We start from the raw sequence: 56,654 nt of genomic DNA on the forward strand, positions 1-56,654 counted from the left end.
GTGGCCGAACTGTCGGCAGCGCTGGTTGGCGCCGATGTGGGTCTCCCAACCACCCATCTCGACGATCATGCGGCCTATATCGGTTCCTGGCTTTCGATCCTGCGCAGGGATAATCGTGCTCTGCTCACGGCGGCGGCGCGGGCAGAGGAGGCCGCAGGCTACTTGCTGCGCGCAACGGGTCTTGCCCGCGAGGATGTGGATGAGCAGGCCGCCGCTTGAGCCGGTCGATAGTATTGCCTGTTCATGTGATCATCGCGATGACGGATCCAATGACCACAGTCCGCGTCTTTCCGGGAGGGGTCGGCAAACGCCAGATGTCTGCTCCCGACCACTTTCCGCCATTCCAAGCGAGGTAATGAACGACCGCTAATTCCGTAACCCGCCACCTAACTCGCCCGACTGCCGCATTATTCTGCTAAGGGACCGTTATGGTGGCGACCGCGGCGAGAATTGATCAACTTCCGGGCTTGCGGACCAGCTTGTCGAAACAACTATCGGCAGCCGACGATGTTGCATTTTTGCGCATGCTTTGGACGCTTAACGCGCTGCAAACGGGTCGAGCTGCCGAGGCCGAGCGCTTCCTCAACGGCTACCCCCCTAACGCTGCGACGGAAGGCATTCTCGGCCCACATGCAATTTATCCGTGGGAACTCGAGACGCTAGCGAACGAGCTCCTCACGACCCCCAAGGGCGTTTTTCAAACCTTCGATTGCCGAAACTGGAACGCGATTGGCGATCTGGTTAATCTGCTGCGCTCGATGGAGGGCGCGGAGTATCTGGCGCGTCGCGAGGACGTAAGCATCTTGGTCGAACTCGGCAGGATCGGTGCTCGGCAGTTTTCTTGGCAGCGCGGTTATGTCGGGCTACCCCCTCTCTATCGGAGCGCCTTTATCTATGGTCAGGGCGAGTGCGCCGCGTATTTGCAGCAAGCCGCCAATCTCACCCCCTCCGATATGACACTTGTTGGATTCTCACTGCTTTCGGTCTTTTATACCGAGCCCCGCATTCGTCCGGCCACGGACATGGACCTGATCCACGAGTGGGGAATCACCCGACACACCCTGCAGCAGACGCTCGAGCGTATCTCCTGCCCTATCGCCGTCGCACGGGCCCAAGCGGCGGACCTTCGCGCGATGGAAATCGCAACCGCCTACAAGCCTAGCATCCTCCGGCGACATCCCTGTCTCCTTGTCGGCCATCGCGCGCGAACGATGATTGCCCCCTTGCCGGACCTGATCATGGACCGGGTGACCAACGGACTGTTTTACGATGTGGTCGGCGGGGGCGGGGCCGTTCGCGATGAAGTTGGCCGAAAGTTTGAGAGCTACGCGCTTGATCTGCTGAAGCAGATGTTGCCAGCGGTCCTGTTTCACCCGGAGTCTAGCTATCGCACGCCCTTGGGACCTATCGCTACCCCCGACATTCTCATGCATGATCGGGACGGCGCAGTTTCACTGGCGATTGAGTGTAAAGCATCTCGGATGAGCGTAGCCGCCCGCTTCGGTGAAGCACCTGGCGAAGATCGCGGCTACGAGGAGATTGCCAAGGGCGTGATGCAGCTTTGGCGATTCTACGCACGCAGCCGGCTCGGCATAGCGCCGAGGCGCCTTTCCGATGACGTCAAGCTTTTGATCCTTACCCTTGATGAATGGTTTGCGGGGCGGGCGACCATCATTCCCCAGATCCTTGAGCGTGCCCATGTTCTTGCGGATGCCAGTGCCCATGCGATTTCTCGCGAGGATCGACTCCCGGTCGCATTCTGCACTATCTCTGAGCTCGAGGACGTGCTGCGAACCGCGACTGCGGAGTCGCTGCTGGAAACGGTCGAGATCGCGTCGGGGGACCGGGTCGGCTGGATCTTCTCCAGCCTCCATCAAGACGCGGAGTCGCCGAAGACCGAGCCCAAAGATTATCCGTTTCAGGATGCGCTGGGCGACCTGCTTCCATGGTATGGCCGGCTACAAGATCTAGGTGACGATGAGCCTTAAGAGGACGACCTGTTATTGCTTGCCGGAAACCCGCATCCTCGCTCTGCATTTGGCCGCGCCCTTATCAGGTCTCTCCCTGTGGACTACCCCGTTGGTCCGGCGACCAGGGTGGGATCACGGTCATTGTAGGCCGCTGCAAATTCATCGTCCGTCCAGTCACCATCGCCGTAATCGGGCAGGTCGAAAAATTCCCATCCGCCCTTCCCGGGAGCCATGCCGAACAGCGGCCCTACGAACGGACAATTTGGGAGGAAGTACGCGCGGATATAGGGGTGGTCCTCATAATCCTTGCGGATAAAGGCATGGCCAAGAGTATTGGCTATGAACCAGGGGCGGACGGCATGGCTCGCGAACTGCTGCTCGATGATTGTGCGCATATGGATGATCGCTGCAAGTGCGTCATTACGCAGAGCGTTCGTTGTCTCCGGGTTGAAATGGATCGATCGGTGGCGCAAACCCATTAGGGCGCGGTACTCGACGACGGCATCAGGTAACAGGATGCCCCACGCATCGAGGGTGTCGATCGGCAAGCGCCAATCGTCGAAGGAATCTTTTCTATACACCTTCTTGTATTCCGGCGTCGCGGTGAAATGGCCGCGCATGTCCAGCATTAAGTGATTGAGGATGCGCTCGCCAAGCGCGCATGCGCCAACCAACGCCGGATAGTAAGCGCCGATCACAAAGGCCTGCCGCACCTGATGAAACAATGCGTTGTGATGCGCGAGTACCGAGAACGGCTTGACGCCCATCGCTACGAAATTGTCGATCTTGGCATCGATGCCGCGCTCACCGAATTCCGCGACCATGCCGGCGCGCGCCGATTGTAGGTTTCGCCGGTGGAGCTCCTTCACCTGATCTTCCCAATGATCGGGAATTTCGGGGTTGAGTGACAGCGCTCGGCTGTCGAAATCCATCCCCCAGCTCAAATGCCGTCGGCGGCCGGAATCAGCGACTAGCCGCTTCTGTTCATCGAGCGATAGAGTCGGGTCGACGGTCTCGAAGGTGATCCGGGTCGGTTCCGGATCACTCATAGCGCGTGGCTTTCTGGTCGAGCCATTGCAGTCGTCGGTCCAATTCGATCGCTGGGAGCGCTGCAATCAGCCGAGCGAGGATCTTCGGCACGCCATACAGGTCGCTGGTGGTGCCGGGGCCAAACAGCTTCCACAGCAAGATGAGCGTCTCACGGGGAAATTTCTCGGGTGCCCCGGACCGCTCAATCACGTGGGTGCCACCATGCCCTTCTAGGAGCGACATATGCGGTAGGAGCTGCTCAAGCGCTTCGGGAAAGGCGTCGCCGCTCTCCACGGCCAGATCGGCAAAGTGTCGGCTGAACTCTCGTTCGTGAAAGCTGCGCTCTCGCGGCCAGACTGCGAGCAGCAGCGGACCTATGCCCGTCCGCCAGGCGACCGCGCGATCCTCATCGATCTGATGGATCCACTGCTTCACCAGTTCGGCCACGCCGGTGCGCAAAGCCAATGGTCCAGTGCGGAGCGCTCTGGCGGCGTCGGCGACGCCCATGCCCCAGTCCGTCTCGGTCTGTTCGCCGCGCAGGATCGACAACGCTGGCGCGATGATCTTGGCGGCGGCGTTGGTTAGATCGTGGCCACGACCGGTGAGCTCGCTGACTCCGCGCAGGACTGCCGCGCTAAAAGTCCTCGAGGCGACCGATGACAGGCGTGAATCGGTGACGAGAACCCGCCGCAGCGCGATGGCCTCGTCGCCGTCACCCGCCAGCGCGGCTTCAAGCAACGGCGCTACGGTCTGCCCCTCGATCGTCAGCACAAATCCAGCCGCGAACACGAGTGCGCCCCGTGCCATGGTGCCCTGACGGCCCGGTGCCGCAACAGCCGCATCGAGCGCTACCAGCAGTTCCGGATCGATTGATTCACCCGCCTTGCGCCGGGCCTCGATGTCAATGAGCGTGGCCTGGGTTAGGCGCCCGCCCGGGGTGTTGATCAGGTCGGCATAAAGATCACGCGTGGGGTCAAGGGGCTCGGTGTCACGCGCCACGGCTGCCGCGAACAACCTTTGCCACCACGCGGCGATCGCGGGTTCGGTCTGGCGCGGCGAGGACCAGTAAAGATCGGCAAGGCGATCGACGACCAGCGCCAGAAATGGTGCTTCGGCCAGCTCGAGCGTGGCAAAGATCGCGACGAGGAGAGGCCGGCGGTCAGGATCCTTCTCGCCTTCCGGAAAAGACAGCGCGACCATGAGGTCTCTCCAGAGTGGCGCGTTGGCGTCATCGAGCGGCGCGTCCTTGAGCGTGTCGAACGCGCCCCTCGGGTTGGTGCGACAAAAAACGCTCCATCCTTGCTGTTTCTCGATATCATGGCTGCCGAGCACTTCGCGTGCGACCTGCAACCGCTCGCCTTCAGCGGCATCAATGATTGGCTGCGCGTCGCCTACCACCATGTGGACGCCCGTCGAATAGGATCCGAAAAAGTCCTGATCCTCGACGTCGCGTGCCAAATAGACGCGCCGCGCCTTTACGGCCGCAAGCTCCACCGCACCCTCGGCCGACAGTCTTCCTGCCTGCTCTAGCATGTTGAGTCGCAGCCAAATGGCCGCGTCGAGAGCATGGCTCCTCCAGTCCGCCTGACCAGCCTCGACCACATAGCGGTCATAATAGGCCGGCCCCTCAGTCAGGATGCGCTTTTCGACGGCGGCAACCAGATCGGCATTCGCATCCCCGGCACGGTCGCGCAGCACGAGCGCGAGCTCGCGGCGCACCGTCCAGAAGATGTCACGCGAGAGGCCCACCAGCCCGGCGAACGCTTCGTCGGCGTCGAACAGCTCCGCCTGACGCAAGCTGTGCAGCCAAAGCCGTGCCCCCAAGATGCCAGGCATGGCCTTCCAGGCTGAGGCTTGCGCGCGGACCGCATCGCGATCTTTGGCGGCCGCCGGCTTGAGCAGCCGCGCGAGCAGCTCGACCAAGAAAACCGGCCCATCATGATGCTCGTTCTGGCCGTGCGGTTCGACCGATGGCACAGCGCTGTCATTGCCGTCATAATCGCCCTCGATCGTGCCGATATCGAGCGAAAGCCCGACCGTCGCGCGGAGCCTCGCGCTGGCGATCTCAAGCAGTACTAGCGGCTCCGGCAGCGCCAGCAATGCGGCAACGAGATCCGAAGCGCCGCCGCGGTCCGAAAGCGTCAGTCGCGGCCAGGCGAGATCGGAGAGACGCCGCGGCGGATCGACGGCGGGTTCGTCATCGAAGAAAGATCTGCCGGACCGGAGTTCGAGCGCGGGGGTCAACAAGCTCACTGCCCGTTCCATGTCGGCGTGCAGCACAACGGGGCCTTTGAGCACCTCCATCAGCGTATAGGCGCGGTCTTCCCAATGGTCGCCGCGATCGGGTCGGCTGATCGCGAGAAGGCGCCAGAGGCGGAGCCACAGAACCGGTGCATCCTTCACTTGCCGGATCCGTCGCGCCAGTTCGTCAGCGAACGGCTTGCCGAGCTTCTCGAGCCAGTCGACCGCCCGCCGGAACCGGTCGGACGAGGCAAGATCCCTGACAAGCCAGGCGGCGATGATCCAGGACGCGTCCCGCTCGGTCCATAATTTTCTGTCGGCGAAGAAGTCGAACCAGTCTCCGTCGATAATGATCGGGATCGCGAGCGACCATAGGTCTCGACGGCCGCTGAACAGCCAGGCGGCGTGATCGAGTTCCGAGGCATCGGCGTCGGCGAAGGGCTTGGCGAGGATCGCCTGCGCCCACTCGCGCCGCGTCGCCCGCGGTCGCTCGACGAGGTCCGCCAGTTTTTCCAAGTCCGGCCACAGGGCGGCATGGCTGGTTGGATTGCCGGCCGCATCGAGTTGGTATTCATAGGCGATCGGCTCGACCGCAAGCGCAGCCCAGCGGACATCCGCCAGGTCGCGCGTCACCACCGCGTCAATCGCATAGACTGGGCGCAGATCGGGAAAGCGCTGCCGATCCGCTTCGAGGACGTTTAGAAAATATCGTACCGGCGCGTCGCCGGCACTGTAGCCGACCAGCACGACGGTTTTGGTGCGGCAGAGGTCAAACAGGAACCGCGACGCCCAGCCCGATCGCATATAAGCATCGCCATAGTCTGCGCTCGTCACGACTAGCGGTGTTTCATCTAGGCCGACATCCGGGTCAGCAATCCGACCGTGAATATGGATAATCCCGCCGAACCCAGCGCTGCCTGGCGGCGGCAGATCCTGCCCGGCAAAGCTGAAGGTACGGACCTGATCGGCATCCTCGGTCTCCATCAGAGCGCGCTCGATCAGCGTGTCAAAATTGGTGGTCACGATTGCCGGGCGATTTTCGAGATCGCGCGACAGGCGCAGGATGGTGCGATGATGCGAGAGATCCGCATCAGCGGGCGGCTGCAACTCCGCCACGACCGCGCGAGTCATTTCGGCTGGATTGACGATCCGGCGGCTGAGCGACCCTAACGCTTCCTCGAACCGATTCTCTTTGAACGATAATTGCTCCGACGCGCTCATTTCGACGTTGAGACTCGCGAAGCAGCGTGTCACGAGCGCGCCGAAACCAGGCAATTGCGGCGCGCTTACGCCCGCGCCGCACAAGAAGACGACATCACCGGTCAAAAGAGCTTCGACCAGCTGCTCGGGAAATTCCGGTCCAGCCTCAGAAAAGCGAAGGCTCATCTCTAACAGCCCGGCATTTGCGCACGATGATGCAGTCGGAGTGGCGCTGTTACTGCGACTACCGGCCGCCCTTTAAAAGCCGCTGATGAGGGATCGTTGAACATAGAGCCAACATCCGGGAACCGCGTCCCGCTGTCTAGTGGCGGAGAACACTGCTAGCGATTTACGTCGCGAGTGTTTGCCATTCTTAATCCACGATGCTCAGAGCTGACCGCGCCGGTCTTTCCGGTTGCACGCATTTGAGTCCAAAGCTGCCTCACCGCAGACGGCCTCGCCTCGGTGGATCGACGATTGCATCCGCGTACGGCGTGAGTGTCTACTCTCGCCCCAAGACGTCATTCAGTTGGGGCGTCGGGAACGACGGCTTCGTCCCAAGCTCTGCCTGTTCGGAAGGCGTCGATCATGATGCGACGAGATCCAGCATCCGAGATTTGACACGATCGCTGGAAAATCGCTGCTCCTTGATTCCATGAAGCCTCAGCCCCTCGCCAGAGGATGCGCATGCTTGGGCCATCGCGCTGGCTGCCGCAATCCGGGGCCAATCCGGCCGTGTTGGCGCTTGCGCGCCTGCCCGCTCCACCCGGCATTGTCCCGGGTTTCCCTTGGGCTTTGCCCGGCGGTGCTGCCGCCGCTTCCTTCGATGGCCCGGAGGCTGCGCATCCGGCGGATGGGCCGCCGGCCCCAAGTGGAACGAAAGGCAAAGCTCATGACCAGCACTCTCTCGGCGATACTCTCCGCCCTCGAACTTGGTCATCTTGATCACACTGGCGACCTGCGCACCCTGGAGGCGCCGCCCCCCGCCGAAGCCATGGAACAAACCGTCAGCGCTGTCTGGAGCGATCTTTTCGCGCTTTTCCCCTTTAGTGCGCTCGAGCGCGACATCGAGGATCTGGGCTGGGGCCTGGTCAATCTCTTCCACCGCGCCGCCGCCAAGAAGCACCAGATGATCGACCGGCTGACCGACGAGATTCGGCTTCTGCTCGCCGAGCAGGATGGCTCGGAAGTTGCGACCGCCGACCTTGAGGACAAGATCGATCTCGCCCGCAAGATCGAACAGTCCGCCGAGGCCTATGAGACCATGCGCGACACGGCGGCCCGCCATTATCTCCACGAGACGGGCCGTTCCTGGGTGCCGGCGTCGGGCAACCGCATTTCTCTCGGCACGACCGCGGCGATAGTCGATGGCCGGTCCTATCTCCAGGCGCGGCGAGAAAGGGTGCGCGATGCCAATATGGTCCATGGCACGCCCGTGATCTTCGCCGGCGGGCGGCTGCGTTTCGCCAGCGACGACGAGGCCAAGCAGTTTGCGGATAACCTGCTGCGAACGCTCAATGCCGTCCGCGAGCGGGTGGGCGACATGTATCTCGTCCATGGCGGTGACATGAAAGGCATTGAGCGCCTGGCCGCGTCTTGGGCCGAGCAGAACGGTATCCAGCAGCTGCGGTTCGGGCTCGATCGCAAGCTCGGCGATCGCGCCGGGTTCCGCCGCAATGAGCAGATGCTTTCGGTCAAGCCGCGCTACGTCATCGCCTTCCAAGGCAATGGTGTCACCGAAAGGCTGGTGATCGAGGCCAAGGCGCGCGGTATCCACGTCGTTGATCGCCGCGGACCGCTTGGCACGCCGCCAGCGTCGCGACCCTGCGGCTGATCCGCCGCGCCGGCCGCTTTGGCGGCCGGCTTACCCCGTTTTGAAATGCTGCGATGCCGGAGGGGAGGAGGGCAGGGCGGGTGCGTCCCGTTTCCCGGAGGTTTGCATCATGTTCATGCCCGATCACCCCACAGCGCGCGCGCTCCTTGCCTTTCGCGCGGCGCATGGCCGCCGCTGGAAAGCGAAGCTGCTGCTCTTGTGGTCGACCGGCCGCGACGTCGAAGAGGCCAATGGCGCCTGCCTGCGCCAGTTGCGCAACCAGGCCGGCCCAGCATGGCTTCGCCGGCTATCGCCACGCCGCTGGCGCGCGATCGAGAGATTGGCGGAGCCCGGCGATCGGCAGACCGCCTCGATCTTCCTTGATCGCGCGCGCGAGTTTCACGAAGGGGCATGCTTTGGAGCCACCGTTGCTCTTGCTCCCGCGCTGCACCTGCTGGCGATATCCTGCGAGCTGGGGCTCAAAGCCTATCTTATGAGCCGGGGCTGGTCGCACGAGGAGGTCGCGCGCGATATTCGTCACGACCTCATCGCCGCCTTCGACGAAGCGCGGCGGCTTGGCCTCCCGTCCCCGGGCCGTATTCTCGTCGATTTGCTTACAAGCCTCGGTCCCGCCTATGCCGGGCATCGTATCGACGCGCTGGTGGCGGATGGTTATGTTTGCGATTTCGCGGCCGTGCTGCGCGCGATGGGCTCGCTCCTCGATGCCGTGGCGGCCGGACTGAGCCTGCCGATGCCGACGCCGTAACTGCGCCTTCTTGCCCGTCCCCTAGCATGAGCATGCCATGGTTTGGGTTCCGCCGGACGGCGGTGCGGGATATGGTCCGTTTCGCCGCGCGGCTTGGCGGCGGGCGGGGCAAAGTCGAGCTTGAGGTTCGCCAAGGCATTGGACCGGCGTGGCCCTATAGGTCGGGGATGCCTGTGATCACCATGGAGGGGTTCCTGGCACGGCCAAGCGACGAGCCGTCCTTCTCCTCATCTGACCCCTAAGTCGGCCGTCCGGCCCATCCAACCCGCGATCCTTCGGGCCGAGTTGCCGTGTACCACGGCTGCCCGCACCACCCCTTGTCTCGGGGTTTCCCGGCGCTGCGCCTGCCGGTGGATGATCCGTCCTGTCCGCCTTGGCCGGGGATCAGTCGAAGGGACGGTCCCTTGGACCCAGTTCGAAGGAACTCCAGCCATGCACAATCTCGTCATCCTCGCCGGCAATGTCGGCGCCACGCCCGAAGCCCGCACCACCCAAGGCGGCACCCGCATCACGCATTTCAGCCTCGCCACCTCGCGTCCGAAGCGCGACAGCAACGGCAAGATCCTCCGCGACGACAACAACCGCCGGCTCGAGGATACCGAATGGCACCGGATCACCTGCTTCAACGGGGTCGGCAAGACGGTCGAGCAGTATGTCGACAAGGGCATGAAGGTCATGGTCCGTGGCCGCATTCACTACACCCGCTGGACCGACAACGAGAATATCGAGCGCTACGGCGTCGAGATCATCGCCGATGAGGTGACCTTCCTCACCCGCGCCAAGGCGAACGACAATGCGGGCGGCGGCCACGAGCCCGAGGATGATGAAATCCCATTCTGAAATCAGTCCCATCAGGCCCGGCGGCCTCGCCGCCGGGCCTATTTCCCTGCTCGGGCGGGAAAGGAGGCAAGCGGATCAGCGGGATCGGCATCGCCCTTGGGCATAGCGATCCCAGCGCAGCACGGTGCCGGTGCGGATCATGGCGCAGCTCAGGTCGCCGATAGAGGGCGCGGCGCACCAGGCACCGGTCCTGTTGCCGCGTGCGTTGCCGGTTGAAAGGCAGCGCATGGTGGGACCATCGACCATAATGTGGCCCGTGCTGGTCCGCCCCTGAGCGCCGCCGAGCAGATTAACAAGAGCGTCACGGGCGGCGAGGGCGCTCGCCTCGGGGCAGGGCTGACCTGGCCGGCAACTGCCGTCCATCTCGCGAGCCGCAATTCCGGCGAGACGGACATGCACACCTTCGCGGCACCAGATCGGTCCATCTCCATCCCAGACGCGCGTCGGTGTGCAGGCGAAAACCTGACCATCGGGAATGACGGTGGCGGCAAGCAGGAGTGCGAACAGCATCGCGGCGACGCTAGCCCAGCGGCGCGTGCTTGTCATGGGTATGCCATCGTCGGACCGGCGGGGCGGGGTGACCGCCTGGGCAAAAGTCGGCGGGATCATGGGGGCCTGGCCGGCGGGTCCACCCGCTCTCAATCGGGCGCAATCCTTGGTCCGACCAGCGGCCTAATGCGATCAACCCGTAAGGGGTCCGGTCGCTGCGCTACGGCTTTTTGGGCTGCGCCAAAAAAGTGATCGCGGCCGCCGGCCGGACACATCGGGCGCCAGTCGAGCGGGGCGGACCCGCCGGCGCGCAAAGGAACCCCGACATGTTCACCGACATTGCAACCGCTCGTCGTCACGCCTTCAGTCTCTCGCGCAGCCTCATGGTGGTCACCTTCGTCATCGCGATCGGGCAGCAATATGGGGTCATCACCGCAGAGGATGCGGACGGCAGCGTTGCCCTGGTGGCCGAATATGATCCATTCGCCTGATGGCTTCTCCGGGAGCCTACGGCTCCCGGCTTTGCCATGGAGGGCGTGTCATTGATTCAAGGAAAATAAAGGCGGCAGCGCTAGGCGTTTGGCATGGATGAAGGTGCGCCAATCGAAATTGCCAACGATGATCCCTTGTGGAACCAGGCGATCCAAGATGTGAACGCGTGGCGCGGCGCGTGTTTGCAGCATTTCTCGGCGGCTGAAGCGGCCGTCACCGAAACGCTGCTCCTTCTCAAGGCCATTCCGGGTCGAGGGGAGACAGTACGGCTGCGGCATTTGATCGGTCAGCGGTTCGATGACCTCAGCAAACTTATCGAGGCAGAAGGCGCTTTCGCTCAAGAAGGCAAGGCGGCCGCCAAGGCCCTTTCGGATCTCCGCACACTCGAGGGCCTACGGTCGTTTCTTGCCCATGGTCAGGCCAAGATCGCGCTCGAGCGAACCGGAAAATGGATCGTGATCTTGCGCCATGTCTCGATCCGCGGGCAGCAGGCTGAACGCCTGATGCTGCTTTTCGAGCAAGCCGAAGCCGAAGAAAGGCTCGCCGATCTGAAGCGCAAAAGCCAGAAGCTGTGCTCTGTTCTCGGCAATTTCCGGCGAATCGTGAAGAGCTGAACGGGCGGCTCCGGCGATGCCGGACCGGGCTCTAGGCTTCGCCCTGAGCCTTGGATTTCCAAGTCTCAGCCCATTCGGGTGACGATCCCTGCCGTGAGCGGTGCGTCGGGGTAGGCCGCGCACCGCTCGTGCGGCGTCGTCATGTACCAAAGAGGCGCTCGGCGAGATCATGGATTGCCTGACTATCAAAGCCGGAATCCTTGGTCTGGTTTATTGCTTCCGCGAGCGTCATGTAGCCTTGGTCCGATGCGATCAGCCGTTAAAGGAGGCGCCAACAGTCCAAACTGGTCGGTTCAGGCGACCCGGTCGCGAACTGCTTGAAGCCAGCCCAATATCTCGCCGCCGGGGTCGGTCTGCCCAAGATGGGCAATACTCATTCGCGCTGAGGCTCCGTTGTTCAGCCGGCTCTTGGCTCGCGACGACTTCTTACCCTGTTTTTCCACTGAAAGGCCCGCCCAGTCGGTGGCACCGCTGGCTGTGTGCACGGTTTCCGCGACAATTGCTGGAACGTCGCACCAGTCAGTGAAGGTGACCTCAATGTTGTAGTCGGGTTGGTATTCCGCGACGATACAATCGGGATGCAGGTAGTTTTCCATCTCGCGCTTCGTGGTCAGAAAGGCTATGTCGGCTCCACCTCGTGCATTCACCTTCTGAACAGCGTCAGCGTATTTTGGGTTCACCTGATCGTCCCGATCATAGATGTGCACCTCTACCATGCCCGCATGGGCAAGGTAGCGGCGGTCCACCCACTGCTTGAGTGTGCTGCCGCCAGTCGGAACAAAAGCGATCCGATGATCCTCCAAATCTACCAAATCCGCATGTGCGGACCTATAGATACGGGCCACGTTGGTAAGAAATGTGACGTCGTGGGGTCCCTCCACGAATATTGCCACTTTTGCGCGCTTGTCTGGTAGTACGCCGAGGCTGTCGGCGACTTTCTCGAGAACCGCATCCGTACCCTCTTCAACCTGGGTATGGCCATCGTCATTGCGGCTTATGAAGCGAATTGACGAGGTCGGCAGCAAACTTGCAATCGCGGGAACATGGGTCGTCATCAGAACCTGGGTGTTCGGGTCCTCAGCAAGCGCCAATAGTGCCCGGACAAGCATGATCTGATTGTTGGGATGCTGTGAGCTTTCCGGCTCCTCGATCGCGTAGATCACGCGACGCGTCGAGCTCTCGGCCCGCCGGCGCTCCACTTCCGCCCGGAAGAAGTTCAGCAGGATCAGACGACGCACGCCGCTGCCACGCTTATTTATCGGAATCTGATCGTCGCCTGTCAGGCTCAACTTGAACGAATCCCACTTCGGCTCCGCCTTGAATGTGGGGGTAAGTTGCTGTGCCAGCAGCGGATCCATTTCGCGAAGCTTCGCCAATGTACGCTGCGCTACGTCCATGACGCTCGTCTGCACCTTCAGCTTAATCTGTTCGAGCTCGGCCTCAATCTCCTTCATGGCAGCGGCAACAGCTATCTTCATGGGATCGGCAACTTCGCGATCGTCGTCGGTGCTCGCGCGATCTGCTTGGAAAAGCGCGAACGTCGGCAACTCTCGTTGCAGCTGTACCCAAACCTTCTTAGCCTCATCCTCGGCGAGAGGGACTAGCCGGATCTCCAGGTCGCCGACACCGACACGGTCGCGTATGGCAGCGCGCAATGCCACGTTCGAGCGCTTATCAACGCCGGTCAAATCTGCTCCAACGGACGCGGCCCTTTCTTTTAGCGCTGTATTTTTCAGCTGCAGAAGGTCCGCCAGCTCAGCTGCGGACGGGTGAAGTGCCCGGGCGAAGACCTCCTCCTTCGGTTTGGCTCCCTTACAGTCGAAACGCTTCACGATTTCCAGTAGGCCCTCGCAGTTCAGCAAATACTCGGCCTCCAGAGATGTCTGCGACTGCTCGTCCAGCGTGAGCGCGTTGGGAAATTCGTCGAAAGTGCAGCTGATCTCGACGACTTTGTCGGCGCCATGAACGCACGGATCGGCTTGGTCCAGCTTCACGACCTGCTGGTTGAAGAAAATCTCCAACGCTTCGAGCACCGTGCTTTTGCCTACATCGTTCCGGCCCATGACCGTGGTGAAGTCGTCTATCTTGACTGTCACTCGATCTCGATATGATCGGAAGTTGTGTAGGCTTACCGAAGCCAACTTCATAGAATCCCCCGTGTCCCGCTGAATGGCGTCCCTCATCGTAAATAACTGGCATCATTTCCCGAAGTCTATTTTGAGGACGGCGACCGGGTTCCAGAGCTGCAGCTTAACGGGGCGGCCGATGGCTCGTGGTGATGAGGCAAACATGACTTCGCACGGCATTAGCGCAACACGCCATCGGTCCTCTTCCGTTGTCGGCTTCCTGGTCGGCGCGCGGGGCCGAGCAAGCCCGCATAGGCGGGCTTCTCCACTGCGTTGCGACCCTCCGGGTGCACGACCCCGCTATGACGCCGCCCTTGGGGCGCCTGTCGGAAGGCCCCGATGGGCGGGGCTAATCCAGACCGGAGTCACAGCCATGCCGCAGCCTTCTCAACAATCGTCAGACCGAGCCGACCGGATCGACCGCATCGCCGCACTGAATGACAGCCTGCGGAGATCTATTTGCAGCCCTGGCCGAAACCAAATGGTCATGACCGCGGGCGTTGCCGCGCTGGTCGGGGATGTTTCCCTCTTCCGCGGATTTCGCAGACGCGCTGAGATCCTGCGCACGGTGCGAAACTATGACAGCTTCAATTCCGACAACGATCCATTGGGCGAGCATGATTTTGGTCGCTTCGAATATGACAGCGCCGTTCTCTACTGGAAGATCGACTATTATGATCTCGAGCTTGCCTGGGGCTCACCCGATCCAGCCAATCCCGACGTCACCACTCGGGTTCTGACGATCCTACTCGCCGAAGAATATTGATCGGCACGGCCATCCCCCTGACCGGGGGGATGGCCGTGAAAAGTCTGCTTGAGCAGACTGCGCGCAAAGGATGTCCACGCGCCAAGCGCGCTCGGGGAGGGGAGGGCGCACCGGAGCGTCGCCCCCGGGCCGGTGCAAAGCTGTGAGCCGACGCGGGATCAGACCATTTGAGGAGTTACCGCCATGTCCGCCTATTTCGCCGCCCATCCCGATCACGCGATCCTCTTTGCGTTCGGCTGTTTTGCGCTCACCGTCTACCTGTTCCGCTATGTCGGTCCCGGCATTGGCGGTGGCGGCGACTGGTCATCGCGAGACCATTACGAGCGCAATCTGCGCGACGGTCCGGACGACTATTGTTGAGCTGGCCGTACCGATGAGAACGATCGCCGTGAGCCTTCTCAAGGGCGGGGTGGGCAAGACCTTTCTCGCCACGCATCTCGCCTGGTATCTGGCCGAAGCGGCAGGACGCCGGGTCGTGTTTGTCGACCTGGACCCGCAAGCTAGTTCGTCACGCCGTCTGGCCCGCGAGCGGCCGGGGGGCTTCGCGGCGGATCTCTTCGATCCATCGGCGGCTCTTGCCGCCGATGGCCAGGTCGGGCTCACTTTGCTCGCTGCCGACCAGCGTTTGCAGATGATCAAGGCGTCACAGGATGTGCGCGACTTTCTCGGTCGCTTTCCTGCGCTCGCGCCCCATTTTGACCTGTGCGTGATCGATACCGGTCCCAAATGGGACGAGTTGACCCTGAGCGCTCTCGCGGTCGCCGACGCAGTGATCGCGCCCGTCCAGGTCGCCGAAGATTCGGTCGAGTGCGCCAAGATGCTGCTGACCGCGCTGCGCAAGGCCGAGGCGGCGAGGGCAGGGCGCAAGATCGATTTCCTCGGATTGCTACCATCGATGGTTAACCCGTTCGACCGGCGCGAAATAGACAATGCCGTCAAGCTCGCCCACGCGGTGGGCGAGCGGCTGATGTTCCCGGCCTTCATCAAGGCGCGACCGACCTACAAGCATGCCGCGGAAAATCATCGGCCGGTCTGGATGGAAGGTGGTGGCGGGGCCAAGGCGGCGGCCGGGGAAATTCGGCCGATCCTCGCCGAGATCGAACGGCGGCTCGGTTCAGCGCCAGCGGCCGCCACCTGATGGGTAAGTTCGACGAACGCATCGAGGAGTTTGGCCTGCTAGTCGGCGCGCATGAAACGGCGCGCCGGGTCGAGGAAATCCCTCTGGATCGGGTCATCCCCGACCCCGGCAATCCCCGGCGCAGTTTCGACGATGACGCCCTGGCCGAGCTTGCGGCCTCTATAGCGGCCCGCGGGGTCTTGCAGCCGATCACGGTTGCGCCCGCCGACGCCGCCGGCTTGCATCGCATCCGTTTGGGCGAGCGACGCTTTCGTGCCTCCCAGCTCGCGGGCCGGGTGACGATCCCGGCGATCGTCGTGGCCGAGGGGGAGGGAACCCATCTGCTCGCCGATCAGATCGTTGAGAACGATCAGCGTGCGAACCTTTCTTCGGTCGAGCTCGCTCGTGCGATTGCCCGTATGCTCAAGGGCGGCATGAGCCAAGTCGAAATCGCCGCTGCGCTGGGCCGCTCCAAGCAGTTCGTCTCGCTCTATGCAGCCTATGGTGACATGCCTGCCTATCTCAGGGAGGCGCTCCCGCGCGCGCCGATCCGGCTGCTCTATGACCTGCATCGCACAGCCAGGGATTATCCTGCGGAAGTCGAGGCCTATGTGGGCGCCTGGGATGAGAGCGGCGCGACATTGGCGGAAGGCGCGCGTTTCATTGCCGGGCTGAAGGGTAAGGCGGACGTTCTCAGCATCGAGGCAGCGCCGATGCAGGCCGCGGCAGTGACCGTCGCCCGTCCCCAACCGCGGGCAGGGACTGAGCCAGTCGCGCGACCAGGGGAGCAAACGCCAGAGGCCAGCCTTGCCGTTGAAGTCGATGGCCGTCCCGCGCGTCTTGTCCTCGGCCCGCGTGTTGTCGTGATCTTCGGCGATGGTTCCCGGCAAGAGATCGCGGCCGAACGACTTTGCACCGCGTCTGAGGGACGCCCGACGCTGTGATGCTCTGACCCTCTTCCTCCGCGTTCGCATATCCTGTTCGCGTGTATGTCGGCCGCGCCCCTTTCGGGGTGCGGCCTTTTGCGTAGGTCCGAGCTGGGGCGGCGCCGTTGGCGCCGCCCTTCGTGGATCAGGCGTGAATGATAGGCGCATTTTCCCAAATATGGTCGAAGTCTGCTCAAGCAGACTATCAGATGAGTTGAGTGAAGGTGAGGGCCGGATAGGCGTGACGCCGGGGATGTATGACAATAGCCTTTGATGCATGCCCGTCTTCACCTTCCGTCTCGACGATGAAGTCGCCCAGCGCTTCGATGCTGTGGCGGACAGCGCCGGTGGGCGCTCGGCTTTGCTGCGGCGCCTTGTCATGAATGCAGTGGACGCGGAGGAGGGCGAGAGGTCGGGGCTTCTTCGCCGGCGGGAGCGAGCAACACGGCGGTTTGAGATCCGGCTGACCGATGCGGAAATTACCGCGCTCGATGCCGAGGCCGATGCTTTGGGTATGAAGCGCACAGACTGGGTGACAAGGCTGGTGCGCCGCCGGCTGCATTCGGCGGCACCGCTGCCGCTCGAAGAGCGGGCGGCAGTGGCTCAGGCGTGGCGCGAGCTCAACCGGATCGGCATCAATCTCAATCAGGCGACGCGGGCGCTCAACGCATCGGTGATGGTCGAATCCGGGCTCGATGTCGCGCGCGAGGCGGCGCGGGTGGAAAGCTTTCGGACGGAAATCCGGACGGCGCTTGCCGGTCTTGGCACTGCGCTCAAGGGCGATCTTGCCTATTGGGATAGCCTCGATGTTTGAGGAGGAGGGCATCTTGCCGCTGCCCAGCCTCATGGAGGCATGGCGGCCGCCCACCGGCGGTAAACGGACACTGCGGGGAGCCTATGTCCGCGTCGGGCGAGGCGGATCGGGCCGGGGAAGGCAGGCGCGCGCCGCGCCGCTGAGCCAGGCCGAGGCTCGGGCCAAGCTCGAGCGGATCGTGCGCAAGGCCCCGGAGGTCATGGTCAAGGTCTCGGGTAAGCAATATGGCGCGCATCATCTATCGGAGCATTTCGGCTATGTTGCGCGGCACGGGAAGCTTGCGGTGCGCTCGAGCGAGGGCGAGATCATCGATGATCCCAAACGGCTGAAGGAGATCGCGCAGGACTGGGCCATGCTCGACGAGGCGATGAACGAGCATGGCCGCGACCGGCCGACCTCGCTGTCGCTGGTCCTTTCCATGCCCGGCGGTTCGACCGATCCCGAGACGCTGCAGGATGCCGCCCAGGCGTTCGCCCGGATCCTGTTCGAAGACAATCACGCCTATATGCTGGCGCTTCACACCGACACCGATCATCCGCACGTCCATCTGACGGTGGCCACCGAAGGTGCGGACGGCACGCGGTTCAATCCGCGCAAGGCCGACCTCCATCATATGCGAGAGACATTCGCGCATGAGCTACGGGCGCGCGGCATCGCGGCTGAGGCGACGCCCAGACGCGCACGCGGTCACGTTCAAAAGCGTGTGCGCTCTGCAGCGCTGCATCTCGATGCTCGGATCGGTCAGGAGGGGCGCCGGCTCAATATGGATGAACTCAACGTGCTGCGCGCCCGGGCCTTTGCGCACGCGCGCGATGAGGAACGGCGGCCGCAAGACGTGATGGCGCTGGTTCGCCAGAAGCAGATACGCGGTGCTTATGCGGAGGCGGCGGTGGCGCTTGCACGTACCGGCGAGGCCGACGACCAGGCGCTTTCCGACGAAATTGCGGGTTTCCTGGCGGCTATGCCGCCGGCGGTCTCCCGACGTCTGGCCCTGGCCCGCGAGATGATGCAGGGGCGGCAAGCGACACAGCCGGCGCGCGAGCTGGAGGGTGGAGCTGGTCCCGAGCGGCCAGTGCCGGAGCGTGGGCGGGAGCGTTGATTCGCATGGGTGGTTGATCTTGCGAAGGGATGCTCCCACTACCATGTGCTAGAATGTCTTGGAAAGTCGAGGGAACTGGCGCTTTCTGTGGTCATGGCTTGTTAGAAAAAACCATGCTATTATCTAACAGACAGGAGCATGGACATGTCTGCGGTGGCTGATCGGATTATGAAGCGTGTGCGCGGCAAGGGCCGTGGCTGGGTGTTTACGCCCAAGCAGTTCGTCGACTTCGGCACGCGCGGCTCGGTCGACATGGCGCTGTCGCGTCTCGCGCATGCCGGTGACATCCGCCGGATCGGCCGCGGTCTCTACGACTATCCCCGCCGGCATGACAAGCTTGGTGCCCTGAGCCCGGATCCCGGGCAGGTGGCCCAAGCGCTCTCCGCGCAGAGCGGCGATGCGCTCGCGCCATCGGGAGCGGCGGCGGCTAATAGCCTTGGTCTCTCGACGCAGGTGCCCGCCCGGGCGAGCTACGCTACCAGCGGTCGCACCCGCACCACCGAGGCTGGCGGCCGCAGCGTCACTTTGAAGCACAGCCGCGCGCCGGTGCTCGACGCGCCGGAGTCTGTGAATGCGATCGTCCAGGCACTCGCGCATCTGGGGAAGGGCAATATCGACGCGGACGCGATCGGGCACTTCGCCGCGCGGCTCGACGATGCCGGTACGCGTGCGCTCGTCGCGGGCCGCCCGGCCATGCCGGGCTGGATGGGCGACATTGTCCTCAAGATCCAGGCGTCGCGGAGAGATAGGTCATGCAGGGAGAAAGGGTAGCGCCGCTGGCGCCACTAGCAAATCTCCAGATGCAGGGTCGGGCACAAGGATGGGTACGGCCGGATAAAGTGTCGGCCATGTCGAATACTTGGCGATCCATGTCGCGGCGCTTGGAGACAGCCAGCCCGTCAAGGTCGCGATACTCGCATAGCGCTGCGCAAGCGGAAGCGCGATGATGGGTTCATAGTGGGCGACGCGGTTGCGCAATATACGCAGGTCGCGCAAGTCCCGCGCGATCACACCGCGCTGTACGCCTTTGGCCTGAAAGATGGGTCGCAGGCTTTGCCAGAGGTGGTGTGACTTGGGGCCGAAGAGTGACGCCCAGAAGCCGAAGTTCAATTCCGCTACGATCTGCGGACGGGTCGCTGCCTTCCCGTCTTTCTGCAGCGTCTGCCGTGCTTTTGCGATTGCGCCCGTCTGATAGTTCGTCACAAGGATCGCAGGATCGTCGATCCAGGCGGCGCCATGTTGGGCCGCAAGCCGCGCGTCCGCCATGTTACGCAGCACGACCTCGAGCATGTGTAGAGGGCCATAGAGGGCTGCGGAAAGCTGCACATTAGTAGGTGTACAGGCGCTCTGCGAGTGTCTGATCGGCTCCGGCCCACTTCAGATAAGTGTCGAAGCGGTCAGCGGACAAGGCATGAACGAATGTTGGCACCGGAACCTTTTCACTTGATTTTTAGGCACCCTTGCGCCATATGAACTGGGTATCCCCCGGCGGTCCCTGCTTTGCAAACCGTCGGGGCACTTTATTTCTAGACATCGTCGATTCGATCTTCAATGCCGTTGCTGGAGCAGCGCAGCGTGAATGAACTCGCGCGCCGCCGGAATGCGAGGAGATTTTGCGTGATCAAAGCGAAATACATCCCGTGGGACCCGATTGGCGCGATGCCCGACGACCGAAAAGACGGTCGCCTCATGCTGCTCTGGGAAGGAGATCGCCCCGTAATCGGCCGATGGGATGACGGGCGTAAGGGATGGGAAGATCCGGAAGGCATGCACCTTTTCGAGGAGATCACCTATTGGGCGGATATCAATTCACCGGAATGACCCTTGCTCTTTCAGATGATAAATGATTGATATAAAACGATAAAAGTTTGATAATATATCTTATGTTAAATACGCTGTGACGTTGTGTGGGACTGGCGGCACCAAAATGATCGCCAGCCCCTCGTGGTTCAATTTACGCCAACGATTTCCATCAGTTTTCCGCAGTCCGTGACCACTTCATATTTTACGTGATCCTCGGAGATCTGCTGGCTGATTTCATCGAAAAATTTCCGGGCGCACTCGATCTTCGTCTTCTCGATCTCGCGCAGCTTCATCGAGGACATCGTCCCCTTCGTTTCAGCCACGAAGTAGATGTACCTGACGCTGCCAGCCTTGAACGATATTGCCCAGTCTGGGTTGTAGTCACCCACCGGTGTCGGAATCAGGAACCCACGGGGCAACTTAGCGTAGACGACAACTTCGCTGCTCGTGTCCAGTTCTTTGACGAATTCCCTTTCCACGTCGGAGTGCGTTATGGCGTAGTCGTAGACATGGTTCTTCAGCTTCGCCGAGGCGCGCGAGAAGTCCTGCCCGGTCTGATTGGCCGTAAAAATATCCACGTCGTATCGCTCGTCGACCTCGTCGTAGATCAGACGCTCGATGACCATGGCGGCCTTCTGTTCGGTGATGATCCGCGAGGCTTCGGAAATGAAGTGTTCGGGGTTCATCTTGAACTGTCCGAATACAGCCGGCTGGGTCTGGCCAAGGATCGTTGCAGCAGTGTCACGCGTGAGCTGCGCGTTTTCCGCCACCTTTCCAACCAGGTCATATTTCACAAGCGAATGGATCGAGCCGCCTTGTTCCGTCGTCGTGTTCGTGATCGTGAAGCCATCGCCAGCGCGGAGTTGGTCATCCCGCAAGCCGTCATTCTGCACGCCCTCCTGAATTGTGTACTGGAGCGGTCTGACACGCAGCTGGCTTTCGAGCGCACTGACGCACTTCCTGACCAGTTCGGCTGAGTCAAACTCGACCCGGTAAACCGCCTTGCGGTTGATCCGTGCCCACAGCTCCTGAAACTCCTTCTTGTCGAAGTTCGCATTGAGCGGGTTAGTCTTGGGCTTGCGTCCATCACCTACCTTAGGCAGCTGGGCATCGCTGAAAACGCTGTCGATCAGCTGGAACACCTGATCCGCATAAGGTTTCAGCTCATCGGGCAACTCCGCCAGCGTTCCGGCAGTCTTGGCGTTGTGGTAATGGGCATAGTCGGCCAAACGCAGCGTCGCGCGCGCGCCATTGCCGAGCTGCACATGCGCATGCTCCGGCATCACGCTCTGGATCTCTGCCAAAAGGTCGGAATAGAGCACGAGCTGCAGCACATGCTTGGGATGGGCTTTGCGCTTGAGCTTGGTGTCGGTCACTTCGTAGCTGAACGGCCCCAGCAATGATGGTTGCTCGACTCGCTCGAGAAAATCGGACCAGCCACCCCACCGCTCGGCGAGAAAAGCCCCTTGAAAGATGATCTGCGAGCCTTGCGCCAAGGCCGCTCGCGTCTCGTCCGCGTTCTGCGCAAGATCGCCACGCGCAATCTCGACTACCCCGTTGCCCGCGTCTTTCAGCTTCTCCAAATGGGCGGCCTCATGGGCATCGCCTTGTTTCTGAAGCAGCGCGGCATCCTCGGTATCTTCCCGGGGAGTGAGCGGCTCGCCGCGCATGTAGGCAAGGTCGAGCGCTGTCGCATGCGCGCAGCCGACGAACCGCATCAGGTCGGTCGCTGAAAAAAGGATGGTGTCCCCAATCGTCCTCACTTGGCCCCCTTGATTGCCCAACGCCACCCACGAGGGAATCACCTCGACAGGCGCTACCCTGTTCCTTAGCATGCAAGGGTGTCAATCTCTGACATGGACGTATAATGACTTTCGCCAAGGCCAACGATCTTCTGCGCCTCGCCCAACTCGCCGCCTCGCGGCGTTTGGGCATCAGTCTTGAGGAAATCTCTCAGGAATTCGGTATTTCGCACCGCACAGCGCAGCGCATGACAAGTGCGCTGGAGGATAATTTCGCGAATGTCGTTGTTGTGGAAGATGATGATCGCCGTCGGCGCTGGCGCATCGAAAGTCCGATGCCCGACCGGCTGCAACCGCGCCAGGAAAACACCATCGAGGCTTTGGAAATCGCCGCTCGCGCAGCCCGCGATGAGAACCGGCTCCGCCATGCCCGTGCGCTGGAAGATCTAAGAGACAGCCTGATCACGCGCCTCTCCCCACGTGATGCGCTGCGGTCCGAAGCCGATGCGGAGGCGGTCCTATCCGCGTTGGGCCAAGTGGCGCGGCCAGGCCCAAAGGTCGCGATGAAACCCGAGGTCACCGACGTTCTGATCGAGGCTCTGCGCGGACCGTTCAAAATGCGTATTGTCTATGGCGAGACTGACGCAGAAACCCGGACGGTCGAGCCGCATGGGCTTTTGCTGGGATTGCGCAGCTATCTGGTTGCGCGCCAGGCGGATCGAGGCGAAAATCTCCGCCATTTTCGTCTCGACCGCATTCACAGCGCTGAATGTCTCGATGAGAGTTTTCCCATCCAATCCGGCTTTTCCCTGAACGATCATGCGGCGCAGGCCTTCGGCGCCTATCAGGACCCCGCCCAATATGGCGAGATCGTCTGGCGGTTTCTTCCCGAGGCAGCCTCGCGTGCGGCGGAGTTCCAATTCCATCCCAACCAGTCGGCCAAATATCGGGACGACGGCAGTCTGATCGTCCGGTTCAAGGCCGCAGGCTGGCTGGAAATGGCCTGGCATCTCTATCAGTGGGGCGACAAGGTCGAGGTGCTCGAACCGGCAGGACTGCGGGCGCTGGTCGAAGGCCATGCGCGTCCCGACTTCCCGGCCCTGCCCTGATTGCTCGATTTGTGTCGCCCTTGGTGGCGGCGGTTATCAATTGAGCTCGGCGAGGAAACTGGTTGCCGTCAATTGTGCGTGATCGCTCAGGGGCGAGTCCAGCGTGAAGGCGCTTGGCGCACGGGCGAAATTCCACAGCCGCATGAGGCACCATTCCTCGCGCCTCGTTTCGGCGACGGCCAGCTCATTGCGAGAGATATGAAAAGGCGTGCGCTCCCATCCATTGGTGGTTTTGACCTCGATCAGCTTCTCGCGCCCGTCCGTTTCAAAGCTTCGGATATCGAAGCCAAAACCATCGCCATCCTGCACAGATGTCCAGCGGACTTTGTCCGCGAGATCGTCGCGGCCCGCAGCAGATAAATGACGGCGCTCGTGATGCAGCACACATTCTTCACCCGCCTTGCCAAGCGCCCGGTTGCGCGCATCGCGCTCGGCGACATCATATTTGCGGCCGATCGCGGCCATGAACGCTGGATCGATCGGCGACGGTTCGTTGCGCACCGTGGGCGGCGGCCCGATCCGCAGTGATCCCTGCGCTTCCGGTACGTTCAGGGCAGCTCGTGAGAGCCTGTCGGGAGCCAGCCATTCGGGCCGCGCCTCCAACCACCGCAGGACGCCATCGACCAGCGCATTCTGGAAATTGGCGGCCGGCTTGTAGCCCTCGATCCAGGGCTGACCAAGGCCGAGCAAGACCGCGCTGATATTCTGATGCTTGAACTCGATCGAGCCCTTGCTGCGGTCAATCACAGCCTGAAGATCGCGGTTTCGCGCCGCTTTGTTGAAGGAGCGACCAACCAGCTCGTCGGTGAGCATGGCGAAATAGTCGGCGACGATGTGATCAATTTCCTGATCGGACCAGACTTCCGCCACGCCCTATTCCACCACCGGGTAGTTCGGCATTGGCCATTCATGCCCGGCATTGTCCATCATGAGATCGATGAAGATCGGCAGCAAGCAGCCGAGCAGCGCGGCGCCATCCCTGACCTGGGCGCGATTGACATCGCTGTTCCATGTCGAGCCACCATGCACCAGTTGGTTGCGCAGCACATAAAGCCGGTCGAACAGGATCGAGAGTATCTTGGCCGTGTCATGATCGCGCAGTGCGGCGCCTATCGCTGTCCGCGACCGCTCGAGCCTGTCAGCCCAGTCGACATAGCCGGACGCACCATTGTGATGCTGCCAAAAGGGATGGAAGACATAGCGGTTTGCGAGCAGCACCCGGATTTCCTGAGGGAAGCGCTGCCAGACCATGTCGTAGATGCGATGTTTGCCATCAAAGCCCACAAGGGTTGCGAAGAAGGCTTGGAACAAGCCCCGCTCACCCTCGGGGATACCAATCGCCCGCGATGCTTCAACGTCGCCGGCGTAGGCCGCGTTGAAGCCGATCCAGAGCAGGATGAAACGCACATCCTCATCGGTCTGCTCGGCCTCGGCACGGCGCAGCCACGACAGCGCGCGATGCACCCTGAGCGTCAGCGGCTCCGGAAAATCGCCACGCAGCTCGCGCTGCTTGGCCTTCAAGTTCTCATGGTGCAGCGGGCTGCCGGGCGGATAGCGATAGGCCATGACCGATATGGTAAAGCCTTGCTGGTCAGGCTCAATCCCTCTCGATCAACGGCCTCGAGATCGTTGCAGCGGCGCTCGTTCCTTGCCGGGTTCTTGCCGGTTCCGGCCTGACGGCTCAACGGCCCGGACCGAGGTGTCCCGCACCTTGGCCGCCTGAAACTGCCGACCCGCCTGCAAATGCGTTCGCACCTTGTCATTTGCCACCTTCATCACCCTGGCAACGGCATCGGGATTGTCGAATAATGCCGCGCGCACCACTGTCTCGATCACGCGAAGCTGGCTCTGTGCCGCCGGCGCATTCTTCGCCCGGCTTTGTTCGGACGGCGTATGCCTAGACGCCTCATCAGCCTGGCGACGATCCCGCCTAGGTTCGCGCGATGCCGGCGCCGTGACGGCGGGGGCGATGCTGTTGCGACTAGCATCGCGCCGCACTCGGTCCAGCTCCTGCAAATCCCGTTCGCTCGGCCGATATCCCCGTACTTCCAAACCTTGGCGACTGGCTTCGAGCCACGCCGCCCTTCGGAACGTATCGCTGCCGGTAACATGGACGTGCGACCACCCGCGATGGCGAGCGATGGCAACGAGATCGCGCACAACCTCGTCGCTCTCGCTGGAGGTGATGAGCCGTCTGCCCTGGTCACGGAACGCCGGTTCCTTAGCCTGCGCACTCGTGAAATATGCGGGCTCGCCCGACCATTTGCTCGTCGTGGAGAAATAGCGCTTTCGCAAGGCATCGGGAATGTCACCGGGCGATGCCGCTTGAAGGACGGACGGATCAAACGACTTCCCCTTCTTCGCTGCTTCGAGCGACGGTTGCGCCGCGTTCGCCGACCTGGCTCCCGAGTCCTGCGCAATCGTATTGCTACGCTTGCCCGTACCACGTGGCGTCAGAGGTTTTTCAGCGGCCATGATCTGCCCTTTCCTGGATGAGGGGTGAAGATGATGCCCCTTCCGTCTGCACGAGCGCCCGCTCGATCATCGATGACACGAAAGCGATAGCGGCTGCCTCATCGCCGGGCGGCGGTAAGTCGGTCAGGTCGCCCAGGACCAACATATCATCGGTAATCTCGGCCGCGCCCGCCAGTTCACCCTCGGTCAATTCCCGCATCTTGGTCTCCTCCAGCAAGGCCCCGCCCGTGCTCTTCGCCGTTGGTCCCTCCGCGTCATCGTAAGGGGACACCACCTGATGCTTGCCTGTCGGGAGAGCAGTTGGGGACGCAGCAGCGGGGATAGGCCGCGACGGCAGAATGGGCGGCGACAAAACGCGCCTTGTGAAGCGCGGCATTCGGTAAAAGGCGATTTTCCTGCCACGAACCGGCGCGATCCCGCCGCGCAGCAACAAAAGCTCGGTCTTGGGCATTTGCATCAGCTCTTGGGGCAGCAGCAGCGCTCGGCGCTGATCGGATTCCGACACGCTGCGATTGGCCAGCAGCCCATGAATCGTTCGGCTGCGCGATTTCACATTCATCGTGAAGAAGCCGAGCCGCTCCGAAAGCTCGTTCGCGACCTTCAGCTCCTTGGGCGTAAACACCACCTCAAGGCCGCAATTGGCGATGATTTCGTCGGTAACATCGGGACCATAAATGGCCCGCAGTTGCGCCCGGCTCTGGATCACTGGCAGCAGGCGCAAGCCGTATCCGGCGACATAGGAAAAGCCGCCCGCGATGACCGAGGCCTTCCCGAGCCTTGCGAATTCATCGAGTAGGATCAGGACAGGGACATTGCTGGCAGCATCGGGCAAATCGCGCGTGTTGAGATCTACCAGCTGCTGCAAGAAGAGGCTATAAACCGGCGCGATCCGGTCGATATTGTCGGGCGAGACACCGAGATAGATCGACATTCGCCGCGCCCGGACTTCGCGCAGATCGAAATCGCTTGCCGAGGTCGCGGCATCGACCACAGGGTTGAGCCAGAGATTGAGCCGCGCCGTGATCGTCTGTTTGATCCCCGAAAAGGTATTATCCGAAGCCGAGGCGAAATCCTGGATTGCCGAGACACACGCCTGACTTAGGCGCTGTCCCGCCCCCCTCGCCTCTTCCAGGGCCTTGGGAAGATCGCTCTTGGGATCGCCAGTGGTGAGCCGTCGATAGATCTCGCCGATCGTGAAGGGCATGCCAGGATTGGCAGCAACGAGCGCGCCGACGCCGATGAAGGCCGCCCGCGCCGCTTCGGCCCAGAACGGGTCCGATCGTTCCGGCGCGGGGAAGAGCATGACTGCGATTTTCTGAAGCTCGTTGACGACTTCGGTGTCATCGGCTCGCCGGATATGCGCCAGGGGATTGTACTGTGCCGTCCGCCCTTCAGGGTCCAACGGATCGAAGAGGTAAACCGATTGACCGGCACGTTGGCGATAACCGGCGCTGGTACTCCAATTCTCCCGCTTCACATCGAGCACGACGACCGAACCCGGCCAAGTCAGCAGATTGGGGATGACAACACCGACGCCCTTCCCGGCGCGCGTCGGCGCTTCGAGCAGGACATGCTCGTTTCCGCCGAAAATGAGGAAACGCCCTGCTTTGCGTCCAACGACAATGCCAGACGGGGCACGCAGCCCCTCGCGTCGGATTTCGCCCTCGCGTGCAAACCGAGCCCTGCCGTGCAAGGATGGGCCTCGCCGCAGGATCGTGAGGACAAGAAGCGCGACAACGGCTGCGCCGGCCATCGCACCCCGCTTGATCCAATCCCCGAGCAGCGGATCACCACGATAATACCAGAGCCAGGCCGGCAGAGTGCCGAGATCGATATTAGGTCCGATCTGCCCGAGTCCGAACAAGGCAACGAACAGGGTGATGACAGCCCACATCAGAATTGCGCCGATCACGCACAGGCCAATCGCCCAGGGACTACGCTGCGCCAGCATCGCCCATCCTCGGCTCGAAATAGATCTCGTCGACCTCAAACCGCCCGCCGTGACGGCGTGTCTGCACAACGACGTCGACGAGCATTCGAAGGAGTCCGCGAATATCGTCGCGGGCGAGATCGCGGCCGCCTTCCGATTCCTTGACGAGCAGCGTCAGCTGTTCAAACGCGCCGGCGGGTGAACCGGCGTGGATGGTCGTGATCGATCCGGGGTGCCCGGAATTGACGTTCCGCAGATAGAAGAAGGCGGTGCCGTCACGCAGCTCCTGGAGCAGGATGCGGTCGGGCCGCATGCGCAGCGCGCTTTCGAGCAGCTGCTTGGCGCCAACCTTGGCCAGGCCCTGCCCCTCGCTCGAATAGACCATATGGACGACATTGCGATGAGGCACGACCAGCTCACGGGTGTCTTCGATGGTGAGCAACCGCTCCTCCGGTGGGATAAGCTGGATGAGTGCCTTGGCAAGAGTAGTCTTTCCCGAACCCGTGGCGCCACTGACCAGAATGTTCTTGCGTGCCGGAACGGCGACCTTGAAGAATTCCGGCCAGTCGCCCGCGTCGCGCAGCGCCACTAGCCGCGCATCGACATCGGTGAGACCCTTGGCGCTGGCGCGCGTCATCCGGAACAGCCCGGCCCCAGCCAGTTGGTCGATCGGCAGGGTCACGGTCGACGGTTTGCGGATCGTGAAGGAAGGGCAACCGCTTGGGGTGACCGACGGTATGACGATCTGGCAGCGCTCGCCGCCCGGCAGGACCGTCGAACAGATCGGAGACTGACCATCGATATCCTGGTGCGTGAAGCTCGCCGCGGCAACAGCCAGGGTAGAAAGCCAGTCGCTGTCCAGCTCCGGCATCTCCTGCCAGCGCCACCCTTGGCGGTCCTCGATCCCCGCTTCCCCCGGACGGTTGACCACCAGCTCCGTGACATCCTCCGGTTCCAGAAGCGGGAGGAGCGGCGCGAGATAGTGGCGCAGGACGGCGGTATCGCGCATGGCTTACCGCCGCAGTTCCAGATTGTAGACATCGGCAAAGTTGAAATCCTTGGCGACGAAAATGCCGACCTCCTCGCCCTGGTTCTTCTTCAGCACCGGCCGGATATTGATATTGTTCTGCAAGGCGATCGCAGCGCCTTCGCTGGGCGCCCGCGTCACATTGTTGAAATTGCCATTGCCGCTCGAGGCGGCTTGCCCAGCGATATAGGCGGCATCATCGACGAGCGAGAGGAGCAGAGCGCCGCCAAAGCGCGCCCAGAAAAAGCTGTCGACCGCTCCTGCAAGCCCGGCTCGGCCGAGTGCATCGGCGCCAGGCGAGGCAAGATCGATCCGCACGCCCTGGGGAGTGACCGCCCGCGTCCAGAGGACGAACAGGCGATTTTGTCCTTGCTGGATGCCGCCGCGATATTCGCCGAGAACGCGCGTGCCCTTTTCCATGAGTACGACCCGGCCATTCTCGGAATAGACGTCTCGCGGGATCAGGCAGGACGTGTAACCGGGCTGCGCGGAATTGATGGCGGTTTGCAGAATGCAGGGGATCAATGTGCCCGCCGTAATCAGAAAATTGCGGTTCGGCAGCATCGAGGCCCGCGCTTCCCCGGTCGAGGAGCTTTGCCGCAAAAGATCGAGCGCGTTGGGCGCCCTGCCCTCGCCGCTCTCTGGCGCTCCGGCAGCGTTGTCGGGCGCTTCCCCGGCAGCCCCTGCAGCTGTGGGCGCGCCGGCCTCGCGGCCAAGATCGCGACCTCCATAGGCGATCAGCGTGGACCGCCGCGCCTGCTCGGCAAGCGTTGGCCGAGCGGCACTGGTCCCGCTCGGTGCCGCGCCCGGCTGCATGGCGGGCACAATTTGGCCTTCAGGTCCGGGAACGCCAGCGGCAGGATTGAGCACCGGCGCGTTGGGGTCCGCGCGGGCAGCCCCGAGCGGTCGGCGTTGAGGGGCGACCGCGGCATAATCGACTGTTTCCCGAGCGACGATATCGGGTCGTTCCCGGGCTGCACCTGCCGGCGCGGTGAGGTCACGAGACGAGGATTGCTGGCCCGTGCCGGAATTCACCCAGAGAATGCCCAGGACCATTGCCGTGCCGGCGAAGATCAGCGCGGTGTTGCGCCGCGCGGGCGTCGTGCCGCCGATCGGCTCGATTCCACGCTCGTGAAGAATTTCGTGCCTTTCGGGCGTTGGATCGGCACCGGGCAGCGGGCGCACGACAGGGGACGGTTCATCGGCCATGGTTCATTCCTGCGGATGGGAGATGGTGCGCTCGACGTGAGACGATCCGGTATTCGTTCCATGATCGACGCCATAAGGTTCGGGCGCCTGGTTATAGATGCACAGCACCTCGCCGCCCCGGCGCAGGCGCAGTTGGCGCGCCACCAAATGAACGACGACGAATTCATCGCGAACGTCGAAGGGAACCAGGGTTTCGGACCCGTCTGGCCTCACCAGATAAATGGCAGGAACTTCCCGGTTCGCCGGAAACCGCAAAACCGTGAATTGGCCATTGTCGGAGACCTCCGACGGCTGCAAATCGCTCGAACCCTGCACCTTATAATTCATGTTGCGCGGACCCTCGATCACCGCATGGTCGAGGGCACCGCGAACAGCCTGGGCCTCCAGCGCCGCCGCTTGCATCGCGATCTGTGCCGCTCTCAGGCGTTCGGCCCGCGCCACCTCGTCCCGCGGATAGCGGAAGCGGACCTGGAAATAGGCCTGGCCGTTGCGGCCGATGATCGGACCACTACGAGCCGTGAGTTCAAAGGCATAGCTTCTTAAGGTTCCGCCGCGAGACGTGGTGACGATAAGGTTGGTCGGTCCAGCGCGTTCGCGCGGCTTGAGGAACAAGATGTGGCCGGCCACCGCCACCTCCCAGGAGACGGTGTCGCCCAGCGCTACGTGCTGAATCGTTTCGTCCTCGCTGAGGACAATCTGGGTTGCTGTCCGGAAGGTCCCGACGATGCGATAGACCTGCGCTTCCTCATAATCGACGAACTTGACGCGTGGGTCAGACGCAGCGCCACGCGGGACCTCAACCGCATGGGCAGCAGAAAGGGATGCAAACGCGATGAAAACCGCAGCGACCAATGTTTTCATCGGACTACCTCCGGGTCGGAGCGGTAATTCTCGACCTGGAAGCCGAGCGGGTTCCGATAGCGATCACCTTCGGCCATCGGCGCGTTGGCATAGGCGAAAGTGACCGTGGCGATCCAATCGCTGCTCTGCGTATCCGTCTCGGTCTGGACGATCCGTGTGAATCGCACATTGGCAACCCGATCATTGATGAAGGCGATGTTGCGCACCCGCGCCTGGACGACTGCGTTTTTCCCCCAGGCGTTCTGGGGACTGGCAGCATTGTTGTTGCTGAAGAAGCGTGCCCAGCGCTGCTGCTCCGCCGGCTGCGACAGGATTGTCACGAAGCGGAAATTCTCCTCGGCAGCCGCCGGTATCCAGCTTTCACGCGTCCGGACATATTGCGCGAGAAAGTATTTGGTGACCGCTTCATCATAGCGCATCGGCCGCTGGGTCAGCGCCGTCTGGACATCCACCGCGCCCGTCGTCTGATTGACCCGAATGACATAGGGCACGACGGTCTTGAGCGGGGCCAGCGCGGCGACAGCAAAAATGGATGCGGCCGCAAGGATCGAGGTTACCGTCGCCACGGTCCAAGCAATACGCGTCGATCGCAATGCCGATCGAACCCTGTCCTGGTCCCAGCTTCGCGCTTCCTGGAAATAGCGTTTGAGCCCGGAAGTAGGCACCGCCTCCGCGTCATCGTCAGCAACTCGCATAACGAATGTCCTTTGGCGCAAAGGAAACCTTGTCGTCCGGAGGCGCTGGCACTGCGGGCGGAGGCGGTGGATCGCCCACCTGCGGATGAGACAAGGGAGGAATGGGCGGCGCAGGGCGCGGCGCTGTAGTCGCCCGCACCGGCGATCCGGGCAGAACGCTCCCATAGATGTTCACGTCACGCAGATGGTGCCCGTTGCAAACGGCCAGCTTCTTGGGTCCGGACGCGCATGCCGCGAGGCCCAGCAGTGGAAGGCTGCCGATCAGGCAGACAGTAACCTGGCGGATGGTGAACGTCGATTTTTGAGGACAGGGCAAGGTCATGGTGATGTCTCACTATGCCGCTTCGATGGAGCCGCCCCGACGAGCGGCGCGCTCCAGATTGCGGCTGTTGCGCGCAATGCGGCGTTGTCGGAGGGGAGATGCCATCGTCCCCCAGGCGGTCCCGGCGAAGGCACCAACCCCCGCAGCGGCGCCGCCCGCAATGCCGGTGGCAATGGCCGGAGCCTGGAAAAAGAAAATGGTCCCGAGGAAGAGATAAACGGCGAAAAGAACCGCACCGATTGTCACATCAGCTTTTGATTCTGCAGCCGCGATTGCGATGCTGCCCAAATCAGAAATGAGCGTCGTGATCGCGATGATCACTCCCATGAGGACTATGTAGTTGAAGACCTGCCCGAGCCATCCATGAAAGAAGCGGCGCGTAGGTTCGAACAATGCAAGTGCAATGAAAATTGGCCCGAGAGCTATAATGATGGCCAGCGCTATTTTGGCAAAAATAGTAATTGAAAAACCGATCGTGGCAGACAGTCCTGCCAGCGCGTAGAGGCAAACGGCTAGCGCGATCAGCACCAAGCGCATCGGATTAATTTCAATATACGTCGCAGCTTTGGCGCGAATTATGAGAACTATGCTGTCGGCTTGATTGAAATAGTCATCAAATGCAGCGCCCACGCTGGTGATGGTCCGCCCGGAGAGTGCCTGCGAGAGTGCGTCCGGCATCCCATGAAAAAGAGGCGTGGTGATCCACTCGGAATAGGCGACCGTCGTTGCGGCAATATACAGCAGGCAGAGCTTGACCATTCGGTAGAATAGTTCGCCCCAGGGTTCGCTAATAATGCCGCGCATCACCATGTAGCCGAACAAAGCGATATAAATAACAAGCCCAACGGCGAGCGGCCCGCGAACAACCTCAACGACGTTTTGAAGACGCTCGTTGAGGAACAGGTCTAACTGATTGTCGACCTGTATATAGAAATCGTTGAACAGTGTAGAGGCCATTGCGGGTCAGCTCGCCGTCAAAGTGACCGCTTCAGGTCATCAAGATCTTTAACGTCCTGAGCATTGATGCACTCGCGGGAACTTGGATGGGTTCCGTTCGCGCAATCCCTGAGCGTTTGATTCCGCAGATCGGAGGTACTGCGATACTCATCTTTTCCGGTCGGCGGTTTGCACCCGAGCAAGCCAACCAAAGTAACGCTTACGACAATGGCCCGGAGCATTACGAGCCTCCCAAACTTGCCGATAGGTCGGCTAAATCCTGCTCATCGTCGCGCTGCATCTGAAGACGACGTTCTGACTCCTGCCGCATCCGCAGCGCCTGCAACTGCAGGGCATCATTTTGGATGTGGGCGTTTTCGACCCCTACCCTTGCCTGGATGTCCATGACCTGTTTGGCGTCCGAAGCCGTATCGAGCGAGGTGCGCAGTTCTTCCAAGCCTGCGGTGCGCTGGGCCGAGACGCCGTAGGCCGACTCCGCTATCGCAGCATCGCGGGCGGCCAGATCGCCGTTTCGCAACAGGTTGTCGCGCGACGCCCGTTCATAAGCGGATGCGCCAGGCCGCAGCTCCGGCAGTGCAATGCGGTTGGCATCGCGAATGCGGGTCGCGGCACTGCCAAGCGATCCCAGGCTGGCATTTTCCGACGACATCAGCCTGCCGAGGTCGCGGGCCTCAGGCGGCAGAAGATGGCGCATGGCATCGGTCGATAGCGACGGGGCAATGCCATTGACGTCGGTGACCTGATTGAAGCTACCGTAGAGCTGCTTGGCCTCGGCGATCTGCTCCTTGCCCTGGTCGATCATGGACAGGGTGTTCTTGACCGTGGCGAGCGCCTGCAAATAGCCGGAGCTGTCATAGACCGGTATGCCCTGGGCGGCGGCCGGACCCGCCGTTCCCAGGATAATCGCACCGATCGCTGCGAATCCGCCTTTACGCATAGCTCATCCTTTCCTGCTCGATGGAGATCGACGCTGCTGGTGAAAGAGGGGCAGCCAGTATTCGGGATCGTCGCCGACCTCGGCGCGGATGGCATCGAGCAGCGTCACCGTTTCCGTGGTGCCCGAGAGAACTGCCAGCTCGTCGGAGAGACCGCCAAGATCGAGCTCGACGACGATTGAGTCATGGCCTTGCTTGACCAGGAACCGGCGGGATTCCGGATTCAGATCGTGGCGGATGAGCTTGAATTCCGCCTGGGTCAGACCCAGTCCATCGACATAGTCCGTTTCGCGGCCATAGGGGTTGGGAAGCAGTATCTTGGTCGCAACCTGCTCCATGATGCTGTGCGAAATGTCCGAACGCAGCGCATCCGCAGGGCTTTGCGTGCCGAAGACAAGAAAGGCATTCTGCTTGCGGTAGGTCTTGAGGCCGTCCTGCGCGAAGGCGCGGAACGCATCGTCCCCCAAGGCTTTCCAGAATTCGTCGATATCGATCACAAGCCGCCGGCCGTCGAGGAGACCGTCGATCCGGTGGAACATGTACATCATGAGCGGCGTGCGCACTTCGGGGTTGTCGAGAAAATCGGTCATGTCGAAGCCGACGAACGGCGCCTCCAGCGACAAAGCGTCGATCTCATTGTCGAACACCCAGCCGAGCGAACCGCCCCGCGCCCATTTCTCCAGCCGGGCACCGATGCCTTCCGGGTCGCGCTGACCGAGCAGCTGGCGAAGCGCGAGAATGGAGCGGTCCTCCGGCGCAAGGCGTCCGAGCGAGGCCAGCCCCTCATCGATCATGCGCTCCTGCGTGACGCCGAGTTGGCCTCCAACCGGCGTCACCAGCTGCCGGATCAGGCGCCCCAGGAAGACAAGATTGCGCGGACCATAGTCGAGTGCCCGCAGCGGAGCGAAACCCGTAGGCTCACCATTCTTCAGCGTCAGATAGATCCCGCCCGCGGATCGGACATAGATCTCCGCGCCGCGGTCCTTGTCGATGAAGATCTGCTGCGCGCCCGTCTTCTCGAGCTGCGCCATCAGAAAATTCTGGACGACGGTCTTGCCCGCGCCGGAAGGACCGATGATCAGTGTGTGACCCAAGTCGCCAACATGGAAGTTGAAATAATAGGGCGATTGCGCGGCCGTCTTCATCATGGCGATCGCAGGCCCCCAATGGTTCCCCTTGGCCCGGCCTGCGGGATAGGTATGGAACGGCGCCAAGGCAGCAAAATTGCGCGAGGTGATCGCCGCTGGCCGCGCCCGCCATGCGAAATTTCCGGGCAGCTGCGCCCAAAACGCTGCTTCGAGCGCTGGTCCTTCGCGCGCCGCCACCAAACCAGCATCGGCCAGTGCCGCGCGCGCGGCCGAGAGATTGTCGGCAAGTCGCCTTTGGCTGTCGGCGAAGACCGCCAGCGAGAAATGATGCTCCCCGAGCACGAACCGGTTGCTTTGCAGATCGTCGGCTGCATCGGCGAGATCGAGCGCCTGGCTCGCTGCGGCATCCTCGGTCGAGGCCATCTGGTTTTGCCGGCGGCGCAGACGTTCGGCTGCCCGCGCTTTGCCCATGAAGGTGAAGGATTGCGAGACGACGAAGGCGAAATCCTGGCCGAGCAAGGCATTCATCTGTCCCGGGCGCGTCAGCGCGGGATATTCCCTGATGCCGAAGATTCCCTGCCAGCGGCTCGTGTCATGGGCACGGATCTCGACCGTCTCACGTCCGAAGATCACGCGCTCGCCGTAAAGCGCGGATCCCAGATGCCCGCGGACGAGCGGAACCCTGGATCGCGCACCCATCATCACTTGCTCGAGCACCTCAAGCGGGGCGGAGAAGATCAGGCCATTATGCTCGTAGAGAGCAAGGCGCGCCGGACTGCAGCGGCGGAGCAGCTTCTCGATGTCGCGCGCCTTCTCCTCGAAGCGCGCCAGTTCATCGGGATCGACCTCCTCCTCTGCGGCCTTGGCTTTCGCGATCCGCTTGAGCAGCAGCCCGGTCCGGTCGGCCGATCCGACTGCCGGACGCATGAGAAGCGTCAGATAATGCTCATTGACGAACATCCGCTTGGCGGTGACGCGCGCCCGATATTTAGCGTCGAGCTCGGCGGCGAACTTTGAGCGGAACTGCCCTTCGGGATAGTCCCCTACGGCTGAGCGGACGATGTGGGTCCAGATCGCAAGCCGATCGTCGGCGATGTTGCGCCAAGTGCCGTTGAGCTTCTCGTGCCAATCATTGAGGTGGATCGGATCAGCCGTCTCGAAAGCCATGCCTTCGAGGCGGAACATCATCATGAGATCGCCGCTATCAAGCGCAATCACATCGGGCGTCACATGGCGGGCATAGGGAAGATAGCGCCCGGGCTCCGCTTCTCGGGTCAGAACCCGCCAAGGCGTCTTGCGCGGCGGCAGCTGGGCGGCGGCGCTAGCCACGCGCGAAACCCTTGCGCTTCATCCCCGCGACCGGCAGCGGCGAATAGGAACTGCCGCCCCACCAGCCGCGGTTCCGGCAGCGCGCCTTGGTCAAAGTCCATAACCATAGCAGGCGAAAGGCATTGGCGTCGTGGCGCACGATGAGGCGCGCCACCGCGAGGCACGCGCCGCCGATCGCCCCCGCGTAAAGCGGATTGCCGCTGACGATCAGGGTGAGACAGGCAGCAAGCGCAATCGGCAAGGATGCTTCGAGCGGCACGCCCAGCCACATCGTCGGCCGGGTCACCGCAAGGAAAAGCGTTTCCTCGCGCAGCCGCTCGTTCGAGGGCGCGGCCTCCTTCACGCGCCACCGGTGATGGTATCGACGATCCACTGCGCGCTGAAGACGATGAAAATGCCGACGATGACCGTCACCAAAAGGCCGAGGCTCGCCCGTCCGGTGAAGAACATGAAGCCGACGATGACGACGGCGATCACCGCAATCGTCTTGGCAAAGGTTCCCGTTAGCCAGGTCTTGATGTTCTCGGCCATGGAGGTGATGCCGTCCGCACCTTGCGCATGAGCAGGATCACTCAGCAGCAACGAGAGAAGCATCGCCAGGCCGACGATGCCGGCGATGCGCAGCAGAAGACGCGCCCATTGGGGCTGGGAGCCCAGGCGGGCGGTGATCGCTGTCATGGATGCTGTCCTTTCTGAGAAGTTGTCCCGTCCCCGAAGACCATGAGCGAGGCTTGCCGGGCATCTGCGGCGATGTTCCAACCAGCGGCCTGCGTCGCAGCGAGCGCAGTGGGTTGCGGTTTGGCGATCACCGCATCGGCAAGCCGGACAGGCGCGGTCATCACCGACGCTGGGTGCCTGCCGCGGATCAGGGGAATGACGGTTGACGCGCTGGCATAGACCCGGGCGACATAACCATTGCGAAAGCCGCGCCGCCGATCGCCAGTATTGTAGAGCGAGAGCGCTGTTGCGATCGCATGGTCCGAACTCTGGGCGGAGTGCGCCACCGACTGATAGTTGGTCGTCAACACCCGCGCGGCGGCGGCAAGGTTGCGGCACGGCTCGAAGGCATCCTCCACCGACAGACCCAGCCATCCGAGGTTGGCGCTGTTGATCTGCCCCAAGCCCAAATCGATGTTGTAGCCTTGGCGAATGAGGCGACGCGCGGCGGCAATCGCCTGTGCCCTCGTCGCCGGCACCGGCTTGCGCGCACCCGGACTGTTGACCCCGATCGCCAGCGTGTTGAATCGGCTTTCCGTGTGAACGATCGAGATCAGCGTCTCAGGCGCCACGCTTGGCGCGCATGAGCCTGCAAGGGCGAGAAGACTGGCGACGTCGAGGATCATCGAGCGAGATCCTGCAGCCGCTCGATATGGGCCAGCGAGTAGGTCTCGCGGCGTCCATCGCTGAAAGTCATGACAACCCGGCGCCGCGTTGCGGAATCGCGATCGTGGACCTTGGTACGAGCAACACCGCCGCCGCTACAGCCGGGAAAAGAGCCGCCGGTGGCCAAGCGCTGCCACAACTTGGTCATGGGCGCGACGCACTGGGCATATTGCGTCGCGCCACCAGGATTAGAAAGGCACAGGAGAACCTGGCAGCCCAAGTCATTCGCTCGCGCGGGAGTCGGTTGAAGGGCGGTGCCCATGGCGAGCACCGCCAGGCTGAGAGTCACGCGTTGCATCGGGTCATTCCCCCGTGAGAGACACCTCCCGCGTCGGGAATTGGCGTCAGCTATCCGTTGGATTTCACCTCTCTTTTGTTCCGCCCGGCCCCGATTTCGGCAATCCCCCCAGCCGGGGGGAGTAGGCTCGTGCGTTGCTGGTCCAGAAATTCGGCCAGCGCACTTTCCTGATCGGGTCGCAGAGCATCGGTGGCAGCCAGATATTCCGGCGGTTCGCCCCGAAGCAGGACGGACGGACACTGGCCATCATAATTGCCGAGATTGGGACGGTGCTGCTGGTAGCCGACCAGCGCGGCAAGGTCTGGATCGAACGCACGGGCCGCATTGGGCGGATAGGTCAGCCATTTATTTTCGTAGGGCTTCAGCCAGCCCAGGCAATAGCTGACGATGATGCCACGCCGGATCGCGCCGGTCATGTTGGCGCCGGCACCATGCAGCGTAGAACCGAGGAAGAGGATCGCCGAGCCCGGCTCCGCCTCAACCGCCATGGGCTGCGCGTCCTTGACCATGGAGCCGGCATTATGGCTCCCGGACCAGATCAATGTGGCGCCGTTTTCAGCCTTGAACGGAGAAATCGGCCACATCACGTTGACGAGATATTCGAGCTCGCCGGCCGGGCCGCGCCACATATCCTGGTCCCTGTGAGGAAACTGCGCCGGCGCTCCTGGATGCAGTTCGAGCGCCTGCGTGAGGTTGAGCTGGATGGTATCGCACCAGGGGTCGAGAACCGACCGCACCAGGCGCATGATCGCAGGATGGCGCACGAGTCGCTCGACAGTGGGTACGCGTTTCAAAAGGCCGCCAAAGCGCTTGGTGAGCGGACCGTAGAAGCCGCCCTGGCAAAAGGGTGTGGCGGCAAACCGCGGATCGAGGGCCTGATCGATCTCCGCGACCTCTGTCTTGGATGCGATGTCCCGCAACACGCAGAAGCCGTGCCGCTGTAAATCGTCATCGACCGCAGGTTCGGCAGCTGGGCGATAGGGGGAGAGATTTGTCATGGTGCCCTCTTCAAGCAGCCTTGGCAAGATCGGCAAGGCCGACCGAGCGCCAGATGCCGCTGGCCTGCAGCTGCTCGCGGGTGCTGCCATTGATGTCGATCTGTAAGGCGATAAGGCAGCGGCTGCTTGTTGAGGCGGGCAGGCCGAGGGGACGGCATGCCCAGCCAAAGCTCAGGATCTGTTGGAACCAGAACCACTCAGCAACGCCGGTGTAACTGTCGATATGATTGCCGAGCGCATATTCGACGAGCGCGGACACCAGCCGATTGCGCACCTCCAGGCGCTCTCGTGCGCGCAATCGTCGTGCAAGACAAAAGCGCGTGATCTCGAGGATCGCACCACCCCGGGGAGGCACTTGTTCGCACAGCTCGGGGAAAATGGTGCCGAGAATATGGTCACCGGTCGTCGGAAGCAGCCGCGCCGAGGCAAGATGCTCGCCCTCGGCGTCGGCTATCACGATGTAGACGGCACGGTCATTGTCGAACTGGTCGATTTCATAACGACCGGCAAAGACCGGCACGTCCCAGCGCAGAAGATCGACGAATACCCGTTTGCGTTCCTCGAACATCGAACAGAACAGGCGGTTTTCCATGGCGCGGGCAGCGCCGGTTGCGATATGCATGACAGCCTCCTTTGGTGAGGCGGTCAGTCGATCAGGCCCGCGTTCTTTCGGTTATCCCCTGTCCTGGGGAGATCATCGCCCGAAAACATCTGCGAAGCTGATCTGTCCATCGAACAATGCGCGGATCGCCAGCAGCGTGCGCTTCGTCACGCCGTAGCGGTCGCGTGCATCCTTGACATGCTGGATCACCGTTTCCTGCCCAATGCCGAGGATTTGGCTAATCTCCCAGTCGGTTTTCCCGCGTGCTACCAGCGCCACACATTCGGCCTGCCGCTCAGTCAGGCACGGGCCTTCGCATGGAGCTGGGGTTTGACGGGAAAGCCTGCGCGCGGCTTCGAATGCGAAGCTGCCGATCAGCTGGACGAGCGGGAGCTGTCGTTGATCGAGCACGTCGCCTGACCCCATGGCGAATGAGCAGGACCCATTCACTTCCCCCGGAATATGGGCAGGAACCGTGAAACCATCGCCCAGCCCGGCGTCGTGCGCCTCCGCCAGGATCGACCGATCAGCAGCACTAAGCGTGATAAGGGATTGCACTGCCGACCAGGCAAAGCCGATATTAGTGCGATGGCTGGCCCGGTGGATCGGATCACTGGCATAGAGGCGACGCGCCTGGAAACGCTCCACCCATTCTGGTGGATAATCGACGATATGGACAGAGCTCACCGCTGGCTTGAGGTCGATATGGTGGACCAGAGAAACGTACCGAAAGCCCATCGCACGCGTAATTTCGGCCATCAGGCCGGCCAGTGCTTGGCTGTCCTTGATTATCGCGGCGACCGCGCAGAAGTCCTGAACTTGCCCAAGCCCGATCATCACGGCCCGAGCGAGATCACAGGAGCGCGTCCATATTGAGATGACCGTCGCGAACCGCGCGCAGCACCAGCTGCGTTCGGCGCCGCACACCGTAGCGCCGACGCGCGGATTCAACATATTCATGCACGGTGTCGCGGCTAAGCCCGAGAATCTGGGCAATCTCCCAATCGCTCTTACCCTGGGCCACGAACGCGATGCACTCGACCTGGCGCGGACTGAGGGAAACGAACGCCAAGGTCCTTATCTCTTCGCCGAGCAGTTCGCGCGCCCGGTCATAAGCGACCGATCCCAGCAACCGGGCGGTGAGAATTTCCGCCGCATCCAGCGGTTCATCACGCGGTCGGGCGACGGTGAAAATCGCCTCAGGCTCACCCGGCGTCCTGATCGGCAAGCTATAGCCCGCTGCAAGGTCATGATCCCTGGCGCGTTTCAGGATGCTTCGCTGGCGCGACGAAAGCTCAAGCACGTCGCCCACCCGATCCCAGGCGAGCCCCGATGGCGTGCGGGCGCAGGCCGCGTGGATGGGGTCCTCGATATAGTGGCGCTCCTCGAGCACCTCTTCGAGCCAGGCCGGCGGATAGGTGGTGAGGAACAGGCGCTGCCCGCCTCCGTGCCGAAGATCGACATTGTGGAGCAGCGTGAACCAGCGGAAGCCGAGTTCGCGCACGGCCGCATCGATCGTGCCTTGCAAATCGCCGAGGTTTCCAGCACGCGCACATTCCTGTGCGAAACGCGTGAGGTCGTCCAGGCGGCCGCAGTCTCTTATCCTGTTCGCCATAGACGGTCGAAGCTCGTCGCCAAAAGAACTTCTCGTCCAGCGTTAAGCGGCCAGCTCCGCGATTATCACGGTGAGTTGAGAACGATTCGCAACAAACCTGCTTGGATGAATCGCCTATGACACTTTGCCTGCTGGTAAAGTGTCATAGGCGACAAAGGACGCTCCACGGTGCGAATTTCGGATTCACATTGATCCTCGTCTGTGCTTGATTCAGTCGCGTTATGTTTCATCCCGGCGCTCCTCTCCAATCTTCCAGCAGCTGCGATATCGCAGCCGTGCTCGAGAGATTGGCGCAGGTCTCAAGCCGTCCCCGCTATGCCTTCATGCTGCTCAACTTGATTGCGCAGGTCGCCGGCCCCGACGGGAGCGCCGGTCCCTGGATCAAGCGGGACAACGAGCTTGTTTCGCTGCGCGACTGGCTCTGCGACGCGCTCACACCGATGTCTCATCGAGTATCCCGCAGCGCAGCGTTGGCAGATCGCGTTCGTAGGGATCTGGACAGAAGTGGAATGCTCACCGGCGATGCACAGGAAACGCAACGAACGATCGCAGAGGAAATGCGCGCACGCATGCGAACCACCGGGAAGAGTAACCTCAGCCGCGCCGTCTCCGAATTGGTGAACGCCGATCTCATGCGCCGTCATTATCAGGGCTATCACGTCGACCATCGAAACCGCGGCGGGCAGCGCCACGCCGTCTATACCTTGATCGGCGACGCCCGGGGCCTCGTGTCTGCGACCAGTCTCACGAAACATGCCGCACAGGGCGAACTCGCTCTTATGAGGTGAGGATACGCCAGTCCGCCCTGCACCACCGGCAGAGATCCTGCCGATGGCTTGGAGTTTTCAGAGCTAACTGTCGTCGTGCTGTTACAACGGCAATCCGCGAAGCAAAGCGCGCCCGCTTCATTAGAAAAGCCAAGATTGCTTTGCTCATGCCGAGTTGGCTTGCCTGAAAACAAGCGGACGGTTAGTGACTCAATGTGCAAACCAGCGAAACCTCCATCGTAAAGCGGTTGACCGCGATGCTCTGCATCGCGCTCGTCTTCGTGTTTGCGGGGATGTCGCTGTCTAACTCCATGGACCGAATCCAGCATGCGCCGGGCGCGCCGATCGCCCATGAGCACATGCTCCTGGGCGATCTTTCGCTCGAGCTGGATCATGCCGACGATCATCACAGCCCGCAGCCGGACGACAGCGACGACGATCCTGTCGGGCATCTTGCCGGCGGTCATCACCACCATGCCGATGGCGGCTCCGGCCTGATCGTCCCCGATCAGGCGCCGGCGGCGATACTCGCGCTGGCCGCCAGCGCGGGCACTTTCGAGCCGCAGCGACGGCCGCTCGGCGTGAAGGCGCGCGGCCCCGAACGACCTCCCAAGGATCTCGGCCCAAACGCCTGAGCCCCGCGTCGCAGGTTCGGCGCGGATGTGTCGTGCCGTCTTGCGAGGCCTTTCATGTTTTCATTCGATCGCGCGCGTGCCCACGCGCGCCTTGCCAAGATGCCGGTGCTCTGCGCCGTGCTTCCACTTTTCCTCTACGCGCAGGCGGCTTCGGCCCAAAACCTGACGCTTTCCGATGCGCTGGCCCGGGTGGCGAGCGGCGATCCCGTCGTCGCGGCCACTGCGGCCCAACTCCAGGCGGCGAACGCCGCTATTGCCCAGGCCGATGTCCGTCCCCGCGACGTGATCGGCGTCGACGTCGAGGATTTCGCCGGCACAGGCCCCTATTCGCCGATCGACCGTTCGCAGACCACGGCCTGGTACGAGCGCACCTGGGAACGCGGCGGCAAGCGCGAAGCCCGCATCGGCGCCGCCCGCTCGTCGGTAGGCGTGACGTCGGCGCGTACGCGGCTACGGATGCTCGACCTTCTCGCCCAGGTGCAGGCGGCATGGGTCGAGGCGCTTTCCGCCGAGGCGGCGGTGGCGGTCGCCGGACAGCGGCTCGCCGAGGCCGAGCGGGTTGAAACCGAAGTCCGTCGCCGGGTCGCCGCTGCGCTCGATCCGCTGTTCGCGGCCGAGCGCGCGAAAACGTCGGTGGCGCAGGCGCGGATCGCGCTCGACCAGGCCCAGGCGGCCGCCCGCATCGCCCGCGCCTATCTCGCCGCCTGGTGGGGCGGCACGGCGGACTATCGGCTCGACACCGCGCCGTTCACCAATCTCGCCGCCGCTCCCGCCGCCGAGGGCGATCTTCCCGATCTCGCCTTGCTCGACGCCGAGCGCGCCGCAGCTGATGCGCGCGTTCGCCTTGCCGAGACCGGCAATGCGGGGGATCCGACCGCGCGGGTCGGCGTGCGGCATTTCGGCCAGGGCAACGACGTCGCGCTGGTGGTCGGCGGCTCTATCCCGCTCGGCAACCGTTCCGCCAATCGCGGCAATGTCGAGCGCGCACGTGCCGATGCCCAAGCGGCCGAAGCCGAGATCGCGGTGGCACGGGTCGAACGGCGACGCGAGATCGACCGGCTCACGGCCGAACGCGCCGCGCTCGCGACCGAAATCGTTCGGCTCGACCGCGAAGTGCTGCCGGGCGCCGAACGTGCGGTGGTCATGGTGCGCGACGGCTTCCGGCGCGGCGGCACCGCCTTCACCTTTCTCGAGGTGAGCCAGGCGAGCCAGGCGGTGATCGAGCTGCGCTCGCGCCGCATCGACCTGCTGCGCCGCTTCCATCTCATCGGCGCCCGGCTCGACCGGCTAACCGGCCGCCATCTTCCCCTCATCGCCAGCGCGGAGAACCGCTGATGAAGACCTCCTTCCTTGTACGCGGCGGCATCCTCGCCGCTTGCGCCTTGCTGGCCGCCTGCAGCGGCAGCCCCGCCGCCAACGAAACCGGGGAAGAACCCGCCGCCAAGGCCGCCGACTATGAGCGCGGCCCGCATCGCGGACGAATGCTGCGCGATGGCGATTTCGCGGTCGAGATGACCATCTTCGAGGATGGCGTCGAACCCGAGTTCCACGTCTACGCCTATCGCGGCGGCAAGCCCGTGACGCCGGGCGAAGTGCAACTCGGCGTCGAACTCACGCGGCTCGGCGGCCGGATCGACCGCTTCGCCTTCACGCCGCGCGAGGACTATCTGCTGGGAGGCGGCGTCGTGCATGAGCCGCATTCGTTCGACGTCAAGGTGCGCGCGGTCGAGGGCGGGCGCACACATAGCTGGTCCTATGCCTCCTACGAGGGCCGCACGACGATTTCCGCCGAGGCGGCGCGCGCCGGCGGTGTGAAGTCCGAACGGGCAGGACCCGTCGCCATCGCCGAGCTCATCGACATGGCCGGACGGATCGAGATCACGCCCGAAGGCAAGGCCGATGTCCGGGCGCGGCTGCCGGGGCAGATCGTCTGGATGAGCGGGCAGCTCGGCCAGCAGGTCCGCAAGGGTCAGGCCCTGCTCCGCGTCGAATCCAGCCACTCGCTCCAGACCTACGCGGTGCCGGCGCCGATCAGCGGCACGATCATCGAAAAGAACGCCAATGTCGGCGACGTAACCGGCGATCGCGCGCTGTTCGTGATCGCCGACCCGGCGAAGCTCCACGCCGAGTTCTTCGTGTATCCGCGCGATGCCGAGCGCGTCCGTGTCGGGCAGACGGTGCGCGTGCGCAGTCTTTCCGGAGAGGCGCGGATCGAGGCCGCGGTCGAGGCGGTCCTGCCGACCGCCGATCTCGCCAGCCAGACGCTGATGGCCCATGTCCACCTACCGGAATCGGCGGCGCGCATGTTCCGTCCCGGCATGGGCGTCGAGGGACAGTTCGCAGTCGCGTCGGCGAATGTCCCGCTCGCGGTCAGGACCAAGGCGATCCAGCGCTTCCGCGACTTCGAGGTGGTCTATGCCAAAGTCGGCAACACCTATGAGGTGCGGATGCTCGAGATCGGGCGGCGCACGCCCGAGTGGACCGAGATCCTCGGCGGGCTCGAACCCGGCACCGAATATGTGACCGACGGCGCCTTCCTGATCCGCGCGGATGTCGAGAAGTCGGGGGCGAGCCATGACCATTGAGGCTCCCGCCCGTCCGCCGCTGTTCGAACGCCCACCGATTCTGGAAAGGCTCGTCGCCGGCGCGATCCGGTTCCGCTGGGCGGTACTGGCCGCCGTCGCGCTGCTCTGCGCCATCGGCATCTGGGCGTTCCAGCGCCTGCCCATCGACGCGACTCCGGACATCACCAACGTCCAGGTCCAGATCAACAGCGAAGCGGCGGGCTTCTCGCCGCTCGAGGCCGAGCAGCGCGTGACCTTCCCGGTCGAGACCGCAATTGCGGGTCTGCCGGGGCTGCAATATACCCGCTCGGTCTCGCGTTACGGGCTCTCCCAGGTGACTGCGGTCTTCGCCGATGGCACCGACATCTATTTCGCGCGGCAACTCGTCAACGAACGGCTGCAGAACGCGCGCGACCAGTTGCCCGAAGGGGTGGTGCCCGAGATGGGGCCGATCGCGACGGGCCTGGGCGAGATTTTCATGTACACGCTGGAGGCGCAGCCGGGTGCGCGCAAACCCGACGGCAGCGCCTACAGTCCCGAGGATCTACGCACGCTCCAGGACTGGGTGATCCGCCCGCAGCTCAGGAACACGCCCGGCGTCACCGAGGTCAACAGCATTGGAGGCTACGAGCGGCAATATCATGTGACGCCGCTGCCCGAGCGGCTCTCCGCCTACGGCCTCACCCTGAACGATGTCGTGCAGGCGCTTGGACGCAACAACGCCAATGTCGGTGCTGGTTATGTCGAGCGCTATGGCGAGCAGTATCTCATCCGCGTGCCCGGCCAGGCGTCGGGTATCGACGATTTGAAGTCGATCATCGTCACCAATCGCGGCGGCGTGCCGATCCGCATCGCCGATGTCGCCGACGTGGGCCTGGGAGAGGAGCTGCGCACGGGCGCCGCCACCGAGAACGGCCGCGAGGTTGTGCTCGGCACCGTGTTCATGCTCGCGGGCGAGAACAGCCGGATCGTTGCCCGCGCAGCAGCCGAACGGCTTGCCGAGGCGGCCAAAGCGCTGCCGGCCGGCGTCAAAGCCGAGGCGATCTACGACCGCACCGAGCTCGTCGAGCGCGCGATCGGCACGGTCGAGAAGAACCTCGCCGAGGGCGCGCTGCTCGTCATCGTCGTACTGTTCCTGCTGCTCGGCAATATCCGCGCGGCGCTGATCACCGCCGCGGTCATCCCGATCACGATGCTGATGACGATCACCGGGATGCTCCAGGCGGGCGTGTCGGGGAACCTGATGAGCCTCGGTGCGCTGGACTTCGGCCTGATCGTCGATGGCGCGGTCATCATCGTCGAGAATTGCCTGCGCCGATTCGGCGAGGCGCAGCATGGGCATGGCCGGCTGCTGACGCGCACGGAGCGGTTCGATCTCGCGGCATCCGCCACATCCGAGGTGATCCGCCCGTCTTTGTTCGGCGTGCTGATCATCGCGCTCGTCTATGTGCCGATCTTCGCGCTGACCGGCGTCGAGGGAAAGATGTTCCATCCCATGGCAATCACCGTGGTCATGGCGCTCAGCGCCGCCTTGATCCTGTCGCTGTCCTTCGTGCCGGCGGCGGTCGCGCTGTTCGTCACGGGCAGGGTCGAGGAGAAGGAAAGCCGGCTCATGGTTCTCGCGCGCAAGGCCTATGCCCCCGCGCTCGACATGGCGCTCCGGCTGCGCGTCGCGGTCGTGGTCGGCGCGGTGGCGCTGGTCGCGCTCGCCGGCCTCGCCGCCAGCCGCATGGGATCGGAGTTCGTGCCCAATCTCGATGAAGGCGACATCGCGCTCCATGCGCTGCGTATTCCCGGCACCAGCCTCAGCCAGGCAATCGAGATGCAGAGAGCGCTGGAGGCGCGGCTCAAGCGCTTCCCCGAGGTCGAGCGGATCGTCGCCAAGATCGGCACCGCCGAGGTCGCGACCGACCCGATGCCGCCTTCGGTCGCCGATACCTTCGTGATGCTAAAGCCTCGCGACGAATGGCCCGACCCGCGCAAGCCCCGGACCCAGCTCGTCACCGAGATGCACGCGGCGGCCCGGACCATCCCCGGCAACAACTACGAGTTCACCCAGCCCATCCAGATGCGGTTCAACGAGCTCCTGTCGGGGGTGCGCGCCGATGTCGCGGTCAAGGTGTTCGGCGACGATCTCGACCGGCTGCACGAAATCGGCCAGGCGATCGAGAAGGTCGTGGCGGGCATCGATGGCGCGCAGGACGTGAGCGTCGAGCAGGTCACAGGCCTTCCAGTGCTGCAGATCACGCCCGACCGAGCCGCGCTCGCCCGGCTCGGTCTCAATGTCGGCGACGTGCAGGACGTGGTCGCGGTGTCGATCGGCGGCGCGCCCGCCGGACAGATTTTCGAGGGCGACCGCCGCTTCGCGATTATCGTTCGCCTGCCCGAAGATCTTCGCACGCGGGTCGACGAGATCGGCCGGCTGCGCATCCCGCTGGGAGCCGGCGGCGGCGAACCACGCGGCTTCGTGCCGCTCGAGGACGTCGCCAAGGTCGAGGTGGTCATCGGCCCCAACCAGGTCAGCCGCGAAGACGGCAAGCGCCGCGTCGTCGTCACCGCCAATGTCCGCGGCCGCGACCTCGGTTCGTTCGTCGAGGAGCTCCGCAGCAAGGTCGGGGCGCAGGTCGAGATGCCCGCCGGCTACTGGGTGAGCTACGGCGGCACCTTCGAACAGCTGATCTCCGCTGCCAAGCGGCTGCAGCTGGTGGTGCCGGCGGCGATGCTGTTGATCTTCGGCCTGCTCTATGCGCTGTTCCGCTCGGGTCGGGACGCCGCGATCGTCTTCTCCGGGGTGCCGCTGGCACTCACCGGCGGCGTTGCGGCGCTGTTGATCCGGGGGCTGCCGCTCTCCATCTCGGCAGGCATCGGGTTCATCGCGCTCTCGGGCGTGGCGGTGCTGAACGGAGTGGTGATGCTGAGCTTCATCCGGTCGCTGCTGGCCGAAGGCCGCAGCCTTGAGGACGCGATCCGCGAGGGCGCGCTGACGCGCCTGCGGCCGGTGCTGATGACCGCGCTGGTTGCGAGCCTCGGCTTCGTGCCGATGGCGTTCAACGTCGGCGCGGGGGCCGAGGTGCAACGGCCGCTGGCGACGGTGGTCATCGGCGGTGTCATCTCGTCGACGCTGCTCACCCTGTTGGTGCTGCCCACGCTCTATCGGCTCGTCCGCCGCAAGGAAGGCGAAGCGGATCGGCCTTTGGTGACGGAGGCGACAGCATGAGCCTCAGATCCTGGGTCGCCTGGCCGGGCGCGCCGTTCGGCATTGCCTCGGCGGCATTGTTCGGGGCGAGCACGCCGCTCGCCAAGGCGCTCCTGGGCGAAGGCGTGAACCCCTGGCTGCTGGCGAGCCTGCTCTATCTGGGATCGGGGTTAGGGCTGGCGTTCGTCTGGGTGCTGCGAAGACGGGTGAGCAACGAAGCGCCGCTCGTTCGTGGCGACTGGGGCTGGATGGCACTCGTGGTGCTTGCCGGGGGCGTTGCCGGCCCGCTGCTGCTGATGCTTGGCCTGACGACCACGCCAGCCTCCTCGGCCGCACTACTTCTCAACCTCGAGGGCCTCGCGACGATGGGCATTGCCTGGGCGGTGTTCCGCGAGAATGTTGATCGCCGACTGCTGCTCGGGGCGTTAGCGATCCTGGCGGGCGCGGCGCTGCTGGCCTGGCAGGGCACCGGCAGCGGATTCGGACTGGGCGCGGTCGCCATCGCCGGCGCCTGCCTCGCCTGGGGGATCGACAACAACCTCACACGCGGCAAGGGTACGAAACTCACGCTCACCGCTGGGCGCATGACGCTCAACCTGGGATCGCGCCGGCTGGTCGCGGCTGACGACTATCGCAACACGACCAATGGCTACACCGGCCTGCGCGCCGACATCGCCGCGCCGCAGGGCTGGAAGACGACGCTGATCTACACTCTGCCGCAAGTCCGTCTGCCCGACGACACCCAAGGCATTCGCGATGCCAAAGTGCGACTCGACAGGGAAAGCTTCGATCTCGTGCTGTGGGGCGGGCAGGTCAGCAAGGCCAAGGCGATCGGGGCAGCAATGGCGGAGCTAAGCTATTTCCATCTCGGCGAGCGCGATGCACCCGGGCGGCCCACACGGGACCGCTCGCTCGACACGTTCGGTGGGCGGATCATTGCCGAGCCGCGGGCCAGCAAGTTCGACTACGAGATCGAGGCCTTCTACCAGACCGGCCATGTCAGCGCGTCACCGGCGCCCACTGCGGCGCGGCAAAGCGTCGGCGCGAGCTTCATCCATGCCGACGTCGGCTACAGCTTCGCCGGCCCTTGGAAGCCGCGCCTATCGGTCGAGTTCGACCGGGCCAGCGGCGACAAACCCGGCGGCAGGTTCGGCCGCTTCGACACACTGTTCGGCATGCGCCGCGCCGATCTCGCGCCGGCCGGGCTCTACAATGCCATCGCCCGGACCAATATCATGACGCCCGGCATTCGCATCGAAGCGACACCGAGCAAGCGGCTCGACTGGTTCGCCTCTTATCGGCCGATGTGGCTGGCAGCGGATCAGGACAGCTTCTCCTCCACCAGCGTGCGCGACGCCTCGGGGCGCTCCGGTGATTTTGCCGGTCACCAGATCGAGGCACGCATTCGCTACTGGCTCGTGCCCACGCGGCTGCGCTTCGAACTCGACGGCCTGCTGCTCGCCAAGGGGCGCTTCCTCCGCGACGCACCCAATGCGCCGCCGGGAGAATGGACGCGCTATGGTTCGTTCAACTTGACGGCGAGCTTCTGACGGGCGGTCGGCTTGCGATCGCGTGTATTGGACGCCCACCCAACCTGACGAAGGTCATTTTGAGAGCAGGCAAATAGGGTTCTGTCAGCTCATCTTGGAAACGGACTTCCTGGAAAGTTCGCGCAGCGATGCTCACGGTAGCCGACGGCGGTCCCGCAACCTGTAGTAACGATGTACTGCCCAAAAGACTAAGCCGCGAGTGCGTCATCCGCCAAAGAGAAGTCCTCAGGACTTAATTTTCGGCCCACTTCATCAAAGGCGTAGACGGCCGAAATACGCGATCCGTCCCATGCAAAACGATAGTGAACCGTCTGGATGGTTCGCCCCAGCCTGTCGCCTCGCAAAACCGCGTAGCAGCGGTGCGACGGTCGCTCAGGGGGGCAGTAGATGATGCCATCCGCCGCTTCTGGCAAATCTCTTGCTATCTCCCAGCGTTTTTCCCGCTCCAGGTTGGGCGAAACTTCCGAGAGGTCCGCAAACTTTCCCGCCACCGGGGTCTTGAGCATCCGCATGTCCAAGCCAAGGGCGGCCTCACTCGTTCGCCGCAGGAATCCTTCGCGCCGAGCGACCGCTACAGCAAGCGCCGTCTGTTGATCGTCGGAAAGTTCCAACGCTGGCCAGGTAGACGGGAAGAAGCGGCTCCCCTCAGGGTTGAGGTATTTGAACGGAGCGAGATTCCAGTTTTGAAGCTGCGGCGACCCGCTATCACCATATAAGGCTCGTAGCCGCTCATCTGACTGTAAACGCGGATTGGTGCGCGCCTCGATCTCCGCGAGTTGATCGAGCCTGTCGTTTGCCACGAGGCCGTCGAAAACTGAAACGGGCGGGAAACGCGAGGGAATAAGCCTGTAAAGCTCACATTCGATGTCGACCAACTCCATTGCGATCAACCCCCGCGCTGAGCATCCAAATATTGCCGAACTCGATATATGTCTGCGACTCCCCCTCGCAACATGATAGCCAGGGCAGACTGACCATCAAAAAATTCGTTGGGCTTTTGCATCCACGCGTCGCCGCGTTCGTCGACCGTGAACAGGATACGCAGGGCCTTCCAGATGGCCAAGATGTGAGAGAGGCGTTCTGTCGTATCATTCGGAAGCGTTCCGCCCTCTTTCTTCCATTTGAAGAATGTCGACCTGCCCGGTGAGCCCAAGAGCCTGATCTGATCGTCAGTGGTCAACTCCCAGCGTTCCGCGATCTGGAAAAAGGCCTCTAGCTCCACCGGAATCCGGGTCGTTCCCATGCCCGCGCGAGCATCGGCTTGCGAATTGCCCATAAAAAGCTCCCCGGTCCATTTCTGGACTTGATTTGCAAATCAGTCCTAATACATACAGTTCAAATCAGGACTCGAACGCGATTCTAGTCCATGATGACACGGCGTCAAGAGTCCTCTCAGGAGATCATGATGAACAGCAACAATGGAAATCCGCCGGGCCACCCGGATCATCCGCAGCACCCCGATGTGCCCAAAGGCCCGCCGAGCCATACACCCGGCCGTCCGGATGGTCCGCCGGTGCCGTCCAACCCGCCACCCCACCGCCCGGTTGGTTGAACAGATGACCGCAACCGAGGGCTGGTGGGACTCGTGGGACGGCCTGTACCGGGCCGAATTGGCCGCGTTTGAACGCCACGGCGCTGCGGTTTTGGTTAAGCACAAGTCAGATGGCTTCCTCCTGTTGGAAGCTATCTGGCCGGCCAAGGAGCGAGGAGATATTCGGCTACTTGTCGGGTTCTCCTCGTTACACCCCTATTGCCGCCCCGAAGTGACGGCACCCGATCTTGAACTCGATCGCCATCAAAATCCGCACAGCAAGGCCCTTTGCCTTTTGATCCAAGGCAATGACCAGTGGGACCCGAACGAACTTGTGGCTGACATGATCGACCGCCAGTTGCAGCAGCTGTTCGATGCCATCGGCCACCGCAATGCTGGTTCTTGGGAAGAAGCGGCCAAGGCGGAGGAGCCTTATCCAGATCCGCTCTCGACCTATTTTAACGGCCAGGGTGAAACCAACTCTGCCGTGTACTTTGGACAGGGGCGCACCGCTCCAACCGGCAAATTCGGCCCAGCGACCGCCGTCAGCCAGGAACGCCCGATAGCCGGCCCTAAGAAGGACGGCGCAGCTTTCGAAGCGATCATGACGCAGACGAGACCTGCTAAAGGGGTTTGGCTCGCAGAGCCATTTGAACTGCCGCAGCGAACAGGAAAGTGGTCGCCACTGCCAGCCCGATGGGTGCGCATGAAACCGACCCTTGGACGGGACGCGGCAGCCCTCCTAGCCGAAGCGGAAGCACTGGTCGCAGCTGAGGCGAACCTGTTCCAAGGGGAAGCAAGCGGCTGGACGAAGATCGGGAAAGCCCCCTTGAGCATCACGGCGATTCTCATCGAGGAGGAGGTCGCTTATGGGCCGAATGGTCTTGGTGACGGATGGATTTTCCTGGCTAATCGTTGGGTCGGCAAGCGTCGCCATGTCAGCTTCATCCGGGGCTACGGCATTTCCGACGACATGTTCAGTCGATTGCCGGTCGCCAGCGCACTGCGCGGTAAGAAGGCCCTGCTCATAGGATGTGGTGCGATCGGAAGCTTCGCCGCTATTGAGCTGGCGCGAGCCGGTTTCAAGGAAATCAGCCTGTTCGATCCCGACCTGGTCGAGCCCGGCAATTATGTTCGCTGGCCGCTCGGTCGCGCGGTATGGGGTGTTTCCAAGTCCGAAGTGCTCGCAGCGTTCATCCAGCAAAACTACCCGTGGACGCAGGCGTCCAGCGGCCAAACCAAAGTCGGCGCGGCGCTTTCTGACTCGCAAGACCTTGGACAACTCAAAGGGAACCCGTTGCAGCAATTGCGATCGCTGATCGGCTCAGTTGACGTCGTGATCGACACGTCGGCGTCAACCGAATGCCAGCAGGCGCTGGCGTTTCATTGCAAAGATATCGGAACCCCTCTTGTGATCGGCTATGCAACCCTGGGCGCCGCAGGCGGCGTGGTCGCGAAGTTCGCGACCGATCATCCAGCATGCTTCCTATGCGTCCAATCTCAATGGCTTGACGGCACGTTACCGCAGCCCGCGGAAGACACCGGCGGCACCGTACTTCCTGTCGGATGCAATGCGCCGACATTCACGGGGGGCTCGTTCGATCTGCAGGAAGTGTCGCTACAAGTTGTTCGCGGTGTGCTTGCCGTCACCATTCCGGATGTTTTCGACGCGGGGGATTGGGACGTTGCCGTCCTCTCGCACTTCAAGGACGGGAGGCGGATCCTACCGACCTGGGAGGTCGGGCATGCCCGCGCGCACCCCGTCTGCTGTGGCCGGGAGGTTGCGTGACTCTCTGGCTCAGCGCCGCCGCAAATCGTCGAATTCTTCAACTGGGCACCGCATTCCATCCGCTGGAAACAGGCGGCGTGATGCTCGGTTGGCACGATGGCGACGATCGGATCGTGGCCCGGGTCATCGGTCCCGGACCACGCGCAATGCACGGGCGGCACGCCTTCATACCGGATCATGTTTGGCAACTGGAGCAAATAGGTCAGGCATTTTCGGCCAGCGCTGGCGATTTGGATTATCTTGGAGACTGGCACACGCATCCGGATACCCCGGCAGTGATGAGCAATGAGGACCATATGACCCTGCGCCGCATCGGCAAGCGGGTCCCCAGGGCCGCGATGCTCATCGCCTCGCTGAGTGAGAAACGCTACGAGAGCCGGGCCTGGACCTATAACAAGCCGGGCCTGCTGGCACGGGCGCGGTCCGTCGAGACTGACGTCCGGATCTTTGAACCGCCTGAAGAGTGGGGTTTGGAGAAGATCGGCGGACCTTCTGCAATTCAGGGGGCTCAGCCTGATTTCTAATGTGATTGTATCATGCCGTTTCGCCGCGACAGACCTAGCCCCGTCACCCAATCTTCGCCATTAGTCGGCCAGCCGCGCCCTGCTCGGCCGCGAGATTCCGGTTGTAAGCGAGAGGCATGCGCGGGCTCTTCCAGCGCAGGGCGTCCATGATCCCGGCGAGATCCTCCCCGACGACGAACAAGTCCTGATTGAGGCCCACTCGAGTCGAATGCGCGCTGATCCCCTTGAGCAGCCGTTCCAGATCGTCCTTGGTCAAATCCGGTAGTGCGCCGCGCTCGAAAGCTTGATTGATGATGGCGCGCCAGATCGGCCCGATCGAGCCGGGATGCAGCGCCGCCGTGCCGATATCATATTCCACACGCGCCGCCACAGCTGGCTTCGGTAGCGTCTTGCGCAAGTCCCAGGTCTCGCGACTCGAGATGCTATCGATGCGCCGCCCCGGGACCGCCTTGCGGGCCTTGTAGCGCCGTACCTGCACCCGGCGGAACAAGGGGCCGGCCTCAATGCCCGAGGCAGCACGCCAGGCCGCAATGGCGCGCACGGATCGCCGCGACAGATAAGCGGTCGCCCCCTCTCCTTCCGGATCTCCCTTGCTGCGCGCAATAGTCAGTAGCCGCGCCTCCGGGTCAAGCGCCTCCGTGATGTCCGTGACGTCGATCACCACCAGCTCGGAGGCGCGAACGCGCCGCTCGCGAACCACAAAAGAAGCTGCGCGCCGACAATGATCGCGAGCCACTTGTGAGTGCGGCTCGCGAGAAGGTGCAGCCGAAGTTTGGTGCTTCTCAGGGTCGAATCTCCATCCTTGCGTGTCTCATTTCGTGCCTGCCAGATTCTTCATCATCCCGCGTGGCCGACAGGTGCGCCCGCGACCAGCGCTTGTACGGCTCAGCCGTCATCCCCGAGAGTTAGCGCACGAACGCCACCGTGTCCCAGACAGGGGATCCGGTGCGTCTTGCCCCCCGCCGGCTCGGCCGTCAGCTTACACCATGCTTGATAATCCAGGGCTGCTGAGCGGGCGTGAGGCGTTGCGCCACCCCTCGCCAGTTCGGGGCTTGCCGTTAAGGGCCTTGGCTCACCTCCGATTCCTCCGCGCCGGGGCGATAGATGACAGCCGCTGCACATCTCTCCGTAGAGGCCGACACCGACTGACACCCGTTGCGCCGACGCAAAATCCGGCCGCGCCCTTGGCAATCAGCCCGCTGGCACGGCGGTCGAACAGGTCAGTTGCTTGTCCGGCTTACAGATAGCGCCCGATCGCACTGCCCGGGCTCGGTCACGTCCTGAACTTCGGTGACGTTCAGGACGTGGCTGCGATCTCGATCGGTGGGCGGCCCAGCTTTTCGAGGGCGATCGCGTGACGGGCTAACCAACGACGGGATCTTTGACCCACCCCAAGGCATCGTGCAGCTCTGATATGTCGGCGTCGATGATCGCGTACAGGTCTTTATCTTCCTCGCGAAAGAACATGCGCGCCTTCGCTTCGTCTTCGGCAGGGGGAAGCATCGCTCCCAGGCGCTCCGGCCATTTCGCGTCTATGAATCTCATGAGCCGCTTCCAGGCCGCGGATCGGGTCTGATGGAGGCTCAGGACGGGAACGCCGTTTACTACAATCGCAAGGATCGTCACCTGCATGGTCACATACGCCCCCTCGATTTCGTCATGTTCGTGATGATCTTGCGGAGGAGGACAACGTCTAACCTCCTGGCAGCATGTTGTCGTGTTCTCGAGAACCCTCGCTAACCGGCCCGTCCGTCTGATGGCCTGCCATTCGAGCATTTCCTGTGAAGGCCAGTCCTGCAATCTCCCGCTTCCAACGCAAGCTGGGGAAGAAGGCGGGAACATGGGCCATGTACTGGCGGTAGCTATCGCCGTAGGTCGCGAGCGCGTATCTCTCCTCATGCTTAGCCAAACGAATGTACATCACCACCAGCACTGGAAACATGGCAAGCGTCAGAAGCGTCGGCCATTGTAGCAAGAAACCGAGCATGACGAGGATGAACCCTACGTATTGAGGGTGCCGCACCCGGGCGTAGACCCCCGTCATTGCCAATTCGTGTTTGCGCTGACTCGTGTGAAGCGCCGTCCACGCGATCGAGATTAGCCAAAAGCCTACACCAATCAGCACAAAGCTGGCGATGTGGAACGGGCCGAAATGCGGATTGATGCGCCAGCCGAACATCATTTCCAGGATGTGGCCAGCATCGTGGCTCCACCAGTCGACGCCGGGGAAATGCGACTGGAGCCACCCCGACAGCAGGAAGATGGTGAGCGGGAAGCCATACATTTCGGCGAAGAGCGCGACGATGAACGCACTGAACGCGCCGAAGCTGCGCCAGTCGCGCCGCGTTGCCGGCTTGAAGAAGCTGAACGCAAAGAGGATGAAAACGGCGGCATTGACCAGCGCGAGCCCCCACAGACCATAGCCATAGTCGGCGTGCGTCATCGCGACTCTCCTTCGATGCGGCCGTTGGGATTGGCCGGCAAGCCGGCGGGTGCCTGGCCGGGCTCATGGCCATGCTGATGCCCACCTTGGCCGTGGTGCATGAACAGGTGCATGAGCGGGCAGGCGAGCAGGATGAGATAGGGCAGCACACCCAGGAAGTGCGCGGTATGCTCGGTAATGAGGAAGAAGCTGGCGACGAGCAGGAAGCCGATCAGAACGATCTTGCCGCGCTTGCGCATGCGATGGTCATGTTCGCCCATATGCCGTTCTCTTCTAGTCAACGTCCAGCCTGCATAGGCTCGAGTCCAAGGAGCAAGGTATAAGTAGAGACCGAAGTCCGAAGGGCATCGCGCAAGCATGGGTAAGGTGATCGATCGGATCGGCCACCGGTGTTCGCGCGACGCAACTGTCGGGAGCAGCAGTCGTGCTGCGGCTTTTGCGTATAGGCGTGCGGCGTCCGCGAATCAAAGCTGCGCTCACGAACATAATCGTGAGAGGCAGGCCCGCGTCCATGCACAAGAGAAAGAAACGGCACCATTCCCGCAACCAGTCCGGCGTGACCGTCCTCGAGCGCGAAGCAAGGATCGATCTGGCTAAGCGCCCGGCCGATGGTCTCGGCGTCGCCTTTCTCGGCGCATCGGGAACGGTCACAGGGTCGCGTTATCTGGTGGACGATGGTGAAACTCAGATCGTTGTCGATTCCGGCCTGTTTCAAGGACCCAGGGATCTGCGCCGCCTTAATTGGGCGCCAATTCCACCCGAAGTCGCCGATGTCGGCCAAGTCCTGCTGACCCACGCTCATCTCGATCACTCGGGCGCGCTACCGCGCATGGCGCGCCTGGGCTGGGACGGTACCGTCCTTGCCACCCGGGCGACCGCGGCCCTGTGCGAGCTCCTTCTTCCCGACAGCGGTCATCTGCAGGAAAAGGATGCGGAGTTCGCCAACCGGCACGGCTTCTCCAGGCACCAGCCGGCG

Annotated in this window: 55 protein-coding genes and 1 pseudogene (1 of these 56 running past the window's edge); 25 read left to right on the top strand and 31 right to left on the bottom strand. The window is 62.8% G+C overall.

Translation table 11 applies throughout. The features are described 5' to 3' along the window. Together YP76_RS22395 and YP76_RS22400 are read left to right on the top strand one after the other, a co-directional pair. A partial coding sequence (locus YP76_RS22395; RefSeq protein ID WP_065847558.1) for a zincin-like metallopeptidase domain-containing protein occupies positions 1-219 on the top strand: 219 nt, incomplete at its 5' end. 209 nt (positions 220-428) lie between these two features. Continuing rightward, a complete protein-coding gene (locus YP76_RS22400; RefSeq protein WP_046765826.1) occupies positions 429-1,988 on the top strand; it encodes a hypothetical protein in 1,560 nt (519 codons plus the stop codon). Between the two features lie 83 nt (positions 1,989-2,071). On the opposite strand, the gene YP76_RS22405 is transcribed toward YP76_RS22400, so the two are convergent. Both YP76_RS22405 and YP76_RS22410 read right to left on the bottom strand, forming a co-directional pair. Further along, positions 2,072-3,019: a hypothetical protein gene (locus tag YP76_RS22405; protein ID WP_052757559.1), complete on the bottom strand. Its 948-nt coding sequence runs from the start codon at positions 3,017-3,019 to the stop codon at positions 2,072-2,074. Further along, entirely contained in the window at positions 3,012-6,626 is a 3,615-nt protein-coding gene (locus tag YP76_RS22410) for an SIR2 family protein (RefSeq protein ID WP_046765827.1), read from the bottom strand. Before YP76_RS22410 ends, YP76_RS22405 begins: the two co-directional genes overlap by 8 nt. A 706-nt stretch (positions 6,627-7,332) precedes the next feature. Here YP76_RS22410 and YP76_RS22420 point away from each other — a divergent pair. From YP76_RS22420 to YP76_RS22430, 3 genes are all read left to right on the top strand, one after another. Then, entirely contained in the window at positions 7,333-8,274 is a 942-nt protein-coding gene (locus tag YP76_RS22420) for a DUF2493 domain-containing protein (protein ID WP_020820493.1), read from the top strand. Between the two features lie 109 nt (positions 8,275-8,383). Then, positions 8,384-9,019, top strand: a complete 636-nt coding sequence (locus tag YP76_RS22425) for a hypothetical protein (RefSeq protein WP_046765829.1) — start codon at positions 8,384-8,386, stop codon at positions 9,017-9,019. Between the two features lie 432 nt (positions 9,020-9,451). Further along, positions 9,452-9,859 (top strand): single-stranded DNA-binding protein, encoded by a 408-nt coding sequence (locus YP76_RS22430; protein ID WP_046765830.1) that lies wholly within the window; start codon positions 9,452-9,454, stop codon positions 9,857-9,859. 75 nt (positions 9,860-9,934) lie between these two features. Here YP76_RS22430 and YP76_RS22435 read toward each other — a convergent pair whose 3' ends face one another. Then, positions 9,935-10,369 carry a thermonuclease family protein gene (locus tag YP76_RS22435; protein WP_046765857.1) on the bottom strand — a complete coding sequence of 145 codons (435 nt, stop codon included), beginning with the start codon at positions 10,367-10,369 and terminating at the stop codon, positions 9,935-9,937. 305 nt (positions 10,370-10,674) lie between these two features. On the opposite strand from YP76_RS22435, the gene YP76_RS22440 reads away from it, so the two are divergent. Together YP76_RS22440 and YP76_RS22445 are read left to right on the top strand one after the other, a co-directional pair. Continuing rightward, entirely contained in the window at positions 10,675-10,839 is a 165-nt protein-coding gene (locus tag YP76_RS22440; protein WP_007682673.1) for a hypothetical protein, read from the top strand. A gap of 93 nt (positions 10,840-10,932) precedes the next feature. Then, a complete protein-coding gene (locus YP76_RS22445; protein ID WP_037462784.1) occupies positions 10,933-11,454 on the top strand; it encodes a hypothetical protein in 522 nt (173 codons plus the stop codon). Positions 11,455-11,747: 293 nt separating this feature from the next. Here the strand turns inward: YP76_RS22445 and YP76_RS22450 are convergent, their stop codons facing one another. Then, complete coding sequence (locus YP76_RS22450) at positions 11,748-13,637, bottom strand: ATP-binding protein (RefSeq protein WP_052757560.1); 1,890 nt, start codon at positions 13,635-13,637, stop codon at positions 11,748-11,750. 316 nt (positions 13,638-13,953) lie between these two features. On the opposite strand from YP76_RS22450, the gene YP76_RS22455 reads away from it, so the two are divergent. The 7 genes from YP76_RS22455 (at position 13,954) to YP76_RS22480 (ending at position 19,073) form a co-directional block, all read left to right on the top strand. Then, positions 13,954-14,346, top strand: coding sequence for a DUF3768 domain-containing protein (locus tag YP76_RS22455; RefSeq protein ID WP_046765832.1), 393 nt, complete (start codon positions 13,954-13,956; stop codon positions 14,344-14,346). A gap of 183 nt (positions 14,347-14,529) precedes the next feature. Then, positions 14,530-14,706, top strand: coding sequence for a hypothetical protein (locus YP76_RS28405; protein WP_020820482.1), 177 nt, complete (start codon positions 14,530-14,532; stop codon positions 14,704-14,706). Positions 14,707-14,719: 13 nt separating this feature from the next. Beyond that, on the top strand, positions 14,720-15,484 hold the full coding sequence (locus YP76_RS22460) for a ParA family protein (protein ID WP_046765833.1): 765 nt from the start codon (positions 14,720-14,722) through the stop codon (positions 15,482-15,484). Continuing rightward, positions 15,484-16,407: a ParB/RepB/Spo0J family partition protein gene (locus tag YP76_RS22465; protein ID WP_046765834.1), complete on the top strand. Its 924-nt coding sequence runs from the start codon at positions 15,484-15,486 to the stop codon at positions 16,405-16,407. The genes YP76_RS22460 and YP76_RS22465 overlap by 1 nt, the downstream gene beginning before the upstream one ends. A gap of 259 nt (positions 16,408-16,666) precedes the next feature. Further along, on the top strand, positions 16,667-17,203 hold the full coding sequence (locus YP76_RS22470) for a plasmid mobilization protein (RefSeq protein ID WP_046765835.1): 537 nt from the start codon (positions 16,667-16,669) through the stop codon (positions 17,201-17,203). After that, positions 17,196-18,302 carry a relaxase/mobilization nuclease domain-containing protein gene (locus tag YP76_RS22475; RefSeq protein ID WP_046765836.1) on the top strand — a complete coding sequence of 369 codons (1,107 nt, stop codon included), beginning with the start codon at positions 17,196-17,198 and terminating at the stop codon, positions 18,300-18,302. The genes YP76_RS22470 and YP76_RS22475 overlap by 8 nt, the downstream gene beginning before the upstream one ends. Positions 18,303-18,440: 138 nt before the next feature. Then, the gene (locus tag YP76_RS22480) at positions 18,441-19,073 is read left to right on the top strand and encodes a DUF6088 family protein (RefSeq protein WP_046765837.1); all 633 of its coding nucleotides are present in this window, start codon (positions 18,441-18,443) and stop codon (positions 19,071-19,073) included. Here the strand turns inward: YP76_RS22480 and YP76_RS22485 are convergent. Then, positions 19,053-19,592: a hypothetical protein gene (locus YP76_RS22485; RefSeq protein WP_232307693.1), complete on the bottom strand. Its 540-nt coding sequence runs from the start codon at positions 19,590-19,592 to the stop codon at positions 19,053-19,055. The two genes, YP76_RS22480 and YP76_RS22485, sit on opposite strands and share 21 nt — an antisense overlap. Positions 19,593-19,853: 261 nt before the next feature. Between YP76_RS22485 and YP76_RS22490 the strand changes: the two genes are divergently transcribed. Next, positions 19,854-20,123 carry a hypothetical protein gene (locus tag YP76_RS22490; RefSeq protein WP_232307694.1) on the top strand — a complete coding sequence of 90 codons (270 nt, stop codon included), beginning with the start codon at positions 19,854-19,856 and terminating at the stop codon, positions 20,121-20,123. Positions 20,124-20,251: 128 nt separating this feature from the next. Here YP76_RS22490 and YP76_RS28865 read toward each other — a convergent pair whose 3' ends face one another. Next, on the bottom strand, positions 20,252-21,868 hold the full coding sequence (locus tag YP76_RS28865; RefSeq protein ID WP_046765838.1) for a restriction endonuclease: 1,617 nt from the start codon (positions 21,866-21,868) through the stop codon (positions 20,252-20,254). 104 nt (positions 21,869-21,972) lie between these two features. Between YP76_RS28865 and YP76_RS22500 the strand changes: the two genes are divergently transcribed. Further along, on the top strand, positions 21,973-22,956 hold the full coding sequence (locus YP76_RS22500) for a helix-turn-helix transcriptional regulator (RefSeq protein WP_046765839.1): 984 nt from the start codon (positions 21,973-21,975) through the stop codon (positions 22,954-22,956). Between the two features lie 36 nt (positions 22,957-22,992). Here the strand turns inward: YP76_RS22500 and YP76_RS22505 are convergent, their stop codons facing one another. From YP76_RS22505 to YP76_RS22595, 19 genes are all read right to left on the bottom strand, one after another. Next, positions 22,993-23,826, bottom strand: a complete 834-nt coding sequence (locus YP76_RS22505; RefSeq protein ID WP_084733323.1) for a DUF3883 domain-containing protein — start codon at positions 23,824-23,826, stop codon at positions 22,993-22,995. Between the two features lie 3 nt (positions 23,827-23,829). Further along, positions 23,830-24,522 carry a HEPN domain-containing protein gene (locus YP76_RS22510; RefSeq protein WP_046765840.1) on the bottom strand — a complete coding sequence of 231 codons (693 nt, stop codon included), beginning with the start codon at positions 24,520-24,522 and terminating at the stop codon, positions 23,830-23,832. A 45-nt stretch (positions 24,523-24,567) separates the two neighbouring features. Then, a complete protein-coding gene (locus YP76_RS22515) occupies positions 24,568-25,431 on the bottom strand; it encodes an LPD7 domain-containing protein (protein ID WP_046765841.1) in 864 nt (287 codons plus the stop codon). After that, complete coding sequence (locus tag YP76_RS22520) at positions 25,421-27,382, bottom strand: type IV secretory system conjugative DNA transfer family protein (RefSeq protein WP_046765842.1); 1,962 nt, start codon at positions 27,380-27,382, stop codon at positions 25,421-25,423. The genes YP76_RS22515 and YP76_RS22520 overlap by 11 nt, the downstream gene beginning before the upstream one ends. Further along, complete coding sequence (gene virB11 / locus YP76_RS22525) at positions 27,366-28,370, bottom strand: P-type DNA transfer ATPase VirB11 (RefSeq protein WP_046765843.1); 1,005 nt, start codon at positions 28,368-28,370, stop codon at positions 27,366-27,368. Before virB11 ends, YP76_RS22520 begins: the two co-directional genes overlap by 17 nt. A gap of 3 nt (positions 28,371-28,373) precedes the next feature. Beyond that, complete coding sequence (virB10, locus tag YP76_RS22530) at positions 28,374-29,597, bottom strand: type IV secretion system protein VirB10 (protein WP_046765844.1); 1,224 nt, start codon at positions 29,595-29,597, stop codon at positions 28,374-28,376. A 3-nt stretch (positions 29,598-29,600) separates the two neighbouring features. Continuing rightward, on the bottom strand, positions 29,601-30,458 hold the full coding sequence (gene virB9 / locus YP76_RS22535; protein WP_021245265.1) for a P-type conjugative transfer protein VirB9: 858 nt from the start codon (positions 30,456-30,458) through the stop codon (positions 29,601-29,603). Beyond that, entirely contained in the window at positions 30,455-31,153 is a 699-nt protein-coding gene (locus YP76_RS22540; protein ID WP_021245264.1) for a virB8 family protein, read from the bottom strand. Before YP76_RS22540 ends, virB9 begins: the two co-directional genes overlap by 4 nt. Before the next feature lie 334 nt (positions 31,154-31,487). Further along, on the bottom strand, positions 31,488-32,432 hold the full coding sequence (locus YP76_RS22545) for a type IV secretion system protein (RefSeq protein ID WP_046765845.1): 945 nt from the start codon (positions 32,430-32,432) through the stop codon (positions 31,488-31,490). Positions 32,433-32,652: 220 nt separating this feature from the next. Beyond that, positions 32,653-33,369 carry a type IV secretion system protein gene (locus YP76_RS22550; RefSeq protein WP_046765846.1) on the bottom strand — a complete coding sequence of 239 codons (717 nt, stop codon included), beginning with the start codon at positions 33,367-33,369 and terminating at the stop codon, positions 32,653-32,655. 3 nt (positions 33,370-33,372) lie between these two features. Beyond that, positions 33,373-35,784 carry a VirB4 family type IV secretion/conjugal transfer ATPase gene (locus tag YP76_RS22555; protein WP_021245261.1) on the bottom strand — a complete coding sequence of 804 codons (2,412 nt, stop codon included), beginning with the start codon at positions 35,782-35,784 and terminating at the stop codon, positions 33,373-33,375. Further along, positions 35,777-36,127: a type IV secretion system protein VirB3 gene (locus tag YP76_RS22560; protein WP_021245260.1), complete on the bottom strand. Its 351-nt coding sequence runs from the start codon at positions 36,125-36,127 to the stop codon at positions 35,777-35,779. The genes YP76_RS22555 and YP76_RS22560 overlap by 8 nt, the downstream gene beginning before the upstream one ends. Then, a complete protein-coding gene (locus YP76_RS22565; RefSeq protein ID WP_021245259.1) occupies positions 36,124-36,462 on the bottom strand; it encodes a TrbC/VirB2 family protein in 339 nt (112 codons plus the stop codon). The genes YP76_RS22560 and YP76_RS22565 overlap by 4 nt, the downstream gene beginning before the upstream one ends. Then, the gene (locus tag YP76_RS22570) at positions 36,459-37,127 is read right to left on the bottom strand and encodes a lytic transglycosylase domain-containing protein (RefSeq protein ID WP_021245258.1); all 669 of its coding nucleotides are present in this window, start codon (positions 37,125-37,127) and stop codon (positions 36,459-36,461) included. Before YP76_RS22570 ends, YP76_RS22565 begins: the two co-directional genes overlap by 4 nt. Further along, complete coding sequence (locus YP76_RS22575) at positions 37,124-37,465, bottom strand: hypothetical protein (RefSeq protein ID WP_021245257.1); 342 nt, start codon at positions 37,463-37,465, stop codon at positions 37,124-37,126. The genes YP76_RS22570 and YP76_RS22575 overlap by 4 nt, the downstream gene beginning before the upstream one ends. Before the next feature lie 50 nt (positions 37,466-37,515). Beyond that, positions 37,516-38,463 carry a phytanoyl-CoA dioxygenase family protein gene (locus YP76_RS22580; protein WP_099186291.1) on the bottom strand — a complete coding sequence of 316 codons (948 nt, stop codon included), beginning with the start codon at positions 38,461-38,463 and terminating at the stop codon, positions 37,516-37,518. A gap of 10 nt (positions 38,464-38,473) precedes the next feature. Continuing rightward, complete coding sequence (locus tag YP76_RS22585; RefSeq protein ID WP_021245255.1) at positions 38,474-39,085, bottom strand: acyl-homoserine-lactone synthase; 612 nt, start codon at positions 39,083-39,085, stop codon at positions 38,474-38,476. A gap of 72 nt (positions 39,086-39,157) precedes the next feature. Continuing rightward, complete coding sequence (locus tag YP76_RS22590) at positions 39,158-39,901, bottom strand: LuxR family transcriptional regulator (protein WP_021245254.1); 744 nt, start codon at positions 39,899-39,901, stop codon at positions 39,158-39,160. A gap of 16 nt (positions 39,902-39,917) precedes the next feature. Continuing rightward, positions 39,918-40,679 (bottom strand): helix-turn-helix transcriptional regulator, encoded by a 762-nt coding sequence (locus YP76_RS22595; RefSeq protein ID WP_022684250.1) that lies wholly within the window; start codon positions 40,677-40,679, stop codon positions 39,918-39,920. A 221-nt stretch (positions 40,680-40,900) separates the two neighbouring features. Here YP76_RS22595 and YP76_RS22600 point away from each other — a divergent pair, with 221 nt between their 5' ends. The 6 genes from YP76_RS22600 (at position 40,901) to YP76_RS22625 (ending at position 49,391) form a co-directional block, all read left to right on the top strand. Then, positions 40,901-41,467, top strand: coding sequence for a hypothetical protein (locus YP76_RS22600; protein WP_021245252.1), 567 nt, complete (start codon positions 40,901-40,903; stop codon positions 41,465-41,467). A 194-nt stretch (positions 41,468-41,661) separates the two neighbouring features. Further along, positions 41,662-42,081, top strand: coding sequence for a hypothetical protein (locus YP76_RS26790; protein WP_021245251.1), 420 nt, complete (start codon positions 41,662-41,664; stop codon positions 42,079-42,081). Between the two features lie 54 nt (positions 42,082-42,135). Further along, positions 42,136-43,416: a TolC family protein gene (locus tag YP76_RS22610; RefSeq protein ID WP_021245250.1), complete on the top strand. Its 1,281-nt coding sequence runs from the start codon at positions 42,136-42,138 to the stop codon at positions 43,414-43,416. After that, positions 43,416-44,666: an efflux RND transporter periplasmic adaptor subunit gene (locus tag YP76_RS22615; protein WP_021245249.1), complete on the top strand. Its 1,251-nt coding sequence runs from the start codon at positions 43,416-43,418 to the stop codon at positions 44,664-44,666. The genes YP76_RS22610 and YP76_RS22615 overlap by 1 nt, the downstream gene beginning before the upstream one ends. After that, positions 44,656-47,862, top strand: a complete 3,207-nt coding sequence (locus YP76_RS22620; RefSeq protein WP_025546723.1) for an efflux RND transporter permease subunit — start codon at positions 44,656-44,658, stop codon at positions 47,860-47,862. Before YP76_RS22615 ends, YP76_RS22620 begins: the two co-directional genes overlap by 11 nt. Beyond that, positions 47,859-49,391: an alginate export family protein gene (locus YP76_RS22625; RefSeq protein ID WP_021245247.1), complete on the top strand. Its 1,533-nt coding sequence runs from the start codon at positions 47,859-47,861 to the stop codon at positions 49,389-49,391. The genes YP76_RS22620 and YP76_RS22625 overlap by 4 nt, the downstream gene beginning before the upstream one ends. A gap of 188 nt (positions 49,392-49,579) precedes the next feature. On the opposite strand, the gene YP76_RS22630 is transcribed toward YP76_RS22625, so the two are convergent. Both YP76_RS22630 and YP76_RS22635 read right to left on the bottom strand, forming a co-directional pair. Next, positions 49,580-50,272, bottom strand: a complete 693-nt coding sequence (locus YP76_RS22630) for an RES family NAD+ phosphorylase (protein WP_021245246.1) — start codon at positions 50,270-50,272, stop codon at positions 49,580-49,582. Positions 50,273-50,277: 5 nt separating this feature from the next. Beyond that, positions 50,278-50,667, bottom strand: coding sequence for an MbcA/ParS/Xre antitoxin family protein (locus YP76_RS22635; protein ID WP_020818070.1), 390 nt, complete (start codon positions 50,665-50,667; stop codon positions 50,278-50,280). A 268-nt stretch (positions 50,668-50,935) separates the two neighbouring features. On the opposite strand from YP76_RS22635, the gene YP76_RS22640 reads away from it, so the two are divergent. Together YP76_RS22640 and YP76_RS22645 are read left to right on the top strand one after the other, a co-directional pair. Further along, a complete protein-coding gene (locus YP76_RS22640; protein ID WP_197053195.1) occupies positions 50,936-52,711 on the top strand; it encodes a ThiF family adenylyltransferase in 1,776 nt (591 codons plus the stop codon). After that, entirely contained in the window at positions 52,708-53,235 is a 528-nt protein-coding gene (locus YP76_RS22645) for a Mov34/MPN/PAD-1 family protein (RefSeq protein ID WP_021245243.1), read from the top strand. Before YP76_RS22640 ends, YP76_RS22645 begins: the two co-directional genes overlap by 4 nt. Before the next feature lie 43 nt (positions 53,236-53,278). Here YP76_RS22645 and YP76_RS22650 read toward each other — a convergent pair. The 4 genes and pseudogenes from YP76_RS22650 to YP76_RS22665 form a co-directional block, all read right to left on the bottom strand. After that, positions 53,279-53,917: pseudogene (locus YP76_RS22650) on the bottom strand (integrase); the annotation flags it as partial. Positions 53,918-54,597: 680 nt separating this feature from the next. Continuing rightward, on the bottom strand, positions 54,598-54,873 hold the full coding sequence (locus YP76_RS22655; RefSeq protein WP_030541607.1) for a hypothetical protein: 276 nt from the start codon (positions 54,871-54,873) through the stop codon (positions 54,598-54,600). Between the two features lie 55 nt (positions 54,874-54,928). Further along, the gene (locus YP76_RS22660; RefSeq protein WP_021245240.1) at positions 54,929-55,678 is read right to left on the bottom strand and encodes a methyltransferase family protein; all 750 of its coding nucleotides are present in this window, start codon (positions 55,676-55,678) and stop codon (positions 54,929-54,931) included. Then, positions 55,675-55,938 (bottom strand): DUF2933 domain-containing protein, encoded by a 264-nt coding sequence (locus YP76_RS22665; protein WP_013039078.1) that lies wholly within the window; start codon positions 55,936-55,938, stop codon positions 55,675-55,677. The genes YP76_RS22660 and YP76_RS22665 overlap by 4 nt, the downstream gene beginning before the upstream one ends. 251 nt (positions 55,939-56,189) lie before the next feature. On the opposite strand from YP76_RS22665, the gene YP76_RS22670 reads away from it, so the two are divergent. Then, positions 56,190-56,654, top strand: the 5' portion of a protein-coding gene (locus YP76_RS22670; protein WP_021245239.1) for an MBL fold metallo-hydrolase RNA specificity domain-containing protein. Its footprint extends 996 nt past the window's final position; the window shows 465 of its 1,461 coding nt (coding positions 1-465); the start codon lies at positions 56,190-56,192; its stop codon lies off the right edge, out of view.

Source organism: Sphingobium chungbukense (assembly GCF_001005725.1).
Lineage (GTDB): Bacteria > Pseudomonadota > Alphaproteobacteria > Sphingomonadales > Sphingomonadaceae > Sphingobium > Sphingobium chungbukense.

Excerpts from the sequence above, each read along its gene's own strand:
- YP76_RS22520 (WP_046765842.1), bottom strand. The coding sequence starts at position 27,382 with ATGCTGGCGCAGCGTAGTCCCTGGGCGATTGGCCTGTGCGTGATCGGC.
- YP76_RS22625 (WP_021245247.1), top strand. The coding sequence starts at position 47,859 with ATGAGCCTCAGATCCTGGGTCGCCTGGCCGGGCGCGCCGTTCGGCATT.
- YP76_RS22450 (WP_052757560.1), bottom strand. The coding sequence starts at position 13,637 with ATGAGGGACGCCATTCAGCGGGACACGGGGGATTCTATGAAGTTGGCT.
- YP76_RS22610 (WP_021245250.1), top strand. The coding sequence starts at position 42,136 with ATGTTTTCATTCGATCGCGCGCGTGCCCACGCGCGCCTTGCCAAGATG.
- YP76_RS22570 (WP_021245258.1), bottom strand. The coding sequence starts at position 37,127 with ATGATCCTCGACGTCGCCAGTCTTCTCGCCCTTGCAGGCTCATGCGCG.
- YP76_RS22540 (WP_021245264.1), bottom strand. The coding sequence starts at position 31,153 with ATGCGAGTTGCTGACGATGACGCGGAGGCGGTGCCTACTTCCGGGCTC.
- YP76_RS22500 (WP_046765839.1), top strand. The coding sequence starts at position 21,973 with ATGACTTTCGCCAAGGCCAACGATCTTCTGCGCCTCGCCCAACTCGCC.
- YP76_RS22585 (WP_021245255.1), bottom strand. The coding sequence starts at position 39,085 with ATGCATATCGCAACCGGCGCTGCCCGCGCCATGGAAAACCGCCTGTTC.
- YP76_RS22490 (WP_232307694.1), top strand. The coding sequence starts at position 19,854 with ATGCCGTTGCTGGAGCAGCGCAGCGTGAATGAACTCGCGCGCCGCCGG.
- YP76_RS22430 (WP_046765830.1), top strand. The coding sequence starts at position 9,452 with ATGCACAATCTCGTCATCCTCGCCGGCAATGTCGGCGCCACGCCCGAA.
- virB10 (WP_046765844.1), bottom strand. The coding sequence starts at position 29,597 with ATGGCCGATGAACCGTCCCCTGTCGTGCGCCCGCTGCCCGGTGCCGAT.
- YP76_RS22470 (WP_046765835.1), top strand. The coding sequence starts at position 16,667 with ATGCCCGTCTTCACCTTCCGTCTCGACGATGAAGTCGCCCAGCGCTTC.
- YP76_RS22475 (WP_046765836.1), top strand. The coding sequence starts at position 17,196 with ATGTTTGAGGAGGAGGGCATCTTGCCGCTGCCCAGCCTCATGGAGGCA.
- YP76_RS22550 (WP_046765846.1), bottom strand. The coding sequence starts at position 33,369 with ATGCGTAAAGGCGGATTCGCAGCGATCGGTGCGATTATCCTGGGAACG.
- virB9 (WP_021245265.1), bottom strand. The coding sequence starts at position 30,458 with ATGAAAACATTGGTCGCTGCGGTTTTCATCGCGTTTGCATCCCTTTCT.
- YP76_RS22485 (WP_232307693.1), bottom strand. The coding sequence starts at position 19,592 with ATGCTCGAGGTCGTGCTGCGTAACATGGCGGACGCGCGGCTTGCGGCC.
- YP76_RS22595 (WP_022684250.1), bottom strand. The coding sequence starts at position 40,679 with ATGGCGAACAGGATAAGAGACTGCGGCCGCCTGGACGACCTCACGCGT.
- YP76_RS22425 (WP_046765829.1), top strand. The coding sequence starts at position 8,384 with ATGTTCATGCCCGATCACCCCACAGCGCGCGCGCTCCTTGCCTTTCGC.
- YP76_RS22565 (WP_021245259.1), bottom strand. The coding sequence starts at position 36,462 with ATGACAGCGATCACCGCCCGCCTGGGCTCCCAGCCCCAATGGGCGCGT.
- YP76_RS22575 (WP_021245257.1), bottom strand. The coding sequence starts at position 37,465 with ATGCAACGCGTGACTCTCAGCCTGGCGGTGCTCGCCATGGGCACCGCC.
- YP76_RS22545 (WP_046765845.1), bottom strand. The coding sequence starts at position 32,432 with ATGGCCTCTACACTGTTCAACGATTTCTATATACAGGTCGACAATCAG.
- YP76_RS22515 (WP_046765841.1), bottom strand. The coding sequence starts at position 25,431 with ATGGCCGCTGAAAAACCTCTGACGCCACGTGGTACGGGCAAGCGTAGC.
- YP76_RS22630 (WP_021245246.1), bottom strand. The coding sequence starts at position 50,272 with ATGGAGTTGGTCGACATCGAATGTGAGCTTTACAGGCTTATTCCCTCG.
- YP76_RS22580 (WP_099186291.1), bottom strand. The coding sequence starts at position 38,463 with ATGACAAATCTCTCCCCCTATCGCCCAGCTGCCGAACCTGCGGTCGAT.
- YP76_RS28405 (WP_020820482.1), top strand. The coding sequence starts at position 14,530 with ATGTCCGCCTATTTCGCCGCCCATCCCGATCACGCGATCCTCTTTGCG.
- YP76_RS22400 (WP_046765826.1), top strand. The coding sequence starts at position 429 with ATGGTGGCGACCGCGGCGAGAATTGATCAACTTCCGGGCTTGCGGACC.
- YP76_RS22465 (WP_046765834.1), top strand. The coding sequence starts at position 15,484 with ATGGGTAAGTTCGACGAACGCATCGAGGAGTTTGGCCTGCTAGTCGGC.
- YP76_RS22455 (WP_046765832.1), top strand. The coding sequence starts at position 13,954 with ATGCCGCAGCCTTCTCAACAATCGTCAGACCGAGCCGACCGGATCGAC.
- YP76_RS22510 (WP_046765840.1), bottom strand. The coding sequence starts at position 24,522 with ATGGCCTATCGCTATCCGCCCGGCAGCCCGCTGCACCATGAGAACTTG.
- YP76_RS22405 (WP_052757559.1), bottom strand. The coding sequence starts at position 3,019 with ATGAGTGATCCGGAACCGACCCGGATCACCTTCGAGACCGTCGACCCG.
- YP76_RS22440 (WP_007682673.1), top strand. The coding sequence starts at position 10,675 with ATGTTCACCGACATTGCAACCGCTCGTCGTCACGCCTTCAGTCTCTCG.
- YP76_RS22635 (WP_020818070.1), bottom strand. The coding sequence starts at position 50,667 with ATGGGCAATTCGCAAGCCGATGCTCGCGCGGGCATGGGAACGACCCGG.
- YP76_RS22665 (WP_013039078.1), bottom strand. The coding sequence starts at position 55,938 with ATGGGCGAACATGACCATCGCATGCGCAAGCGCGGCAAGATCGTTCTG.
- YP76_RS22615 (WP_021245249.1), top strand. The coding sequence starts at position 43,416 with ATGAAGACCTCCTTCCTTGTACGCGGCGGCATCCTCGCCGCTTGCGCC.
- YP76_RS22435 (WP_046765857.1), bottom strand. The coding sequence starts at position 10,369 with ATGCTGTTCGCACTCCTGCTTGCCGCCACCGTCATTCCCGATGGTCAG.
- YP76_RS22590 (WP_021245254.1), bottom strand. The coding sequence starts at position 39,901 with ATGATCGGGCTTGGGCAAGTTCAGGACTTCTGCGCGGTCGCCGCGATA.
- virB11 (WP_046765843.1), bottom strand. The coding sequence starts at position 28,370 with ATGCGCGATACCGCCGTCCTGCGCCACTATCTCGCGCCGCTCCTCCCG.
- YP76_RS22480 (WP_046765837.1), top strand. The coding sequence starts at position 18,441 with ATGGACATGTCTGCGGTGGCTGATCGGATTATGAAGCGTGTGCGCGGC.
- YP76_RS22410 (WP_046765827.1), bottom strand. The coding sequence starts at position 6,626 with ATGAGCCTTCGCTTTTCTGAGGCTGGACCGGAATTTCCCGAGCAGCTG.
- YP76_RS22660 (WP_021245240.1), bottom strand. The coding sequence starts at position 55,678 with ATGACGCACGCCGACTATGGCTATGGTCTGTGGGGGCTCGCGCTGGTC.
- YP76_RS22620 (WP_025546723.1), top strand. The coding sequence starts at position 44,656 with ATGACCATTGAGGCTCCCGCCCGTCCGCCGCTGTTCGAACGCCCACCG.
- YP76_RS22460 (WP_046765833.1), top strand. The coding sequence starts at position 14,720 with ATGAGAACGATCGCCGTGAGCCTTCTCAAGGGCGGGGTGGGCAAGACC.
- YP76_RS22600 (WP_021245252.1), top strand. The coding sequence starts at position 40,901 with ATGTTTCATCCCGGCGCTCCTCTCCAATCTTCCAGCAGCTGCGATATC.
- YP76_RS22420 (WP_020820493.1), top strand. The coding sequence starts at position 7,333 with ATGACCAGCACTCTCTCGGCGATACTCTCCGCCCTCGAACTTGGTCAT.
- YP76_RS22445 (WP_037462784.1), top strand. The coding sequence starts at position 10,933 with ATGGATGAAGGTGCGCCAATCGAAATTGCCAACGATGATCCCTTGTGG.